General features: G+C 53.3%; 51 protein-coding genes (2 of these 51 cut by a window edge). 28 read left to right on the top strand and 23 right to left on the bottom strand.

From position 1 onward, the window contains the following. The 6 genes from G536_RS0105140 to G536_RS0105165 all read right to left on the bottom strand — a co-directional run. A protein-coding gene (locus tag G536_RS0105140) for a cob(I)yrinic acid a,c-diamide adenosyltransferase (protein WP_022822515.1) crosses the window boundary here: on the bottom strand, positions 1 to 392 show its 5' portion. Its footprint begins 157 nt before the window's first position; 392 of the gene's 549 nt are visible here — the first part of the coding sequence; its start codon is at positions 390 to 392; its stop codon lies beyond the left edge, outside the window. A 147-nt stretch (positions 393 to 539) separates the two neighbouring features. Beyond that, positions 540 to 1,268, bottom strand: coding sequence for an ABC transporter ATP-binding protein (locus G536_RS0105145; RefSeq protein WP_022822516.1), 729 nt, complete (start codon positions 1,266 to 1,268; stop codon positions 540 to 542). Between the two features lie 11 nt (positions 1,269 to 1,279). Then, positions 1,280 to 4,357, bottom strand: coding sequence for a tetratricopeptide repeat protein (locus G536_RS0105150; protein WP_022822517.1), 3,078 nt, complete (start codon positions 4,355 to 4,357; stop codon positions 1,280 to 1,282). A 6-nt stretch (positions 4,358 to 4,363) separates the two neighbouring features. Further along, a complete protein-coding gene (gatC, locus tag G536_RS0105155; RefSeq protein ID WP_022822518.1) occupies positions 4,364 to 4,651 on the bottom strand; it encodes an Asp-tRNA(Asn)/Glu-tRNA(Gln) amidotransferase subunit GatC in 288 nt (95 codons plus the stop codon). A gap of 26 nt (positions 4,652 to 4,677) precedes the next feature. Then, entirely contained in the window at positions 4,678 to 5,538 is an 861-nt protein-coding gene (locus G536_RS26370) for a lysophospholipid acyltransferase family protein (protein ID WP_022822519.1), read from the bottom strand. Between the two features lie 78 nt (positions 5,539 to 5,616). Next, complete coding sequence (locus G536_RS0105165) at positions 5,617 to 6,207, bottom strand: NUDIX domain-containing protein (protein ID WP_022822520.1); 591 nt, start codon at positions 6,205 to 6,207, stop codon at positions 5,617 to 5,619. Between the two features lie 449 nt (positions 6,208 to 6,656). Between G536_RS0105165 and G536_RS0105175 the strand changes: the two genes are divergently transcribed. Beyond that, on the top strand, positions 6,657 to 6,899 hold the full coding sequence (locus tag G536_RS0105175; RefSeq protein WP_022822522.1) for a hypothetical protein: 243 nt from the start codon (positions 6,657 to 6,659) through the stop codon (positions 6,897 to 6,899). A 106-nt stretch (positions 6,900 to 7,005) separates the two neighbouring features. Beyond that, the gene (locus G536_RS0105180) at positions 7,006 to 7,581 is read left to right on the top strand and encodes a ribonuclease HII (protein ID WP_022822523.1); all 576 of its coding nucleotides are present in this window, start codon (positions 7,006 to 7,008) and stop codon (positions 7,579 to 7,581) included. 69 nt (positions 7,582 to 7,650) lie between these two features. Here G536_RS0105180 and G536_RS0105185 read toward each other — a convergent pair whose 3' ends face one another. The 3 genes from G536_RS0105185 to G536_RS0105195 are packed head-to-tail and all read right to left on the bottom strand — an operon-like array spanning position 7,651 to position 10,096. After that, positions 7,651 to 8,076 carry a response regulator gene (locus tag G536_RS0105185; protein ID WP_022822524.1) on the bottom strand — a complete coding sequence of 142 codons (426 nt, stop codon included), beginning with the start codon at positions 8,074 to 8,076 and terminating at the stop codon, positions 7,651 to 7,653. 53 nt (positions 8,077 to 8,129) lie between these two features. Then, on the bottom strand, positions 8,130 to 9,680 hold the full coding sequence (locus G536_RS26375) for a HAMP domain-containing histidine kinase (protein WP_022822525.1): 1,551 nt from the start codon (positions 9,678 to 9,680) through the stop codon (positions 8,130 to 8,132). A 50-nt stretch (positions 9,681 to 9,730) separates the two neighbouring features. Then, positions 9,731 to 10,096 (bottom strand): CZB domain-containing protein, encoded by a 366-nt coding sequence (locus G536_RS0105195; protein WP_022822526.1) that lies wholly within the window; start codon positions 10,094 to 10,096, stop codon positions 9,731 to 9,733. Between the two features lie 214 nt (positions 10,097 to 10,310). Between G536_RS0105195 and gcvT the strand changes: the two genes are divergently transcribed. Both gcvT and G536_RS0105205 read left to right on the top strand, forming a co-directional pair. Continuing rightward, positions 10,311 to 11,411: a glycine cleavage system aminomethyltransferase GcvT gene (gcvT, locus tag G536_RS0105200; RefSeq protein ID WP_022822527.1), complete on the top strand. Its 1,101-nt coding sequence runs from the start codon at positions 10,311 to 10,313 to the stop codon at positions 11,409 to 11,411. 77 nt (positions 11,412 to 11,488) lie between these two features. Further along, positions 11,489 to 12,199, top strand: coding sequence for a 2-phosphosulfolactate phosphatase (locus G536_RS0105205; RefSeq protein WP_022822528.1), 711 nt, complete (start codon positions 11,489 to 11,491; stop codon positions 12,197 to 12,199). Positions 12,200 to 12,226: 27 nt separating this feature from the next. Here the strand turns inward: G536_RS0105205 and G536_RS0105210 are convergent, their stop codons facing one another. Then, the gene (locus tag G536_RS0105210; RefSeq protein WP_022822529.1) at positions 12,227 to 12,553 is read right to left on the bottom strand and encodes a nucleotide pyrophosphohydrolase; all 327 of its coding nucleotides are present in this window, start codon (positions 12,551 to 12,553) and stop codon (positions 12,227 to 12,229) included. 91 nt (positions 12,554 to 12,644) lie between these two features. After that, entirely contained in the window at positions 12,645 to 13,091 is a 447-nt protein-coding gene (gene dtd, locus G536_RS0105215; RefSeq protein ID WP_022822530.1) for a D-aminoacyl-tRNA deacylase, read from the bottom strand. 140 nt (positions 13,092 to 13,231) lie between these two features. Between dtd and G536_RS0105220 the strand changes: the two genes are divergently transcribed. After that, the gene (locus G536_RS0105220; RefSeq protein ID WP_022822531.1) at positions 13,232 to 14,773 is read left to right on the top strand and encodes a hypothetical protein; all 1,542 of its coding nucleotides are present in this window, start codon (positions 13,232 to 13,234) and stop codon (positions 14,771 to 14,773) included. A gap of 86 nt (positions 14,774 to 14,859) precedes the next feature. On the opposite strand, the gene mltG is transcribed toward G536_RS0105220, so the two are convergent. The 4 genes from mltG to G536_RS26380 all read right to left on the bottom strand — a co-directional run bounded on the left by mltG (position 14,860) and on the right by G536_RS26380 (position 19,592). After that, positions 14,860 to 15,921 carry an endolytic transglycosylase MltG gene (gene mltG / locus G536_RS0105225; protein ID WP_022822532.1) on the bottom strand — a complete coding sequence of 354 codons (1,062 nt, stop codon included), beginning with the start codon at positions 15,919 to 15,921 and terminating at the stop codon, positions 14,860 to 14,862. 165 nt (positions 15,922 to 16,086) lie between these two features. Next, the gene (locus tag G536_RS0105230; protein ID WP_026879848.1) at positions 16,087 to 17,577 is read right to left on the bottom strand and encodes a helix-turn-helix domain-containing protein; all 1,491 of its coding nucleotides are present in this window, start codon (positions 17,575 to 17,577) and stop codon (positions 16,087 to 16,089) included. A gap of 212 nt (positions 17,578 to 17,789) precedes the next feature. Further along, complete coding sequence (locus G536_RS0105235) at positions 17,790 to 18,962, bottom strand: ribonuclease D (protein WP_022822534.1); 1,173 nt, start codon at positions 18,960 to 18,962, stop codon at positions 17,790 to 17,792. A gap of 162 nt (positions 18,963 to 19,124) precedes the next feature. Continuing rightward, entirely contained in the window at positions 19,125 to 19,592 is a 468-nt protein-coding gene (locus G536_RS26380) for a hypothetical protein (protein WP_022822535.1), read from the bottom strand. Between the two features lie 222 nt (positions 19,593 to 19,814). Here G536_RS26380 and G536_RS26385 point away from each other — a divergent pair, with 222 nt between their 5' ends. Together G536_RS26385 and G536_RS0105250 are read left to right on the top strand one after the other, a co-directional pair. After that, complete coding sequence (locus tag G536_RS26385) at positions 19,815 to 20,081, top strand: hypothetical protein (protein WP_022822536.1); 267 nt, start codon at positions 19,815 to 19,817, stop codon at positions 20,079 to 20,081. Between the two features lie 113 nt (positions 20,082 to 20,194). After that, positions 20,195 to 22,789, top strand: coding sequence for a M14 family metallopeptidase (locus tag G536_RS0105250; RefSeq protein WP_022822537.1), 2,595 nt, complete (start codon positions 20,195 to 20,197; stop codon positions 22,787 to 22,789). A gap of 172 nt (positions 22,790 to 22,961) precedes the next feature. Here G536_RS0105250 and G536_RS0105255 read toward each other — a convergent pair whose 3' ends face one another. The 3 genes from G536_RS0105255 to G536_RS0105265 form a co-directional block, all read right to left on the bottom strand. Then, positions 22,962 to 23,279, bottom strand: coding sequence for a hypothetical protein (locus tag G536_RS0105255; RefSeq protein WP_022822538.1), 318 nt, complete (start codon positions 23,277 to 23,279; stop codon positions 22,962 to 22,964). Between the two features lie 109 nt (positions 23,280 to 23,388). Beyond that, on the bottom strand, positions 23,389 to 24,624 hold the full coding sequence (locus tag G536_RS0105260) for an S-adenosylmethionine:tRNA ribosyltransferase-isomerase (protein ID WP_022822539.1): 1,236 nt from the start codon (positions 24,622 to 24,624) through the stop codon (positions 23,389 to 23,391). Between the two features lie 145 nt (positions 24,625 to 24,769). Continuing rightward, positions 24,770 to 25,555 (bottom strand): class I SAM-dependent methyltransferase, encoded by a 786-nt coding sequence (locus G536_RS0105265; RefSeq protein ID WP_084708491.1) that lies wholly within the window; start codon positions 25,553 to 25,555, stop codon positions 24,770 to 24,772. 112 nt (positions 25,556 to 25,667) lie between these two features. Here G536_RS0105265 and G536_RS0105270 point away from each other — a divergent pair, with 112 nt between their 5' ends. Next, the gene (locus G536_RS0105270) at positions 25,668 to 26,345 is read left to right on the top strand and encodes a hypothetical protein (protein WP_169515046.1); all 678 of its coding nucleotides are present in this window, start codon (positions 25,668 to 25,670) and stop codon (positions 26,343 to 26,345) included. A 128-nt stretch (positions 26,346 to 26,473) separates the two neighbouring features. Continuing rightward, the gene (locus tag G536_RS32045; protein WP_157530422.1) at positions 26,474 to 27,208 is read left to right on the top strand and encodes a hypothetical protein; all 735 of its coding nucleotides are present in this window, start codon (positions 26,474 to 26,476) and stop codon (positions 27,206 to 27,208) included. Positions 27,209 to 27,237: 29 nt separating this feature from the next. Here G536_RS32045 and priA read toward each other — a convergent pair whose 3' ends face one another. From priA to rpsF, 5 genes are all read right to left on the bottom strand, one after another. Then, positions 27,238 to 29,781 carry a replication restart helicase PriA gene (priA, locus tag G536_RS0105280; protein ID WP_022822543.1) on the bottom strand — a complete coding sequence of 848 codons (2,544 nt, stop codon included), beginning with the start codon at positions 29,779 to 29,781 and terminating at the stop codon, positions 27,238 to 27,240. 217 nt (positions 29,782 to 29,998) lie between these two features. Next, entirely contained in the window at positions 29,999 to 32,506 is a 2,508-nt protein-coding gene (locus G536_RS31340) for a GSCFA domain-containing protein (protein WP_084708506.1), read from the bottom strand. Between the two features lie 242 nt (positions 32,507 to 32,748). After that, a complete protein-coding gene (gene rplI, locus G536_RS0105300; RefSeq protein ID WP_022822547.1) occupies positions 32,749 to 33,192 on the bottom strand; it encodes a 50S ribosomal protein L9 in 444 nt (147 codons plus the stop codon). Between the two features lie 101 nt (positions 33,193 to 33,293). Then, a complete protein-coding gene (rpsR, locus tag G536_RS0105305; protein ID WP_022822548.1) occupies positions 33,294 to 33,545 on the bottom strand; it encodes a 30S ribosomal protein S18 in 252 nt (83 codons plus the stop codon). An 8-nt stretch (positions 33,546 to 33,553) separates the two neighbouring features. Beyond that, entirely contained in the window at positions 33,554 to 33,931 is a 378-nt protein-coding gene (gene rpsF / locus G536_RS0105310) for a 30S ribosomal protein S6 (protein WP_022822549.1), read from the bottom strand. 384 nt (positions 33,932 to 34,315) lie between these two features. Between rpsF and G536_RS0105315 the strand changes: the two genes are divergently transcribed. The 19 genes from G536_RS0105315 to G536_RS0105405 all read left to right on the top strand — a co-directional run. Next, positions 34,316 to 35,677 (top strand): c-type cytochrome, encoded by a 1,362-nt coding sequence (locus G536_RS0105315; RefSeq protein WP_022822550.1) that lies wholly within the window; start codon positions 34,316 to 34,318, stop codon positions 35,675 to 35,677. A 148-nt stretch (positions 35,678 to 35,825) separates the two neighbouring features. Further along, entirely contained in the window at positions 35,826 to 38,864 is a 3,039-nt protein-coding gene (locus G536_RS0105320; protein WP_022822551.1) for a TAT-variant-translocated molybdopterin oxidoreductase, read from the top strand. Between the two features lie 104 nt (positions 38,865 to 38,968). Beyond that, entirely contained in the window at positions 38,969 to 40,423 is a 1,455-nt protein-coding gene (gene nrfD, locus G536_RS26390; RefSeq protein WP_022822552.1) for an NrfD/PsrC family molybdoenzyme membrane anchor subunit, read from the top strand. Further along, on the top strand, positions 40,416 to 40,940 hold the full coding sequence (locus G536_RS0105330) for a DUF3341 domain-containing protein (protein ID WP_022822553.1): 525 nt from the start codon (positions 40,416 to 40,418) through the stop codon (positions 40,938 to 40,940). Before nrfD ends, G536_RS0105330 begins: the two co-directional genes overlap by 8 nt. Next, positions 40,940 to 41,704, top strand: coding sequence for a c-type cytochrome (locus G536_RS26395; protein WP_051166844.1), 765 nt, complete (start codon positions 40,940 to 40,942; stop codon positions 41,702 to 41,704). The genes G536_RS0105330 and G536_RS26395 overlap by 1 nt, the downstream gene beginning before the upstream one ends. Beyond that, positions 41,704 to 43,023 carry a hypothetical protein gene (locus G536_RS0105340; protein WP_022822555.1) on the top strand — a complete coding sequence of 440 codons (1,320 nt, stop codon included), beginning with the start codon at positions 41,704 to 41,706 and terminating at the stop codon, positions 43,021 to 43,023. Before G536_RS26395 ends, G536_RS0105340 begins: the two co-directional genes overlap by 1 nt. A gap of 86 nt (positions 43,024 to 43,109) precedes the next feature. Continuing rightward, on the top strand, positions 43,110 to 44,171 hold the full coding sequence (locus tag G536_RS0105345) for a cytochrome c oxidase subunit II (protein ID WP_022822556.1): 1,062 nt from the start codon (positions 43,110 to 43,112) through the stop codon (positions 44,169 to 44,171). Between the two features lie 29 nt (positions 44,172 to 44,200). Continuing rightward, positions 44,201 to 46,063, top strand: coding sequence for a cytochrome c oxidase subunit I (locus G536_RS0105350; RefSeq protein WP_022822557.1), 1,863 nt, complete (start codon positions 44,201 to 44,203; stop codon positions 46,061 to 46,063). A 163-nt stretch (positions 46,064 to 46,226) separates the two neighbouring features. After that, complete coding sequence (locus G536_RS0105355; protein WP_022822558.1) at positions 46,227 to 47,312, top strand: COX15/CtaA family protein; 1,086 nt, start codon at positions 46,227 to 46,229, stop codon at positions 47,310 to 47,312. A gap of 53 nt (positions 47,313 to 47,365) precedes the next feature. Next, entirely contained in the window at positions 47,366 to 48,217 is an 852-nt protein-coding gene (cyoE, locus tag G536_RS0105360; RefSeq protein ID WP_022822559.1) for a heme o synthase, read from the top strand. Between the two features lie 105 nt (positions 48,218 to 48,322). Continuing rightward, a complete protein-coding gene (locus G536_RS0105365) occupies positions 48,323 to 48,916 on the top strand; it encodes a cytochrome c oxidase subunit 3 (RefSeq protein ID WP_022822560.1) in 594 nt (197 codons plus the stop codon). A gap of 21 nt (positions 48,917 to 48,937) precedes the next feature. Beyond that, positions 48,938 to 49,717, top strand: a complete 780-nt coding sequence (locus G536_RS0105370) for a cytochrome c oxidase subunit 3 (protein WP_022822561.1) — start codon at positions 48,938 to 48,940, stop codon at positions 49,715 to 49,717. 96 nt (positions 49,718 to 49,813) lie between these two features. Next, positions 49,814 to 50,155: a cytochrome C oxidase subunit IV family protein gene (locus G536_RS0105375; RefSeq protein WP_022822562.1), complete on the top strand. Its 342-nt coding sequence runs from the start codon at positions 49,814 to 49,816 to the stop codon at positions 50,153 to 50,155. Between the two features lie 3 nt (positions 50,156 to 50,158). Further along, entirely contained in the window at positions 50,159 to 50,824 is a 666-nt protein-coding gene (locus G536_RS0105380) for an SCO family protein (protein WP_026879853.1), read from the top strand. After that, positions 50,808 to 51,365, top strand: coding sequence for a DUF420 domain-containing protein (locus G536_RS0105385; RefSeq protein ID WP_022822564.1), 558 nt, complete (start codon positions 50,808 to 50,810; stop codon positions 51,363 to 51,365). Before G536_RS0105380 ends, G536_RS0105385 begins: the two co-directional genes overlap by 17 nt. A gap of 39 nt (positions 51,366 to 51,404) precedes the next feature. Further along, on the top strand, positions 51,405 to 51,665 hold the full coding sequence (locus tag G536_RS0105390; protein WP_022822565.1) for a hypothetical protein: 261 nt from the start codon (positions 51,405 to 51,407) through the stop codon (positions 51,663 to 51,665). Beyond that, a complete protein-coding gene (locus G536_RS26400; protein ID WP_022822566.1) occupies positions 51,665 to 52,063 on the top strand; it encodes a DUF983 domain-containing protein in 399 nt (132 codons plus the stop codon). The genes G536_RS0105390 and G536_RS26400 overlap by 1 nt, the downstream gene beginning before the upstream one ends. 103 nt (positions 52,064 to 52,166) lie before the next feature. Continuing rightward, complete coding sequence (locus G536_RS0105400) at positions 52,167 to 55,889, top strand: sensor histidine kinase (protein WP_022822567.1); 3,723 nt, start codon at positions 52,167 to 52,169, stop codon at positions 55,887 to 55,889. A gap of 154 nt (positions 55,890 to 56,043) precedes the next feature. Then, positions 56,044 to 57,671 carry the beginning of a hypothetical protein gene (locus tag G536_RS0105405; RefSeq protein ID WP_022822568.1) on the top strand. Its footprint extends 2,155 nt past the window's final position, so the window shows 1,628 of its 3,783 coding nt (coding positions 1-1,628); it begins with the start codon at positions 56,044 to 56,046; the stop codon falls past the right edge of the window.

Below are 57,671 nucleotides of genomic sequence, written 5' to 3' on the forward strand. Positions count from 1 at the left end.
CGGCGACACACGCAGCGCGCTACGTGGGCGAAGGATACCGACTGGTGGCCGCCGGGTAGCACAAACACCCGCAGCTCGGGTAGCTGTAGGTTCATGCGGTCCATTTCCTCTTCCAGCAGCGTCACGTCGGTATCGTGGAGGTCCGGGATTTTCATCTTTGACTTCTCGGGGTCGGAAGCTAGAGATGCCCCGATGGTGAATAGCCGGTCCTGAATCTCCTTGAGCAGGTCGCGCCGGGTCGCATTCACGTCTTGGTCGCGCAGTAGGCCAATGTAGGAGTTCAGTTCATCAACAGTGCCGTAGCAGTCGATACGCAGGCTAGATTTGGGTACGCGCGTGCCTCCAATGAGAGACGTGAGGCCTTTGTCGCCGGTTTTGGTGTAGATCTTCATGAAAAGTGAAATGGTGCTACCACCGCTGGCGTAGCGCTACGATTCATTTGGGAACCGCGGACTAAAAATAAAACGTCATCTGGCACATCGGAAGAGGTCCTTCGTAAGCGCCAGATGACGAGGGGTGCTATTGAAACACGGAATGCGCTACAGGTGTTTGCCAGCCTGTTCGTGGTGGGTGGCTACGTCGGTGTTTTCCTGGTCGGTTTCTACCAGACCGTCGCGCAGGCGCACAATGCGGTGAGCGTACCGGGCAATATCCTCTTCGTGCGTTACCATTATGATGGTGTTGCCTTTGGCGTACAACGCCTCAAACAAATCCATGATTTCGTAGCTGGTTTTGGTGTCAAGGTTACCAGTTGGCTCGTCAGCCAGAATGATGCTGGGGTCGTTGACGAGGGCACGGGCAATGGCCACGCGCTGCCGCTGACCACCCGACAACTCGTTGGGACGGTGCTTGGCGCGGGTATCGAGCCCAACGCTGCGCAGGGCCTGCATGGCCTTCTCTTCCCGGTCAGACTTGCTGTAGCCAGCGTAGATGAGCGGCAGGGCCACATTATCCAGCGAAGTAGCCCGGGGCAGCAGGTTGAAGGTCTGGAATACAAACCCAATTTCTCGGTTGCGCACATCCGCCAACTGGTTGTCGGTCATACGGCTTACATCCTTGCCATTAAGGATGTAGCTACCCGTAGTGGGGGTGTCCAGGCAGCCCACAATATTCATGAGCGTACTCTTGCCGGATCCAGATGGACCCATAAAAGCAACGTACTCACCACGCTGAATAGTGATGGTAACAGAACGCAACGCATGGATTTCCTCGGTACCCATGCGGTACATCTTTGAGATGTCGTGGGTTTCGATAACGGGGTGCAGCATAGCCGGCTGGGTTAGTTCCAGGGGGCGACCACCGTGTCTTGACTTGTACGGTGGGCGAGATATATTGTACGAAAGGTAGCGTATTCGGCCGGGGAAAGCAATACACGCAGTTTCTCCAGCGAATTCGCCGCATATTCGGTCAGCCCGGCAGGAACGGATGCCAGAACGTAAGCTTTCAATAAAGACACAGACTCGGGATTCTGCTCCAAGGCTGCTTGCAACGTACTATATGCAGTCAAATACTCTTTCTGACTGGTATAAAATGCCGCTGCTGCTAGCATGCCCGGCTCCAAGTAAGGCGCGGTGCGTACCAACTGCTGGTAAAGCTGCGTGGCCTGCTTCGGCTGCTTCTGATAGCTAGCCAGCGCCGCTTGTAAATAGAGGCGGCTTGGCTGATCAGCAGGCAGGAAGGTGGCCGACTTCAGCAAGGTTTCCAACTGTTGCAGCGAAGCCTGACTGCGCGCAGCCAGCAGGGCCTGCCCGTATACCACGTTGTACTCCGAGGCCAATGAGGGTGTTCTGGAACGCAACGAGTGTGCCTGCAAAACGGTAGCTGCTTCCAGTGGGTTGGAACCAGCTACGCGACGGGCTTGGGCCAGCAGCGCCACGTCGTGGGCCAGCGGCTGACGCATTTTTTCGATGTAATTGCTGTACCAGCTGTGGCCGTCCAAATAGCCGGGGCCATTAAGGGCTTCTTGGCCGCGCAACACGTAAAACTGGGTCTGCTCAGTTTCGGAAGCAGCTTGGAAGCCGTCGGGAAACTTCAGCGTGAGGATGCGCTGGATCTGCCGCGCCGACCTGGCTAGGAGGGTATCAGGTTCCTGAACCACGCGGGCTGTAGCCACGCGGGCAGAGTCCGGTTGCTGGTTGAGGGCCAGCGCGTAAGCCCGGTGCAGATAAGCTTCCGAGTAGCCGTTTTGTGCGGCGTCACGTAGCGTAGCGGCGGCCAGCGAGTAGGTTTGCTGCTGTAGCTGCCACAGGCCGCGCACATTCTGGTAGTAGGCCGCGCTGGGCGTTGCGCCTGCCGTTAGGGGGCTTAGCGTGGTGTAGGCAGACAATATCTGGCCGCCGTAGTGCTGCGTAAGTGCCTTCAGGAAGGTAAGCTGCTCGAAATATGAGCTGTTGTCAGGCTGTTGAATAAGCTGGGTGAGAACCGGCAGCGCGCTGGTATCGTGCTGCTGCACTCGGTATAGCGCTGCGTGGTAGAAGCGCGCAAACTCTGGCACCGTCAGGCTGGCGGCATCCGGCTCGGATGAGGATGCCACGGCGCGGACATCGGGCCTGCGCTGTGCCAAAACCAGCACGTTGCTTTGCCAAGCTACATCCGACAACTGCTTCTGGCTCTGAACCAACTGCTGCGCAGCGTCAAGCTGCTCGGTTTGTAGTAGGAAGGCCAGCTGGTTAACTTTCACCACCGGATTGGCGGCGGCAGCTTCGGCGCGGTTGAGATACACGGCTACCGAATCGGTAAGGGTGGAGCGGGTGTAAAGCTGGGCGAGGTCGTTGTTGAGGCGGGCACTAGTGGGCTGGCTTTTTAATCCCTCACGCAAAGCGGCCAACCGGTCGAAGAAGTCGGTAGGTTCGTTGTAGAGTGCTGCCAGCCGCAGGGATATTTTTTCGGATGGTCGCCGGCTGAGGGCGCGCCGCAGAATGTTGATTTCATTTTGGCGCTGGAGACGGTAGCGGTATAACGCGGCCCGGCCCAAGCTGGCCTTGTGATTGTGCTCGTCCAGTATGTCGCTCTCGGCATAGTAGCGTTCCGCCAGAAGCGCCAGCGCGTCGCCGTTGGGGTTCAATTCACTTTGCAGGCGGGTTAGGTCGGCGAGGTTGTTGTAGTAGCCAGCCTGAACTTGATGCAGGGTTTCGTAGCTATAGCGAAATTCCAGCGCTGCTAGGCCTGCCACAGTTAGCACATACACCGCGTACAGCGGCAGGCGGCGGGGCTCATATACCACCCGGTACACCCGCAGCCGTTGCCGAATTAACGGGCCAAAGTTTACTAGTACGTACAGCAGAAACGCCGCGCCGCCAATTAGGAAAGTAAGCGCCGTGAACTGCCGGGCGGCCAACAACAGTGGGTCGTTGGCAGTAGCAAATGCATACCCCAAGAAGCCGGCTGCCAATGCAAAAAATACCAGATATAAATGAGCGGCGGCGGGCCAGTATGGCAGAACGTCGCCATAAGAAGCGGCGCGCCGCTGAAGTCCCAGCCAGCCGATAACCGCCGCAGGCAGCAACAGTACCAGCGGGTCAAAGAAAACGCCGGGCAAAATCAGTAGTTGGCTGCCGTTCCAAAGATACATAGCCATCATGCCCAGATACAGCGCGCTAGAGGCCACAAACGGCAGCAGCCCAAAACGGCTGTTCGGGTTCTCGGCTTGAGTGTTGAACCAGAGCAAGCCCTGAATATTTTCAAAACCAACCCACAAAACCACCAGGCCAACAATGACTGCACCGCCCAACGTAGCAAAACTGGTGAGGTGCAGCGCCGTTTCGTCGGGGGAAAGGGTAGAGCGGAAAACAAGCAGCGTGCTTAGGCCGCCTATCAGCACCGCAAAAACCAGCAGCCGCTGGCTCAGTGAAGCCTCTGTGCGGAACGCATGGAATACGTAAGCCGGAACGCCCAGTGCCACTAGCGCCAGCATCAGAAAATATTGCTCCTGCGAATTGAAAATACCTAGTAGATCAGCATTCAACGACATCAGCAGGAAAATCACGCCGGCCATACCTGCCACGAAAGCTGGCCGTTCCAGGGTGCTGACAACTGCCAGAAATACCACCAACATACCGGCCAGTAGCCCTAGTAGCAGCCAAGCAGCTTCGGGCTGCACGTAAGGCCCCACCATGTCGTGGGTTTGGGTGAGCAAATAGTTGTTTACTTGAATTGGTAGTTCCGATAACCCAACCCGCACTGCCGTGAGTGTGGTAGGCACGGACTTGAGGTGCGACACCACTTGCACGGGCAGGGTGGCATCGTCGCCAGTGAAATACTGATAAACAGCCAGCAACAGCGTGCCAGCGGCTACTAGCAGTAAGCTCAGAAGCAGCGGATTGCGCCAAACAGCGCGGGACGTAGGCGGGATGGGCACTAGTGGTTACTCCAGTACTTTAGGTACGCGGAAATAGTCGGAATCCTTGCGAGGCGCATTGCGCAGGCCATCTTGGTGACTCACGGTATTTTGCGCTTCATCGGGGCGCAGCACATTGATTTCGTGCGAGAGGTGTACCAGTGGCTCTACATTGCTGGTATCGAGCTGGCGCAGCTGGTCCACCCAATCCAGAATTTCGTTGAGAGCTCCCAGCATTTCTTGCTCTTTGGATTCGTCTAGTTCGAGTCGGGAGAGGTGGGCCAGCTGGCGAAGGGTGGTAAGGTCAGTGCTCAAGTGAGTTGAAAATTAAGAATTGAAGATTAAGAATTGGGTAGGGCAAGGCCAGTGGAATCCTCAGCAGGCTTATCCATATTAGGCTGAGACACCGGGAATTGAGCCGGGACAGTACGCCGCCACGAACTAGGCATTGGCAAGCCAGCAGCTTCGGGCCGAAACGCACTGGCTATAATGGTTTCTACGCGTTGCTTAAGGGCAGGAGCGTCAGCCACTGTGAGGCCAGTAGTAGCGATGGGTTCGTGCAGCACAATGTGCAGCGGGGTATACCGGATACGTAAACCACCAACATCGGGCATGAAACGGTGGTTCATCGTCATAGTAATCGGTACTACGGGCACCCCCGCCGTAATAGCCAGTTGGAAAGCACCATCCTTGAACTCTTCCAGCTCCACACCTGGGTTCTTGGCTATCGAGCCTTCCGGAAAAATCACTACAGGCCTCCCAGCTTCCAAGGAGCGGCGGGCCTGCACCATAGCGCGGCCTCGGCTCATGGCGCTGTCCCGGTCTACAGAAATATACACCCGCTCGAAAATCGGCCCCCAAGCCGGTACCTTGGTTAGCGAGATTTTGCCCATGATATTCAGCCAGCCTGGTATAGCCTTGAACAGCAGCGGGATATCAATGTAGGAGCTGTGGTTGGCAACGTACACGCAAGGCTGCCCGGCAGGTAGCGGGTTGTGCTTTTCCACCTCCACGGGCATGCCCCACATCCTAATAAACAGCCGGCTCCAATTGCGGTTGAGGCTATGCAAGTGCCGGTGCCACTGCGGCCGTTTGCTAAGGGCTACCTGCACTGGATAGCTAGCCACAAACGGAGCCACAAACCAGAACGTAGCCCAGGTGGTGTAAAGTCGATGACCGATGTAGCGCAAAAGATGCCGCATAGCACAAAGGTAAACGGTGAAATGAAGAAGTAGCGCGGCGAACCTCCGAGTTGAATGTGCAGTCCTGTAAGCTGTCTGCTACTGTGCCGTGCTCTGCCCCCTGCTGGCGAGCACCTTTTCCGCTTTTAGCAAGCCAGCTACACTTACCGCGTCGGTTATCTGGTTGTTCATCACCATTTGCACGGCTTCAGCTAACGGTAGCTTCCAGAGGCGTAGGTCCTCGGTTTCTTCGGGCTCTACTTCACCTTGTTCCAAGTCTTCGGCCAGAAAGACGAAGCCTTCCTCGTCGGTTACGGAGTTGGAGGTATGCAAACGGGCAATATTGGTCCAGCGGTGAGCCAGTAAGCCAGTTTCCTCGCGTAGTTCCCGCTTCGCCGATTCCAGCGTGTTCAGCTCCACAGGGCCACCACCCATCGGAATTTCCCAGCTGTACTCGTTAAGCGGATACCGGTATTGGCCCACTAACCAAGTATTGCCTTCGGCATCAAGCGGCACAATACCTAAGGCCCGGTTTTTCATGGTCACAACGCCATAAATGCCCCGACCACCGCCAGGATTCACTACTTGGTCTTCGCGGACGCTAATCCAGGGATTATGATATTTAACCTCGCTGCTGAGCACCTGCCAGGGGTTGTGGTTTTCGTCGATTAATGGTCGGGACGTGTGCATAAGTAGGAGTACAGGAGACGGGAAATTGCCTTAAAGGTAAGAGCCTAGTCTATTTTTAGCGTCCATCGGGTAGAATAGCCAGTTGGCCGGGTAAATCAGTTGATTGACCAAATTATTTTAGATAACCAATTGATAGCAAGTAGTTTTGTCATACTCAATTATAGCGCGGGTGAGTATTTTGTGGAAAGGAAGGCTTCGCTCGCGCCGCGTCGGATTGGTCCTAGGAGTAGGGTGGATGATTTTTATGACCACCCGGCGCAAATTATATTAAAGGGGCTGTTGCGTTGGAAGGCGGCAGCCCCTTTTTATTTTCTCTCGGCAACATACACCAGCAATATTTTCTAGCAGAGGCTACGCGCTAAGGCCAATATTCTGCATCAACCTCCTGGGCCACGCCGCCGTACCAAGGTAGAGTTAGCCGTTCACATTCCGGCCAACACCTGTTATATATGGCGAATAAGCTGAAAAACCAGGAAGATCAAGCACAATCCGGCGACCCACTATTCAATCTTAAACACGCGCAAGCCGAATCTGAACTTAGTGCTACCACCGGCGGCCTCGGTCCCACAAGCAACGAGTACGTTAGCACAGATGAAGAAGACGAGCTAGATGAAGGCCCCCGTGACAAACAAGGCTTGCGGCGCGGTGAGAACCCAGGTGTAGACGGATCTCCCGCAGGCAGCCACAAATAAAGTAACCATGCCGAAAGGCACGTTTCTACATATACAAAAAGGCACTTCCTGAGAACGGAAGTGCCTTTTTTAGTGCGGGCTACTGAGCTTGCAGTACCTTTGAAGTATGTTGCTTGCCTCTTACACCGGCCAACCCTTCGAAGCTGGCCTCGATGAAGCCGGGCGAGGCTGTTTAGCTGGGCCGGTATTTGCCGCCGCCGTTATTCTGCCCGCCGATTTCAACCCACAATACCTCAACGATTCCAAGCAGCTCAGTGCTAAGCGCCGAGCCGTGCTACGGCCCATCATCTGCCAAGAGGCAGTGGCTTGGGCAGTAGCTGAAGCATCACCAACCGAAATTGCCAGGCTCAATATTGCGCAGGCTAGTTATCTGGCTATGCACCGAGCTGTAGCAGCATTGGGGGTACCACCCACCCATTTGGCAGTGGATGGCAACCGATTTCGACCTTACGAAGGGATGGCCCATACTTGCCTGATTAAGGGGGATGCACACTACCGGCACATTGCGGCGGCCTCCATCTTGGCTAAAACCTTCCGCGACGAGCGGATGATGGAGCTAGCCGAGCAATACCCAGAATACGGTTGGGCGCAAAATGCGGGGTATCCTACACTAAGCCACCGCGCCGCCATCCGTACACACGGCCCCACCGAGCATCACCGTATGGGTTTCCGTTTGCTATAGAGGGTGAATTGGTAAATGCGCAAGTTGCGCAGCTCGAGCAGAAAATGCACGGCTTCACTACCTCGTCAATCAGCCTTTCATCTTCAGCAAATCTAGGAACAGGCTGAAGCCGTCTACGGTGGAACCACCTTCGCCGAAACTATCGAAGTTCAGAGGCTTAATGATGTAGCCACTTACAGCTAGGCTCTGCGCTTTAAATCGGTCGGTGTCGAGGTCGGAAGTGGTCATGATGAACACGTTCAGGCCTACAAACTCGGGGTCGGAGCGGAGCTGTTCCAATAGCTCTAGGCCGTTCATGCGCGGCATGTTGATGTCGAGCATTACAACGTTGGGCAGCTCTATTTTCTCCTGGCCTGCTTCGCCGCGCAGCATATTGAGTGCCTCACGGCCGTTGCGGGCAATGGTAAGTGGTACGTCGATGTTGTTTTTGCGCAATTCGCGCTGCACGTTCATGATGTCCATTTGGTCGTCTTCGACCAAGAGTATACTAGCCATAACAGGTGTTGGTTGGAAAGGAAGGAAGCGGAAAAGAGCCCGTAGGCTACCGCCTATACGGTCGGGGCCGAATTTGGTGCTGAAATCGTGGCGGTGGCTTGTGGCTTAGTACCTGCCCGGCTCTGGCGGGGCCACGTAAAGCGGAACGTAGCTCCTTCTCCTTCCTTCGATTCCACGTGAATAGTACCGCCCTGGCCTTCCACTATCTTCTTGACAATGGCCAACCCTACGCCCGTACTTTCCAGGGTGTCGCGCTCCGTGAGGGTCTGGAAAATCACGAAGATTCGCTCATGATACTCTTGGGCAATGCCGGGTCCATCGTCCGTTACCGAGAAAGTATAGAACCGGGCATCTTCCACGCAGGCAATCTGCACGGTGCCCGTTTCAGGGTGGTTGTGGTATTTGGCAGCGTTACTGATGAGGTTGGTAAACACTTGCTGAAGCTGCACCCGGTTGGTAACTAGAGTAGGTAGGTAAAACGGCAGCTCCACCTCGAAACCTTCCGGCAGATTCAATGAATCAATAATTTCACGCAGCAGCTGCCGCACAAAAACCGGCTCGTCGGCCTGGGGCGTGCGACCCACGCGGGCCAAGTCTAAAATGCCAGTAACCAGCTGCTCCATGCGCTTCACGCGCACTCGCATCAGCACCAGAAACTCCCGAATGTGGGCGGGCGTATCCTGGCCCATATCTTCCTCAATCCAGCGCGAAGCACTTTCGATACCGCGCAATGGCGCTTTCAGGTCGTGCGACACCACGTAGGCAAACTGGTCGAGTTCTTGGTTGCGCCGTTCCAGCTGCGTAATGTTGCTGTCGATGGTAGTAGCCATCTGGTTGAGAGAGGCCGCTAGTTCACTCAACTCGTCGCCATCGGTATCCTTGATAGAGGTTTGATACTGACCCGCCGCAATGCGCGACGACAGCGTAACCATGGTTTGAATACGGCGGCCAATCAGGCGGATAATGTAGGTGGCCCATAACAGCCCCAGCAGAATGGCCAGCAGCGTGATACCCACCGAAATCAGCCGGGTTTCAGTGATGCTTTCCTGTAACCGAGTGCTTTGCTTGGTTCGTTGCTTCTGCTCTTCCCGGTCGAAGCCAGCAAACAGCACCCGAATCTGGTCCATCATATACTTGCCCTGCAGGCTCTCGGCCAGCTGTCGATGGGGTACGCTTTGGAGGCCTTCCTGCATGGGGTTGCGGCGCAGAGCTTCCCGCTTTTCGCTGATAAGCAAATGCGAGTAACTCAGCCAGTCGCGGAACATCTGCCGGGCCCGCACAATGCGCGCATACTGGGCACTTTTAGGCGGCAGCTCGGAAAGCAACACGCTGAAATTGTTGAGCAGGTACCGCTCACCCTGATGGTAGGGCTCCAATACTTCCTCCTTGCCCACTAGCATGTACCCCCGAAAGCCGGTTTCCATGTCCACGATGTTGCGCAGCAGGGTGGAGGCATCGGTGAAGACGCGCTGCGAGGCCTGCACCTGCCGGGCGTTGCGCAGCACCTTACGGGAAAGCTGGTAGTTGATAAACACCACCCCCACGAACAGCAGCGAAATGACCAGAAAGCCGGCAAAGAGTTTGGTGGAAATCTTCAGCTTCATGCGGGCTATATGGCAAGGGTATAAATGCGCCGGGCAGAAAGATCTACTGCCTATTGCGCCCTACGCAGCTTCTGCTCCATAGTTCGCATCAGGGCAGTTATCTGGTCGGCAAGCTGTTCCACGGCGGGCAATGCGGCCAAGGCTGGCTCCACCTGCCCGCGGGCGTGCAGGTCCATTAGGCGGTTGGCTTCCTGATGAATCCGGACGTGTAGGCGGTCCAACTCGCGCGACTCCGGCAAATGCCCATACGGTCCGAGTGCCCGGTCTCGAATCCAGTGGCCAAAGTTGCACTGGGCTGGGTCACGGATGGGGCCCTGGCTGGTGCCACTCCCGTATAAGTAGGAGCGCAACTTCGATTTGAATAGCAGGTGCTTCACTACAGCCGATTCAAAATCTTGCTTAAGCTCGTCGTTCATGGGGAGGTAGCCGCTGCGGCAGGGCTGGTAATAAATGTAAAATAACAGGGAGAGAGGCCGAAAACTAACCGGCCAGAACTCAAAGATACTAGGACAAAGGCCGTGGTAGTAGCCCGCCCCACGGAATTAGCTAATTTCGCCGTGGCTTACTGCTTATACCGCCTTCTAGTTGAGCTTAAGCTGCCTAACTGCCCTCATTCCCCAATCCGAAATAATGGCTGAAGACCTCAAAACCGTTGTCCTAAATGATGTTCACCAGCAGCTAGGCGCCAAGATGGTGCCGTTTGCCGGCTACAATATGCCCGTGCGCTATTCCTCCGACCTCGACGAGCACCACACCGTCCGCCGGGCCGTGGGCATCTTCGACGTGTCGCACATGGGCGAGTTTCGGGTGCGTGGCCCGCAGGCCCTCGACCTGATTCAGCGCGTAACCAGCAACGACGCCAGTAAGCTCACCGACGGCAAGGCCCAGTATTCGTGCTTGCCCAATCAGGAAGGCGGCATCGTGGATGATTTGCTGGTGTACAAGCTAGCCGATGAGGACTACCTATTGGTGGTAAACGCCTCCAACATCGACAAAGATTGGAACTGGATTCAGCAGCACAACACAGCCGGCGCGGAAATGGAAAACGTGTCCGACGACATCAGCCTGTTTGCCGTGCAAGGCCCTAAAGCCGTAGCCACGCTACAACCCCTGACCGACGTGGACCTGAGTGCCATCCCGTATTATTCGTTCGTGCAGGGTACGTTTGCGGGTGCACCGAATGTCATCATATCCGCCACAGGCTACACCGGGGCCGGCGGTTTCGAGCTGTACGTACCCAACGAGCACGCTCGGCAGGTGTGGGACAAGGTAATGGAAGCCGGCCAGCCCCACGGCCTAAAACCCATCGGCCTGGGTGCCCGCGACACGTTGCGCCTGGAAATGGGCTACTGCCTCTATGGTAACGACATCAACGACGAAACATCTCCGCTGGAAGCTGGCCTAGGCTGGATTACCAAGTTCAGCAAGGACTTCACCAATGCCGATAACCTGAAAAAGCAGAAGGAAACCGGTGTGGAGCGCAAGCTGGTGGGCTTCCTCATGGACGGTCCTGGCATTCCGCGTGGGCACTACGAGCTGGTGAACGAAGCCGGCGAAAAGGTAGGCGACGTCACCAGCGGCACCCAGTCGCCTTCGCTCAGCAAAGGTATCGGGTTGGGCTACGTGCAAACCGAGCTGAGCGCGCCCGGTAGCAAGATTTTCGTGCAGGTGCGCGGCAAAAACCTTCCCGCTACAGTGGTGAAGCTGCCGTTCGTGTCGGGCACGGAATAGTAGCTGGAGGTTGGGAGCTAGAAGCGTCATGCTCTCAACTTCTGTCTTCTAGCTTCTATACTTCTAGTTTCTACTCGATGCCCTCTTTTGATATTTGCTTTTCCCCGGAGCTGCTGCCGCTTTACGACCTACGCGGGCGGGTAGCGGTAGTGGTTGATATTCTTCGGGCCACCTCATCCATTGTAACGGCACTGGCGCAGGGTGTCACGCATTTGGTACCCGTGAGCGAGGTGGCTGACTGCCAGGCGCTGGCCTTGCAAGGCTACCTCACCGCCGCCGAGCGGGACGGCTGCCAGCTGCCCGGCGTGGACCTTGGCAACTCGCCTTTCGGGTACCTGGATGGGGTGGTGGCTGTGCGCGGCCGGTCGGTGGCCATCACCACCACCAACGGCACCCGTGCCCTGCACCTCTCGCAGGCGGCAGATGCAGTAGTAGTAGGCGCGTTCCTGAACCTAGGTGCCGTAGCCGATTTCCTGCGGGAGCAGCAGAAAGACGTAGTGGTGGTGTGTGCGGGCTGGAAGGGCAATTTCTGCCTAGAGGACACCCTGTTCGGTGGCGCCCTGGCCCACCACCTAGCCGCCAACTTTACCACCACCGATTCGGATGCCACCCTGGCGGCACTGGATTTGTGGCGGGCTGCGGCGTCTGATGTGGCTGGCTACCTGCTTAAATCGTCGCACGTGCGGCGGCTCAATAGTTTGGAGTCGCACAAGGACATGGAATTTTGCGTGCGTCAAAACGAGTACAACGTGGTGCCGCTGTACCACGGCGGCCAGATTACGCTGTAGTTCTGTTAGGCAGAAACCTGTTTTGTGCTACTTCAGCTTCTCGTTGTTGCGGTGCCGGTCGGTGTCGCGCAGGGTTTTCTTTTCCAGATTGCGCTGGAGGGCGTCGGTGAGGTTGACGCCGGTTTGGTTGGCTAAGCAAATCACCACGAACAGCACATCGGCTAGCTCATCGGCCAGCACTTTGTCTTTGTCGGATTCCTTGAACGACTGTTCACCGTATTGCCGGGCAATGATGCGGGCCACTTCGCCTACTTCTTCGGTGAGCATGGCCATGTTGGTTAGCTCATTGAAATAACGGATGCCGGTGGTTTGAATCCAGGCATCTACGGTCTGCTGTGCTTCGTCGATGGTCATAAGTGAGTGATATAGATTGAGTAAGGTGCCCTGCGGAGCAAGTGGCGCAGCTGGCGCATACGTCGGTTGGCGGCTGCAAACGTAGGCTACTTTACTCCTTAGTGTCTAGCACGATGGTAACGGGGCCGTCGTTGAGAAGTGCAACCTGCATATCAGCCCCAAATTCGCCGGTGGGTACGGGGTAACCTAAAAGTTGCTCTAAGCGCTGTACAAACTGCTCGTAGAGCGGAATGGCAATGGGTGGCGGTGCGGCGCCAATGTAGCTGGGGCGGTTGCCTTTGCGGGCATCGGCAAGCAACGTGAACTGGCTGACTACCAAGACCTGTCCGCCCACGTCCTGCACCGAGCGGTTCATCTTGCCTTCTTCATCGGAGAAGATGCGTAGCTGCACCAGCTTGCGCGCCATCCAGTCGAGAATGGCGGGGGTATCATCGGGCGCGAAGCCGGCTAGTACCAGCAGCCCTGGCCCAATCTGCCCAGTGATGCGCCCCTCAACAGTGACGCTGGCGTGCTGCACACGCTGAATAACGGTACGCATGTGAGTAACTGAGTAACAAAATGGCTGAATGGAACAGGGGTTTTGAGAGCTTTTCCGAAGCGGAGCTGCTGCTTGCAACGGTGCTGATGGCACCTCCCCGGCAAAACTAGCATCTTGCAACTCCATTTGCTGCCCCTGCTTTGCGTTTTACTTTCCTGGGTGTGAAGCTGCCCAATCTTCTATGGCCTGCCTTGGCGCTTATCGGCGTGGTGGCGGTGCGCCTATACGGCCTGGCGGAAGTGGCGCTGCCCGACTATGACTCTGTGCGCAACTGGCAAATAGTACAGGAGGTGGCCCACGGCAACCTGCGCAATTTGTTTCACCACGGCAGTCCAGGTTTCTCGCTGGTGTACGCTCCGGTGGCTTGGTTCACTACCGATTACCGTGTTTTTCAGCATCTGAATGCGCTGCTGGCTGTGGTAGCACTGGCCTGGTTAGTGCAGTTTGTGGGAGTTGCGGTCCGGCTAACGGCCCTTGAAAAGGCGCTGCTGCTGCTATTTGTTGGTACCTCGGTGTTTCTCACTTTCTCCGGCCGTGACTTTACCATGGGCTCGATGAGCTTGTGGGTGTTCGTTGGCATGGTGCGGGCTCATTACCGGCGGCTTCGTAACCCAAGTATGCCGGCTTTGCTTGATGTAGCGGCATGGCTGGCCCTCGGTTTAAGCGTTAACTACAAGTTTCTATTAACGCTGCCTGTGCTGCTGTTGCTGGAACTGCTGTGGGGCGGTGGCCTACTGTGGCGGCCTGTTGTGCTAACGCGGGTGTTGCTAGTGCTGGCCGTGCCTTACGTAGCGTTTGGGCTGCTGGGGGTACTCGGTGGGCTGCCGTGGTACCGTTGGCCCGCCGTGTACTATAACCTGGTTTTTCCGGGTGCCAGCAACACTGCCGGCCGCGCCGGCCATTTCCGCTTCGATGGGCTCTATTACTTGCTCTACCTCCGGGATTTTGAGTCGCCGCTGTTGTTACCGGTGTTGCTGGGTGGGGTGCTGTTGGGGCTGCGGAGTGGCTGGCAGCACGCAAGGCGGAAAGCGCAGCGCCTGAGCCTGCCAACGTATCTGGGAATATGGGCAGGCTGCTTTCTGTTAGGTATGTCGTTGCTGCTGAAGGCGCCGCGAGGGTTGCTGCTGGTATACCCGCTGTTCTACGTGCTGGCGTTTCTGGGAGTGCGCCAGCTGCTGCTCAGGGTTCGGTGGAAAGTGGTAGCCAACGCATGCTTGGCCGTTGTATTTCTGGTGGCTACGGCATTCAATCTGCACCGGATTCAGCGCGAAATTTACGCCTACATGCCCACCCACTACGGTCAACTAGCCCGGCATCTTCGGCTACGCACTCCCACGCGCCCTATTCGGATAGCAAGTACTCTCAGTTTGGGGCTGAGCCCGTTTCTCGTTAAGCTCGACACGCTGGCAGTTATAACAACTGAAGCACAACTGCCAGAATGGCGCCGAAAGCAGTTCGAGTATGTGCTGCTGGATGCCAGTTGGCGGGTCGTCAATTCGCCTTATTTCGATTCGCTGGCTCGGCAGCCTTCACTGTTCGCACTACCCGAGCCGTTGCTTACCTCACCACTGTTGTTTCTGGAGCACTCCGAGTACACCGGCCTGGGCTACCAGGAAACGCTGAAGCTTCAGCAGGCCGCCCGCCAGGATTCCCTGCAACTGCGCCTTTACCGGCTGAGGTGAGTTGGTGCAATAGTGAGTTTAATGGGCGCAAGCAACGCCAGCAGAACATCCGCCTCACTAGTTCACAACCTCACCATTTGGCTGCTTCACCGCTTTACACCTAAGCTGTCTAGGTGCTGCTGGTAGCGGCGGGCGTTTCGTTTGTGGTCGGCATAGGTTTCAGCGAAGTCGGAGTAGCCACTGCCATCGGGGCGGGCACAAAAGAACACGTACTGGTGGGCTGCGGGCTTCAGCACGGCATCTAGGCTTTGGCGGTTGGCCGAGGTGATAGGACCGGGGGGTAGACCTTTATGCTTGTAGGTGTTGTAGGGCGAATCCACCAGCTTGTCCTTGTTGAGCACCCGTTTCACCCCGAAGTTGCCGATGGCCCACAGCAGCGTGGGGTCGGCTTGCAGGCGCATATTGCGCCGGAGTCGGTTCAGGTACACGCCCGCGATAATGGGCTTGTCTTCCTTCTTGGCCGTTTCGCGTTGCACAATACTGGCCAGCACGTGCACCTGTGTGGGCGAGAGGCCCAGTGAGTCGGCGCGCTGCTGCCGCTCGGCGGTCCAGAACCGGTGGTGCGTAGCCGCGGCCGAATCCAGAAACTGCCGGGCCGAGGTATTCCAGAACAAGCGGTACGGGCCCGGTAGAAACAGCGTTAGCACGGTGGTCGTATCCAGTTGGTAGCGCTGGGTGAGGAACGCATTATTGTTGAGCAACTGGCGCAATTCTGTGGAATCGGCTTCCAACTGTAGGCTGATTTGGCGGGTGAGCTGCGGCTTGTACTTGAAAGCGTCGAGTGTGAAAGCCAAAGTGTCCTGCCGCCCAGTCAGCAGCATATCCAACAAGTCTTGGTTGCCCAGCGTGGGGTCGAGGCGGTAGCGGCCAGGGCGCACCAATTGCGGGTAATTGCGTCGTTCGGCCAGCCACTCAAAGGTGCGTAAATCGCGCAGCAGCTCGTGGCGCCGCAACGAATCCAATACTGCCGGGTAACCGGTGCCCGTTCGGATATACAGATAGCCTGCGCCGTAAGGCGACACTGCTACATTGGGCTGCCACAGGATGCGCCAGGTACCGTACGTGGCGCCCCCGACGAGCAGCAATGCAGTCAGCAGTACGTACCACAGCCAGCGGCGGGAAGCGGAAGCAGGTTTCGGGTCAGGCAAAAGTTAAAAGTCTGGTAGGCGAATCAGCTATACCCCGAAACCAGCTGCGTAGTTCCGTGTAAAACTTTGGTGGCGGCCGTTGCTACCCTGGCTAAGGAAGCCGGTCAACGGCTGTCTCATCTGCCTTGGCCGGACGCTTCCGGGGCTGTGGGTAACAGTATGAGGCTAAATATCGGCATTAACCAGCGCGGCAATGGCAGCTTCGGTTTCCCGTTGCCGGGCCCGGCGCTCGATTTCCAGCGGTTCAGCGGCGCGCACCTCACAGTTCGGAATCTGGCACCGTTCACAGGTTTCATTCACTGTTCGTTGCGGAATCAGGCCGTCGTCGTAGAACTGAATTCTCTGGCGTAGGTTTTCATCCACCAGCAGCCCCACGGTAACGCTCACGGCGGGCTCGGTGGGGCCAGCTGCTCGCGCCAGCGTCAAACACAAATATTCGTCGTTGTTGGGGTAGCGGGAGCGTTGCGCGCCCATCACAAAGGCCGGCACCTCAGTAGTCGCCTGGCGCCGCGCTTCCTGTACCATCCGAATAGATACCCAGCGCCGGCAGTAATGCTCGTGCAGCTCGTTGCCGTGGGGGTTGTGTAGGCGCGACAAGTGCAACTCCTTGCTGAGCTTGTAGCCCTCATCCGTCTCACTGGATTGGTCGAAACGCAAAAAAAACAGGCTTTGCAGCCCGAAATGCCGAGGTAGCAAATTGGTGAGCCGCTGCATAAACATCTCCGGCGACACATCATAGCGCGCAAGCAGGGCTGCTAGCCCGGCCGGTACCCAGCCGGGTAAGCTGAAAAACTGCTGCAAGTCGCGCACCAGGCTTTCTTCTTCCATCAGCAGCGCGCCGGCGAAATACGAGGCCTTGAAGTTGTTGAGTACCTCCTCGAAAGAGCGCACCGGGAACGTGGCATTCACGTAGGGCCGCTCTTTCAGGCCCAGATAATTGAAGGCTACTTCCCGGCCCAGCACAAACGCTTCCTGCGCCTTGGAGAGACCGGGCCGCAACAGCAAGCAACGGGTTCTGGGCTGGAACACCGACCGGAGCCGCCCCAATGACTTGTAGTTGGCCAGCTTGGTGCGGTTGAGGGTATAGCCGTACTTCTCCACCAGTACACGCTCTAGCTGCGTGGTGTCGAAGGGGGCGGTAGTGGTCAGATTCTCTTCCACGCAAAACGTCCGCACATCCTGCTCCAGGTCTTCGAAATAGTTGTCGTGCATCTCCTGGTAGGAGCGCAAGGCTGCTAGAAAGAAGTTCTCCTGGCGCATTTCGAAATTGCGGGCTATTTCGAAAAGCGTGCTGATGAAGGCATTCATCTTAGCCGGTGCATCGGCAATCAGCTCCACAATTCGAATAGGGTCGAGGCCGTACATTTCCAGCGGAAACTCTTTGAGCACATCCGACTGCAATAACTCCGATATGGGCTCTAGGCGACGGCTCAGCGTGAGCGAAGTCAGCTGGTCGTAGCTGACGCCAAGTACTTTGCTGAGGCTCAGTATTTTGTCGGCCTTTGGGTATTTTTTGCCTTTCTCTATCTCATTCAGGTACGAAACAGATACGTCGCAGGCGCGCGCCATTTCGGCGGGGGTGAAGCCGCGTTCCTGGCGCAACTCGCGCAATTTCAATCCGAAAATCAACCGGACAACCTGACCGTGGCTTAGCATAGACAATAGGGCGCGAAAAGGGTTTCGCGAAGAAACGAGAGCAGAGCATGCGGTAGCTCACGGGCACACAACCCGCTGAGCGTCCGTCTGCAAAGAACAGAATTTCGGAGGGTTTCTTGCGGGCTGCAAATAAAAAAGACCGGCTTGGTAGCCAGTCTTTTTTATTTGGGGGCTTTCTTGAAGCGGCGTTTCAGCGTTGCTGACCTTGTGCGTTAAAAGGGCTGCGCTACTAATTCGTAATTCAAGTTGTGGCGCTCAGCTGTTTCGCGCAAAATGGTTTTCTGCCAGGGGCGCAATACCTGCTCGGCTCCTAGCTCAATGATGTCGGCTACCAAGCGGTTAGAGAGTACTAGGTTGGCCACAAACCCGTTGATATCGGTGGTGACGTGCGTTTTTAGCTGCGTCAGGAATTGCTCACGGGCATCGGCACGGGCCGCCTTTTCACCGGTGAGGCGCCGCCGAAACGGAAACCGCCGTTGCTCAGCTGGTAGAGTTGGCTCCGGTGCCGGCACGAAATCGTCGGCAGAAAGTGCCGCTAGTTGCTCCAGGTAAGGAGTGCGCTTCAGTTCCGGATGCAGGCCTCGGGCTGCTTTCCATGCGTTGAGGTTGCGGGGCAAGTCACGCACTAATTCGGGCAGCCGCTCATTGGCAAATACCATGTACGGCGGCCGGTCGATCTGCCGGGCCACTTGGTCGCGGAGCAAGTACAGGTCGCGGAACAAGGGCAACTCTTGGGGCAGAATCCGGTATTTGCCGGCCATACGCAGATACGGCCGCTCGTCGCGGGAGTAGCGCACGTCCTCTAATGCTGCGTTTTCCTCTTCGGCCCAGTGCGTGCGGCCCAAGGCAGCCAGCTTGTCGCGCAACCGGTCGGTCAGCTCAAACAAATACAGGACGTCGTTGGCGGCATACTGCATTTGGGCCTCTGTAAGGGGGCGCTTCAACCAGTTGGACTTCTGCTCACCCTTGTCTACTTCAATTCCTAGCTCAGACTGAATCAGGCGGCCCAAGGAAATGTTGTTGTCGGCTTCGGCCAGCAGGGTGTATTGCACACTGGTATCCACAATGTTGCGCACGTGCACTCCGTACAGCTCATCGAGCAGCAGAATATCAGACTTGCAGCTGTGAAACACTTTGGCAACTGCTGGGTCACGCAGGATCAGCCAGAGCGGCTCCAGGTCGTGTGCTGGGTTAGTTAGCGGCAGCGGGTCAATAAGATAAGGCGTCTGACCGTCGAAAATCTGAATCAAGGCCAGATTACGGCCGTACCGGTGGCGCATATCATCAAACTCCAGGTCGATGGCAATGCGTGGGGCCGTCCGTAGAATGTCGGCGGCGTGTTGCACCTCGGCCGCTGTGGTCAGGTACTGGATGGGGTTTGACATTCAGGGAAGAGGGAAAGGGACGGAGTGCGGCGCTACTGCCGCTTGGTATAGACTGCGTTGATGCAGGTAAAGGTAGGTATGACGAATAAGCAAACCCAACGCCAAGTGGGGGGAATATACTACTACAGCTAATTAAACGCTGAAAATAGCGAGACAAACTGGCTAGTCTTCGTCCTCGTCGTCGTGCGTGAAGTCAAGCTCTTGGGTCAAGGCGAGGGCTTCGTGAATAACTTCTTCCATTAATGGCTGCGAATCAGCATCGAGCGTGCGCTCAAAAAGGTGTAGCAGTTGCTCACCTTCTTCGTTCACGTAGAGGTTGGTGTAAAGCCTCTCAAAATGCTTCACCTCTTTCTGAATAATAGCGTCGATTTCGGTGGCGGAACGCGCGCCCAACGCCCGGTGCAGTACGGCCAGTACTTGCCGGCTTTCATCATGGTCACCAAGGTCGGCTAGCAATTGGAGCAAGCTCATGGCCACGCCTAGCCGCACCCGCTCAAACCGAAACGACAAATCAGGGTTTTTGGCGCGGCGGAAATCATCGTAGGCCGCCAGGGTAGCGGGGGTGAGGTAGCGGCTGGGGTCGGGCACGCGGCTGAAGGCGGCGCGCAATAATTCTTCGTAGGCAGACATGCAGGAGAAAAAAGGGCCGACCCGTCAACTAGTAACTACCGCCGGCTTATATTAGCAAATATTGCTGGGCAAAAAGACGCTCCAGTACTCGTGCGGCCAAAGGTACGATGGGAATCTGAGCGTGCCGATGCCGTGTAGCAGCTGTTCCTTGCTATCTTTGGTAGCTGTGCTGCTGGGTAGCACCACCGTTTGTTTCCCCCTATTCTCTATTTACTGCTTGTCATGACCCATAAGAAAAAATGGTTGTTGTTTGCTCCTAGTGGGTTGATGGTCATCGGGTTGGGTTCGTGTTTAGTGCAATGGGCCGCCGCCAAGAAAGAGCGGGGCGAGCCAGCTACCGACTGGGTGGTAGCTGGCACTGTAGCCTTGTGCGTGCTCAATGCGGGCGTCAGCTTGTTTGGTCGCGGCGTGGCCGAAAGCGTGCTATATCAAGTGCGTGAACAAGAGCAGGAAGACGACTTCGATTATAGCAACGTGCCGCGCTTCTAGCCTGAAATTAATACGTTGAATTGTACGAAAAGCCCGCTGGTATCTGTGCCAACGGGCTTTTTGTACGCTGGCTGCTGGTGGCTGACTTTTCTTTCTGCTCTTTCTCTTGACCGATGTATCCATTCTACTTACTGAGTACCCGCGTTTACCTGCGGGTGTTGTTTTTGCTGTTGCTGCCACTGGCCAGCTTTGCCCAAACCGCGCCGGCTGCACTCGAAGCCGGGCCGTTGCTCACGCCCAGCCAGTTTCTGGGATACCCACTGGGCAGCCGCTTCACGCCCCACGCCGACTTGTTGCGCTACGTTGACCACGTAGTGGCCCATGCCCCTGGCCGCATGAAACGGCAGGACTACGGCCAGACTTACGAAAACCGTCGGCTGGAAGTAGTGCAGGTAGCCACACCCGAAAACTTAAGCCGCCTCGACGACATCCGCCGCAACAATTTGCGCCTAGCAGGCTTGGAAAACGGAGCTGTGCAGCGTCAGCAGCCCGCTATTGTGTGGCTGAGCTACAACATTCATGGCAACGAGGCCGTGTCGTCGGAGGCGGTGATGCAGGTACTGTATGACCTAGCGGACCCACAAAACAAGCAGACGCAGGAGTGGCTCCAGAATACGGTGGTGTTGCTCGACCCTTGCGTAAATCCTGATGGGCACGAGCGGTACGTGCAGTGGTATAACCGGGTGCGGGCTCAGATGGCCAACGCCTCGCCTTACGCCTGGGAGCACCACGAGCCCTGGCCCGGTGGCCGCTTCAACCACTATTATTTTGATTTGAACCGCGACTGGGCTTGGCAAACCCAGCAGGAAAGCCGGCAGCGCCTTACCCTATACAACCAGTGGCTGCCCCAAGTACACGCCGATTTTCATGAAATGGGCCCCGACGACCCGTACTACTTCTCGCCGGCTGCCAAACCTTACCACGAGGACATTACTGACTTTCAGCGCAAATTTCAGAACGTAATCGGTGACTACAACCGACAGGTGTTCGACCAGAACAACTGGCTGTACTTCACCCGCGAAACCTACGACCTGTTCTACCCCAGCTACGGCGACACGTACCCGTCGTTTAACGGGGCCATTGGCATGACGTATGAGCAGGGCGGCTCGGGCCGGGCAGGAGTCCGATATGCCAAGTCCGATGGCGATACCCTCACGCTGGCACAACGTATTTCGCACCACCACGCCACTAGTCTGGCTACCATCCGGGCCACGGCCGAGCGGCATAATGAGCTAGTGACGGAGTTTCAGAAGTACTTCACTGACGCCCGCACCAAGCCTCATGGCTCCTATAAGTCGTTCGTGGTGTCGGGCGCCGGCGACCCTGGCCAATTGAAAGCTTTCACCCAGTATTTAGAGCGGCAGCAAATTCAGTACGGCTACGCCCCGCGCCGCCTCAAAACCCGAGGCTTCGACTACAGTCTGGGAAAGGAGGAAAGCGTGCAGATAGAAGCGCAGGATGTGGTAGTGAGCATGTATCAGCCTAAATCGACGCTGGTAAAGGTGCTGTTTGAGCCGCGCCCAGCCCTCGAAGACTCCCTTACTTACGATATTACTGCCTGGGCACTGCCGTACTCGTTTGGCTTGAAAGCGTATGCGCTCAAAGATAAATTGGCAGTTTCCGCTACCACGCCGGCCAAGGGCACTTCTGCTGTAGTAGCTGGTAACTCACAACCGGCAACCGACAGACCTTATGCGTACGTAGCACGTTGGAACAATTTGCAGGATGTGCGTTTCCTGAGCCGACTGTTGCAGCAGCGGGTGAAGGTGCGCGTAGCCGGTCGGGCTTTCGAGTCGGAGGGGCAGCAGTATCAGCCGGGCACACTGGTGATTACGCGCACCGGCAACGAAAGCCTTGGCAGCCGCTTCGACCAGTTGGTGCGTACCCAAGCCGACTCGGCCGGCGTGACGGTGCAAGCTGTGAAGTCGGGCTTCTCCACTTCCGGAGCCGATTTAGGTTCCGGCTACGTGCGCAACGTGGCACGCCCCACCATTGCAGTAGTAGGAGGCGAAGGTGTTTCGCCCACGGCTTTCGGGGAGGTATGGCACTTCTTTGAGCAGCAGATTGGCTACCCCGTTACGGTGCTGGGCTCCGACTATCTGCGTAGCGTACCACTCAGCAAGTTTGACGTGCTGATTTTGCCCGACGGTGACTATTCGGAAATGTATTCGGAACGCAGCTTGGAGGCCCTGAAAACCTGGGTTCGGGGCGGTGGCCGGCTGATTGCCTTGGAAGGCGCCGCTGCCTTTTTAGCGGGCAAAAAAGATTTCCTGCTCAAAACGAAGTCCACTGATTCGGTGGCCAACCGAAAGGCCAACCCATACCGCCTGTTGAAACCCTACGCTAGCGCAGAGCGGGAGCAAATTGGGGAGCGGGTGCAAGGCAGTGTCTACCGCGTCCAACTCGACAACACCCATCCATTAGCTTTTGGCTACGGCCCCACCTATTACGCCCTGATTCGTGATACGATCAACTACCGGTTTCTGGGCGAAGGTGGCTGGAATGTGGGTGTGCTAAAGCGTAACAACTACGCCGCAGGTTTTGCCGGCCGGCAGGCCCAGCGTAAGCTCACTGATACATTCGTGCTCGGGGCGCAGGAGATGGGCCGCGGCCAGGTGATTTACCTCGCCGATAATCCGTTGTTCCGCGGTTTCTGGCAAGGCGGCAAGCTACTCTTCGGCAATGCCTTGTTTTTCGTGGGCCAATAGCTGTTTGTTGGCTACGAACTGAAACAAGTCTGGTGTGGTATGCAATTCACACCACAACAAGAAAGGCTTGCCAGATGGCAAGCCTTTCTTGTTGATACAACTGATTGAAGTTGCCGAACTTCTCGTTTGTAAAAGCTATGAAATTCGCTTCAAATCGTGCCTATTCGGGCTACTAATCTACTACGTCTTCGGCTTTGTTTTTCACGGCTTTAGCACCTTTCTTCACCGCTTTACCGGTTTTCTTGGCACCTTTTTCAACGGCGTTACCCGTCTTTTTGCCGGCGTACTTTACGTCTTCTTTTGTGTTGTAGGCTTTCTGACCTGCCTCGGTGCGGCCCGTACGGGTTTCCGTTTTCATGGTACCATTGTCGCGTACAGTAGTGGTGGCTTTAGCGCCGGTGGCTTCGTCGCGTACTACTACTTTGTCGCCTTGGGCGAAGGCTGCGGTGGAGAAAGCTGCGGCAGCAAGCAGCATTAGGATCTTTTTCATGGTTGTAAGGAAGAGGCTATTTAGCGAACCTCGGTCCTTATACGGCGCCCGTAGAATAGGTTGCATATGGTTCAGGTTCCAAGTTGTTCGACTGCTGCACTGACATATGTTAAGGAAGCAGCAATGAACTGTCGCCATAACTTAGAAAGCGGTAGTTATTAGCCAACGCATGGTCGTAGACGCGGCGCCAATCGGGGCCGAGTAACGCTGCTACCAGCAACAGTAGCGTGCTTTCGGGTTGATGAAAATTGGTAACTAGCCCTTGTATCACTCGGAACTGATAGCCTGGCGCAATGAGTAGCTGAGTGGTAGCGTACAAGGACTCAAGCTGCTGCTCGTGCAGATAGGTAAGCAAAGCATATAGCGCATCGCCAGTGGGTAGAGTAGAACCCGGCTCGTAAGGCTGCCATTGCCCCACGTGCGGCAATGAGTCGGCAGTTAGTAGGCCAGCATCAGCCTGCACCCCCAGCCAATAAAGGCTTTCCAGCGTGCGGAGGCTGGTGGTACCCACCGCAATTATTGGCCGTTGATCGTGCGCAAGCAACTGCCGCAGTACCTGTGCCTCCACTACAAATGGCTCACCGTGCATGGCATGGCCTGCCATCCGGTCGGCTTTCACAGGCTGAAACGTACCGGCCCCTACATGCAGCGTAACGTGGGCCGTGGTAGTGCCCTGCTCTGCTAGGTGGGTTAGCACCTCATCAGAAAAATGTAGGCCGGCAGTGGGAGCCGCTACGGCGCCTTCGTGCGCGGCGTATACGGTTTGGTAGCGCACTGCATCGGCCTCGGTGTCGTCGCGGTTGAGGTAGGGGGGAAGCGGCAAATGGCCGGCTCCACGCAGCACTTCAGCAAAAGGCAAAGTAGCGGGCTGCCAGTGGAAGTTGACCAGCGAATATCCATCCGTGGCTTCCAGCCGCTCAGCCGTGAGTGTGGCCGGTTGCCCTTGGGCCGTAAACTCGAGCAGGACTGGGCCACTTTTCCAGCGTTTGCCGTTACCAACTAGGCATTTCCAAACAGACTCACCGGTCTGCTGCATGGCCAGCTCCACGGCGCGGTGCGGGGCTACGGGCTCCAGACAGAATAGCTCCACCTGCCCACCGGTAGGTTTGTGGCAGAATAGCCGCGCCTGTACCACTTTGGTGTCGTTGAAGACTAGAAGCGAGTTGGCAGGCAGCTCCTGCGGCAGATGATTGAATACTTGGTCGGTGATATGGCCCACCCGGTACACCAGCAGCTTCGACTGGTCCCGGTTGGGTAGAGGAGCTGGGGCTATCCGCTCCGGCGGCAGCGTATAAGTATAATCGAAGATGGAAATAGAGCGTGGGTCGGGAGTGGTAGCGGACATATCACAAAGGTAGAACCACCGCGCCATTGCCCTGTGCTATGAAGTGCCTGATGTGGCTATATCCGTAAAAGAAGCAGCCCCTTCCCAACCGATGATATAGTTGAAAAGAGGCTGCTATGCAGATGATTGATGGAATACAGTGGAACTACTGACGGCGGAAAATTAGAAGATGCTGCTGCGGCAATGCCTTGCTATTTTCTACAAACACCAGTCCTAGCGCCTCCATTTCTTTACGGACCTGCGCTTCGGTCATCTTATGAATACGCTTGATAGGTACGTTGGGGTCTTCGGCGCGGTATTCCACCAAGGCTACCCGGCCAGTAGGGCGCAGTGAATTGCGGATGGAGCGCATCATTTCCCGTGGGTGGTCGAACTCGTGGTACGCATCCACAATGAGTACCAAGTCAACCCCAGCCTTGGGAAGGTTAGGGTTTTGCACCGTACCCAAAATCGGCTCCACGTTCATGGCGTTATTGGAGGCCTTATGGTCGCGCAGGTATTCCACCATTTCCGGCTGGATATCCACGGCCAATACTTTGCCTTGCGGTACCAAAGGGCTGATACGGAACGAAAAATACCCCGTGCCTGCACCAATATCTGCTACTACATCGGTAGGCTTCAGCTTCAACTCCCGTAGCAAAACGTCGGTGCCTTCTTCTTCCTGTCGGTCGCCGCGCTCCAGCCATTCCGCCCCTTCGTGGCCCATGACGTGCGCAATCTGGCGGCCTTGGTAGTATTTGCCGATACCGTTGGGGTCTTGTGAAGGGCCTAAGCGGTAGCCACTGGTGTCAGTAGCATCAGATGATAGGCCAGCAGCAATGCGTTGCTCCGCAGCCATAGCCGAGGAACTCTCCATTGGAGTTTGGGTGCAGGCCGCAGGAAGCAATAACAAGGACAGCGAAGTTGTCCGAAGCAAAGAGGGGAAGAACATAGGCACGAGTGCAAATAAGTCGTGTTTAAGTAAACATCCTAACTGTCGGAAGCGTTCGACGGACTTTCAAAACAGTTGAGCTACCTGCTCAGACTAGGTGTTAGGGGCATCGATGATGTTATTTTTTCGTCCGTTCCCCAACTTGAAGCGTACAAACCTCGTTCCAGAACCTTCAAACAAACCTTTCTCCCTTATGAAACACCTTTTCAATACCCTGTCGAAGCTAGCTGCCGTTGCGGTTGTAGGCCTGAGTATCAGCAGCTGCAACCGTGCCGAGTACGCCATGTTGCCCAAAACTACGCCGTATCATGCTACCTACGGTAATGTAGCGAAGGTAGAACCTACCGCTCCAGCAACCTCGGATGCCGCGGTAGTAGCAGAGCCCGCAACTCCTCAAGTGGAAAAATCAGTAGCTGTTGAAGCGCCAGCACCTGCTACTACAGCAAAAGTCGCTGCTACACCTGCTGCACCATCTCGTACCACCCGCGCTGCTGCTCAGGCAGCGCAGTCTACCGCAGCTAGTAAGCCAAATTTTACGCAACGGTTGGCACTTAATAAAGTGACTAAGCAACTGAATAAGCTCACCAGCAAGGCGCAAATCAAGCAACACAGCGAAACGGCCAAAGCCAACGCCATCAGTGGTAACCTGCGTACGGGTATCATCCTATTGCTGATTGGTCTCTTAGTATCGCTGTTCAGCGGTATCAGCAGCATTTTTGGTTTGATTGGTGGTATTATCGCCATTATCGGCGTCATTTTCATCATTCTCTGGTTGCTTGACGAATTGTAGGCCACGCAATACATATACAACAGCCCCAACCAAGCTAATTGGTTGGGGCTGTTGTTTTTTGTGGTAGTTGATTTGCTAATTCAAAACCAATACTTGTTATTTATTATATTTTACTTCACTATTCTAATATGCTTCATCGTGGCAAGATTTTGTTTCTGGCTTTGCTGGCTATCGGTTGTCAGAGCACTCGAATTAGCACCATATTGCCAGCCACTGAAACGTATCGGTCTGATATAGCTATCCGTACCTCGGTACCTGTTACTCCAACTCCCCCAATCCTAATAGCTGCATTACCCACCGAAATTGCTCGGGAAGAGACAAAAAATATTTATTTAAGACCAGCTTCGACTTCCCTCTCGTTAGTGCCCGACACCACAGATAGAGCGTCAAAGACAGCGATAAGTGGCAAAGCAGACCCAACTACTACTGTAGTGAACAGCATTGGTGGTGCAATAGCCGCAGTAGGAATAGGAGTGGTAATCGCTAACTCCGGCGAAGCTCCTAAAACAGAATGGGGCGGCTTAGGCCAATTGATACTCTTTCTAGGAGGATTAATAATGGCCCTTCTAGGTCTTGGTTTGCTTTTCTTTCAAGGGAAGAATGGCCGCTTGCGCCGCTTAAGAGAAGCACGTAAAGCGGCTGCTTTGCCCTCTGCTCAAACTTCGGGGCAGACAATAGTGCCAGAATCCATAAATCCAGATGCCCGCGTAGGTCAAAAACCAAAGACAGGGTTTTGCTTGATGATAATTGGAGGAATAATGGGGCTATTGGGATTCTTGATTAGTGGTTACTTTCTGCTTCTGCTCCCTGTGGCCGTAATAGTGTTGCTGGTAGGTGCAGTCCTATCCATCGTGCAATCGTAGAAAGCAAATTGCCGATTTTCTGTTTGTCACTACATAGGGTCAACATCAGCCACAAAACGGGCTTGCTTGTAGTCCTTCTGGTCTTTCACCACGTTGATGGCCGCCAGAATATCTGCTTTGGCTGATTTGAGAACGGTATGTTCCCGGCTGAGCTTGATGGTGATTTCTTGCAAGTAGAAATTACGGATGCGGAAGATATACGGCGCTTCCGGCCCTAGCACAGCCTCACGGCCCAGTCGGGCTACCAACTCGCCAGTAAGCAGAATGGCAGCTCGCTCGCACAACAGCTGGTCCATGTGCTTGATCACCAATCGAATGACCCGCATAAACGGCGGGTAGCCGTGTTCACGCCGCTGCGTAATCTCGTAGTCGTAAAACTCCAGGTAGTCGTTACGAATCACCTTGTCGAAGATGACTTGCAACGGGTCGGCTGTCTGGATGATGACTTTGCCTTTTTTGCCTTTGCGTCCTGCCCGGCCGCTCACCTGCACAAACATCTGGAATGCCCGCTCGTGCGCCCGAAAATCGGGGTAGTGAATGATGCTGTCGGCGTTGATGATGCCCACGAGGCTCACGTTGGCAAAGTCCAGTCCCTTTGTTACCATCTGGGTGCCCACCAGAATGTTAGTTTTCTGCTGCTCGAAGTCGCCGATGATTTGTTGATAGGAGTTTTTGGCGCGGGTGGTATCCAGGTCCATGCGCTGTACGTTGGCTTGGGGGAGCATCACCTTCAGGTCGTCTTCTATCTTCTCGGTACCGAAGCCTACGGTTTTCAGGTTACGGGAACCACAAGCCGGGCATTCCACCGGCATCCGGTCGTGGTAACCGCAATAGTGGCAGCGTAGCTCGTGCGCCTGTTTATGGTAGCTCAAGCTTACGGCGCAGTTCATGCACTTTGGAATCCAGCCGCAATCCACACAATTGATGAACGGGGAATAGCCGCGCCGGTTCTGGAATAGAATCACCTGCTCTTTGAGGCTAAGCTTGGTTTCCATAGCTGTCAGCAACTCGGGCGTGAAGTGGTTGAGCATCTTCTTCGCATCCCGGCTCTTACGCGTGTCTACCAACTCAATTTCCGGTAAGCCTGCCTCCCCGAACCGCTTGCTAAGCGTAACAAGCCCATAGCGGCCGGTGCGGGTCTGGTAGAACGTTTCCACAGCGGGCGTTGCCGAACCGAGCAAGGTTTTGGCGCCCTGAAAATTAGCCATCATCAAGGCCACTTCGCGGGCGTTGTAGCGTGGGGCAGGATCGTACTGCTTGTAGCTCGATTCGTGCTCTTCGTCCACAATTACCAACGCGAGGTTATCGAACGGCAGAAACACTGCTGAGCGTACCCCAATTACCACCTGAAACCGCCCCGATAGTACCCCGTTCCACACCTCTACCCGCTCATTGTCGGAGAACTTGGAGTGATACACGCCCAGCCGAGAACCGAACACGCGCATTAACCGAGTAACAATTTGGGCCGTAAGGGCAATTTCGGGCAGCAAATACAGTACTTGGCCACCACCATCCAGCGCGTTACGAATTAGGTCGATGTAAATTTCTGTTTTGCCCGCACCTGTCACGCCGTGCAGCAGCACAATATCTTTGGTGTTGAACAAGCGCATCACTTCGTCGCGGGCCGTGGTCTGGGCTTCGCTCAGCGTGAAATGCATGTTGGCCTGCGTGGCATCATCTAGGGGGAAGCGCGACACAATTACATCGAACTGCTCTAATACCCCGTTCTTTATTAGGGTGTTGACAGCAGAAGGGGAGAGGTGCGGCGCCGATGTGAGGTAGGCTTTTTCGATGCCATTCTGGTTGGTAAACTCACTCTGGTACACGGGCACCTTTTGCAGGTAGCGCATCAGCACATCCAGTTGCTTGGGTCGGGCGGCCAGCTGCGCAAATAGGCTTTCCAGCGCAGCTTCAGCTACAAAATGATGCGCCAGCCGCACCTTTTTTACCACCTTCGGGGCGTATTTATCTGACAGGTGTTCAAACAGAAAAATCACGTCCTTCTGCATTAGGCTCTTAATCACCTTATGGAAGGATGCCACGCCCAGTAAATCACCCACTTCAGTAAAAGTTAATGATTTGCCGTCTTCGCCGGTGCTCAGCGTGTCCACAATCTTTTCTTCCTGCTCACTAAGTGGGTACGGATTCTCCTCGCGCACGAAAGCCGGATGCAATTGTACTCTCGATTCGGAGCTGAGCTTGAGAGCCGCTGGCAGCGCGGCATTTATCACCTCGCCCAACGTGCACATATAATAGTCGGCAATCCAGCGAACCAATTGGAGCTGCGGCTGCGTGACAACAGGAGCATCGTCGATAAACTCCAGGATATATTTAGCTTGGTATTCTTTGGGTGGCGTTTCGTGGACGGCCGCTACAATGCAACTTAGCGTCCGTTTGGCGCCAAACTGCACAATTACCCGTCCGCCAATCACCACTTGGTCGTTTAGCTCGTACGGGACGCGGTAGGTGTAGAGCTTGGGCAGCGGCAACGGTAGAATCACGTCGGCAAACAGCGTGACACGGTCAGCAGTCGATTCCGGCTGCGGCTGAACAAAGTCGAACGTAAGACTCAAAGGAGAAACAATCTGAAAGCGAAAGGTAAAGATAACAAGGTGCCGTGCCTACCGGGTGCGAGCACCAAGAAAATCGTTGAACGGTACAGCTATATAGCTTGTGGTACTGCTTGGCGCAACGTTCTGGCAGTTGGTCGGGACTATGCGTGATTACGGAAAGAAGAAGGCAGGAAAAAACAAAACCCGGTCCTATAGGGCCGGGTTTTGAAAAACTTAATTACGAGGCATCCGCTGCTTCATCGGACGCAGTTGGTTTGCGGCGCGACGGGCGTAGAGCTCGTTTAGGCTTCTCGGCAGGCGGCTCTGACACTACAGCGGGTTTCTGTGCAGCTTTCCGCCGACGGGTAGTTGGTACCGTAGCCGGTTGACTTATTACATCGGGCGCGGGAGCTTCAGGAGCAGTTTCGCTTGATTTAGTGGCAGCCTTCTTAGCCCGTGGTTTTGCCGTAGTCGAAATCGGGGTTTCGGCTGGGGCGTCTTCTGGTTTGTTCTTCTTGCTAGCTGGTCGTGTTCTTGTCTTCTTAACAACAGCAGCAAGGGGCAGTGCAACAGGGGTAGCTACATCGGTAGATACCGGCTCTACATTAGGTGTGGTGTTAGCCGAAGTAGAAGAATTAGTATCCACTAACTCTTTAGTCTCTGCTACGGGCATTGACTCCGTGGCTACAACCGGTGGTAGTTCGGCCGGCGCTGGCGCGGCAGTAGATGCTTTGCGAGTATTGAGCGTTGCCTGCCCAGAGCCACTTAGCCGCCCAGAAGCTCCTGTACCCCGAACCAACGGAATAGCGCTGACAACAGGTAGCCTTGTTGGAGTTGCAGATTGAATGGGAGCCGTAATTTCTTCGGTAGTGATTACCGGTGTATCAGCCGGAATGTCAACAGTATTGCTGGGGCCTGGTACACTCTGGAGAAGGGTAGGTTCAGTACTTGGTGTTACTGGCTCTTCTTCTGGAGTGGACGGTGTAGCGTATAACGCTTTAATGCGCGAATCAGGCCGGCGTGGCTTACGCAAGGCTGCCGCCCGCACTTCACTAGCTGAGCGGCCAGTACGAACTGGACGCTGGCCAACAGATGGTGCCACCTGTTCAGTATTGGTGCTTTGTTCAGTTTTTTCTGTTGCCTCTTCAGGAGAGGTTATTGGCGCAAGACTATCTAATTCCTCTACTTCATCATGGTCACCAGATGTCACTAGCTCCGGCGCCTCTATCGGAACTGAAGGGGTAACATCCGTTGGCACAACTGTAGCTGCTTCCGTGTTTTGCTTATTACGGCCCCTATTCCGGCGCGAAGAGCGTTTTCGGCGTTCCAATGCGGTTTGTAGAGGCACCTCCGGGTCAAGGGTTACCGCTGCGGGCGTCGCCTCAAGGGAATCCGCGTTGGTTGACGGACTGACAACTGCTGAGTTTTCAGTAAGTATATCCGTTTCCGCCGCCATTGTTGATCCTGACTCAGTTGTTGAGTCTGCTTCCTCCGCTAAGCGAATCGCTTGTTTTTTCTTGTTACGCTTGGCGCCGCCTCGGCTCCGGCGTTTTTTCTTGGGTAAAAACGTTTCTGTCATGGCCTCAGCCAAAGTTTCGGCCTCACTTACTGAATTATCGTCAAGCGTATCAGTAGTATCTACAGGCACTAGTATCGGTAATAACGTGGGCGTTACACCTTCCAATACTGCTGAGGAACCATCTCCAACATCAATTCGCTCTTCATCATCATCAAGCGCAATTTCTGGTACGGATACTGGTTTCGGCAGAGGTAGATTATCTAGCCGCTTGCGTACTTCCAGTATTTCCATGCGCATATCGGCCCGATTCGACAATTTTTCCAGCCGCTCCAGCGTGCCAAGTAAAAACTGCCGGTGTTCTGGTGATGCATCATACAACGGGCGATGATGCAGCGCTTGCTGTACCGCGTCCCATTCTTTCCGGAAACGGCCAAAATCTGCATCGAAATAAGTGCGGGCAAACCGCTCCCAGATATAATCTTCGGCAACCGGCGATGGATGCAGCATATCTGCTGCATAAAAGCGGTAGTCGCGCAAATCATCTAGCAGCAGTTCATACGCTGGAAAGTAAGATACGTCAGGCAACAACTCACTCAGGTAATGGCATGCTACGCGCAACACCGATTTGCTCACTGCATTTAGGGGCAGTGTATCCTTGAGATGTCGCACTGGGCTCACCGTCAGCACAAAGCGCAGTTCCGGATTTCGCAAGCGCAAATAGGCATGCGTTTCTGCTACGGCATTAATGATTTCGTCTGGTGTCAGCAACTCCTTGCTGAATTTCTCGGCAGGCATTTTGTGGCAATTGCTTACCAGTTCATCGGTTTCCTTCAAACGATATACCCACGCCGAGCCGAGGGTCAGAATCACTGTATCAGCTGTAGCCAGAAAAACTCCAGCGTCGCGTAATACCTGTTGCAGCGTCTGAAGCAGATCCACTGGCGAGTCGGCACCTAAGGTCGCATGCAAATCGTAGCTCTGCCATCGGCCGCGCGCTTCTACTAGGTGCTGCTGCCAATCAGTTTCTTCACCGGCAGCAGCTCGAAGCAGCTTGCAAGCAGAAAGTGGATTAAAGACTGTACCAAACGGATTGACAGAGGCTTGTACTTTGGCTTCAACCAGCCGAACTCCAATGGTATCAGAAAAGCAGGAGCCAATAGTCAGCACGCGTGCCGAAAGTGGCAGTTGCTGAGGAGTGGGGACGAGAGGTAATTCAGTGCGAAACATTCCAAACAAATACAGCCAATAACAGCCAACGGACAGGCAACCTACTCAACTTAGTTCGTTCAGCCAAAACTCGGATCTGGCCCAACACTCTAACACAATTTACTGCCAAGTCTCTAATAGCTTCTGGTAGTTACTGATAAGAAGCTAGATACTTGAAAGTGTATAGTACGTGCTTTCGGGCTATACAATCAAAAAAGGCCCGACTGTATAACAGACGGGCCCCTTCTAAAATTCAAGTGTGCTTACTCAGCTACTACGTTGAAGCGCACTTTGTGCTTCACTTCGCGGTGCAAGTCCACAGTAGCAGTGTACTCGCCTACAGCACCAGGCTCTTGGTCAAACGACAGGCGCTTGCGCTCCACATCGATGCCTTTGTTTTTAAGAGCTTCAGCCAGCTGAAGGGTGGTTACACGGCCAAATATTTTGCCGCTTTCACCCACTTTTGCCGGAATCTCAAGAACTACGTCCCCAATCTTATCAGCAATGGCTTGAGCGTCGCCTTTCACTTTGTCAGCCTTATGAGCAGCCTGACGGATGTTTTCGGCAACAATTTTCTTGTTGGTTTTGTCGGCTAGAATAGCCAAGCCTTGCGGCAGCAGGTAGTTGCGACCAAAACCGGGCTTCACCGTTACGGTGTCGTTCTTATAGCCCAGCCCCTTTACGTCGTCTTTCAGAATTACTTCCATGATTGTCTAAATTGTTGATTGCTAGTTGTTGGATTGTTGATTGAAAGGCGTCCTAGATGGTTAGCCATTTAACAATCAACAATCAACAATTCAACAACCATCTATTTCAAAGAGTCGGTTACGTACGGCATGAGGGCCAAGTGACGGGCTTTGGCCACGGCTTGGGCTACTTTGCGCTGGAACTTTAGGCTAGTGCCCGTGATGCGGCGGGGCAGAATGCGACCCTGCTCGTTCACGAACTTCAGCAGAAAGTTCGGGTCTTTGTAATCAACGTACTTGATGCCATTCTTCTTGAAACGGCAGTACTTCTTGCGGGTATCCTGCTTATGGATACGTTCGTTGGCGAGGCTCATATGCTAAATTACTGGGCTACGGCTTCCGATTGTTTCTGTGCTTTCTGCTGGTTCATCTCCCCGTTGCGGCGGCGCTGGCTGTACGAAACAGCATGCTTGTCCATAACAGTGGTGAGGAAGCGGATTACCCGCTCATCCCGACGGAAGGCAAGTTCCAGCGTATCCACGATGTTACCCGAGCCAGTGAACTCCACGAGGAAGTAATAGCCCGTATTTTTTTTCTGAATTGGATAAGCCAATTTCTTTAGGCCCCAAGCTTCAGTGTTGATGATTTCGGCGCTATTTTCCTTAAGCACCTGCGAGAACTTCTCGACCGTCTCTTGCACTTGGCCCTCGTTCAAAACGGGAGTCAAAATGAAGACCGTCTCGTAATTTCTTACTTCCATTACGACGGGGTAGAATTTGATGTGTGAAAAAAATTAATGAGCCGGCAAAGATACGGTTTTTCAGAAGCATTGCTTCGCCCAGGCTCTTAATTATTTATAGCTCTCATTTTTCTAACAATTTGTGAGTCAGAGAGCAAACCTCTTTCCCTTTTGTGGAGTTGCTAATGAAGCGGGTGGAGGAAAGGAAAGTTGAGCCTATTGGCTGTCGTTACTGCTGCCTACATCTATATAGTAATAGGTGCAAGGCAATGTTTTTAGAATCATTCTAAGCTAGCTCTGCGAGGCGAGAATTAGCCTGCTTGGGTTTGTTCTCTACGATTCCTAACCTACATTTGTGGCCTTGAAGCACCCCCCGCGTTTCTTTCTTTCCAGTAAAATTGTGCTATGAATAGCATTCGCCTACGTTCTTTTTCTCACTTCTTTCTAGCTCTGTTTCTGACGCTTGCAGCCGTAGGTAATTCCTCGGCGCAGGATGTAGGAGCGGCCCCGGCCGTGAGCAAAGAAGGGGTAACTCCCGGTAGCTCTAATGCCGGCAATGCTAGTGCCGCCGCTGCTCCTGCGGCTGCTGCAACTCCTGGTGCTGGTGGTGGTGATGCTGCCGCCATTGCAGCCGGTGATGCCCTTTTCAAAGGCAATTGTGCTCAGTGCCACGCTGTGAATGACGTGGTAGTGGGTCCTGCCTTGGCTGGTATCACTAAGCGCCGTCCGGTATCTTGGCTGATTCCTTGGATTAAGAATTCCAGCAAAGTAGTTGCCAGTGGTGACGAATATGCTGTGAAGCTCTTCAACCAATACCAGAAGCAGCAGATGCCTAGCTTTCAACTGTCGGATCAGGAAATTACTTCCATCCTAGCTTGGGTTACTTCACAGGAGGGTGGAGCCAAGGCCGCTACAGGTGGTGGAGCCGGAACCGACAAAGCAGACCCTGCAACAGATACCAAACTAGGTGCTGATGCTGGCGGTGCTGGTCAGTATGCCGATGTGCTGCTGATTGTGTTGGTAGTGGTGCTGATTGTACTGGTGGTAACACTGGTTATCATTGCCAATATCATGAAAGACGTACTGCGCGGTCGGAAAGACCTCGACGGCCGTGACGTTGAAATCTTGGAGCAGCGCTTCGACTGGAGCAAGCTTTACAAATCCTCGGCTATCCGGATTGGTGCTGGTGTGGTATTCACGCTGGTTATCCTGTACGAATCGGTGCAGGGTGCTATGGGCGTCGGCCTGACGCAAGGATATCAGCCCACTCAGCCAATTGCTTTCTCTCACAAGCTACACGCTGGCGAAAACCAGATCAACTGCGCCTATTGCCACACTTCAGTGTACAAGAGCAAGTCAGCTAACATCCCGTCGGCTAACATCTGTATGAACTGCCATTCGCAGATCAAAACTGAGTCACAGGAAATCAAGAAAATCTACCGCGCTATTGAGCGTAAGCAGCCTATCCAGTGGGTGCGTATTCACAACCTACCTGACTTGGCTTACTTCAACCACTCGCAGCACACACAAGTTGGTGGTATTGAGTGCCAGACTTGCCACGGCCCTATCCAGAATATGGAGGTAGTATATCAGTATTCGCCGCTGACTATGGGTTGGTGTATCAACTGCCACCGCGAAACCCCACTCAACACGAAGGGTAACGGCTACTACAACAACTTAGTGAAGCTGCATGACCAAGCCAATGGTGCAGCACCATTCACAGTATCGTCAAACGGCGGTACGGAATGCTCTAAGTGCCACTACTAACTGATTGATTTCGCTTGGGTCTTTGAGCACGTAGTCCAAAGGTTCAAGCGAAATCCGTAATCATAAGTCACCTAACACAAGCCTTCAAACTTAAGATGCCAAGATGCATTAAGCATCACATCTTAAGACCCATAAGTCTCTATAACAAATGCAAGACTCGCCTAAGTACTGGAAGGGAATTGAGGAATTAGAGAACTCACCCGAGTTCACCAAAAACGCGTTCAGCGAGTTTGGAGATTTCTTGCCCATGAAGGAAGCTCATGGCTCTTCGGATGCCACAGTTGCTCCACGTCGTGATTTCCTCAAGCTTATGGGTTTCGGTATTGCGGCTGCTACGTTAGCTAGCTGCGAAACTCCCATTCGCAAGGCAATTCCTTACCTCAACAAACCCGAAGAAGTAGATCCAGGTATTGCTAACTTCTACGCTTCTACCTACTTCAACGGTTCGGATTACAACAGCATTCTGGTAAAGACTCGTGAAGGTCGTCCGATAAAGCTGGAAGGCAATCCGGAGTCACCTATCACGCGTGGTGGTTTGTCAGCTCGTGCACAGGCTGCTGTTCTAAATCTGTATGATAAAGGACGTTTGCAGCACTTCACAATTAAGGGCAACAAAGCAGACAAGGATAAGGTCGATCAGGAAATTCGGACTAAGCTGGCAGGTGCCACAGGACGGATTGCCATTGTTTCGCCGACAATCATCAGCCCAAGCACTAAGAAAGTTATTGCGGAGTTTGCGGCCCGGTATCCCAATACCGAGCATGTCATGTACGATGCCAACTCGCAATCGGCATTGCTGCGGGCTAATGGCGGCGTATTACCTGCGTACGATTTCAGCAAGGCCGATGTAATTGTAGGCTTGGGAGCTGACTTCCTTGGCACTTGGATTTCTCCGGTGGAATTCGCTGCTCAGTACGTGACGAACCGTAAGGTTTCGAGCGAAAAGAAAAGCATGTCGCGGCACTACCAGTTTGAGACGATGCTGACGCTGACAGGTTCGAATGCTGATGTGCGCGTTCCTGTTAAACCCTCTGAAATGGGTGCTACTACGTTGGCTCTGTACAACGAAGTAATAGGTGGCGGTAGTGCTGGTTCCAGCAAGGAAATTAAGAAAGTAGCCTCTGACTTGAAAGCAGCACGAGGCCGTAGCCTCGTGGTGTCAGGTTCCAACGATGTTGCTATCCAGACTCTGGTGGCCGCCATCAACCAAAGCCTAGGCAACGTAGGTACCTCCGTTGATTTAACGACCCCTTCGTTGGTACGTCAGGGAGATGATGCCCGCTTACTGCGATTGGTGAATGACATGAATGCTGGTAGCGTTGGCGCTGTTATCTTCTATAACGCCAACCCTGCATACGATCACCCGCTGGCAGAAAAGGTTAAAAGCGGAATTGCTAAGGTTCCAGTGAGCATCTCTCTCAATGACCGTCTGGACGAGACAGGTGCCCTTTGCTACTATGCTTGCCCTGACCATAACTTCTTGGAGTCATGGAATGACTTCGAGCCCAAACGTGGATACCTCAGCCTATCCCAACCAGCCATTTCGCCTCTGTTCGCAACGCGCCAAGCGCAGGATAGCTTACTGATTTGGTCTGGAAATACCAAGTCTTACTATAACTACCTGCGCGACTCTTGGCGTGGTGTACTTGCTGGTGACTTCCAGAAAGCTTGGGATAAAGCAGTACATGACGGGGTAGCAACAGGCACACTTGCTCCTGCAACACAGCCGCAACTCGCACCGACGATGTCGGTGGACCAAGCTGTTTCTGCTGTTACTGCCTCACCTAAGGTTACGGGTGTAGAGCTATGCCTATATGAGAAAGTAGGCATTGGTGCCGGTGGCTGCGAGGCCAACAACCCGTGGCTTCAGGAACTTCCCGACCCGGTTACCAAAGCCACTTGGGGTAACTACGTTGCCGTTCCACGCGACATGGCGGTAACCAATAAGTGGGAGCAAAATGATGTGCTCAAGGTTTCGGTCAATGGTGCCAAACCAATCGAGCTTCCCGTTCTGATTCAGCCAGGTCAGGCTAAAGGGAGTGTCAGCATTGCTATCGGCTACGGCCGCGAGAAGGCTGGCCGGGTAGGCGACAGTGTAGGTGCAAACGTATATCCTCTAGCCGTTGTCCGCGACAATAGCTTGGTGTATTCTAATGTAGTGCAGCTAGAAAAAACTGGTGCTACTTCTCCGATTGCCCAAACCCAGACTCACCACACCATCATGGACCGTAAGTCCGTGGTGCAGGAAGCTACTCTAGCACAGTATATCAAGAATCCTAAGGAGGTAACGGAATACGAAACTATTTCCACTCCCGATGGACCACAGAAGCCAAACAAGGTTTCTCTGTGGCAGGATTACGAATACAAGAACCACCATTGGGGTATGTCCATTGACCTCAACTCGTGCATTGGCTGTGGCTCATGCGTGATTGGGTGCCAGGTGGAGAACAACGTTGCGGTTGTAGGCAAACAAGAAGTAATCAATCGTCGCGAGATGCACTGGCTGCGTATCGACCGTTATTACAGCTCGGATGCCCACAAGGAAGATTTCGAGGAAAAAGGTAAGCTCGCAACCTACGAGGCTATGGAGCACCCCTCGGAAAACCCATCGGTTATTTTCCAGCCGATGATGTGTCAGCATTGCAATCATGCTCCTTGCGAAACGGTTTGCCCCGTACTTGCTACTACGCACAGCTCGGAAGGTCTTAACCAGATGACGTATAACCGTTGCGTAGGCACTCGTTATTGCGCCAACAACTGTCCATACAAGGTTCGTCGTTTCAACTGGTTCTCTTACTACTCCAACGAGAAGTTCGAGGACGTGAACAGCCACATGTTCACTGATCTAGGCCGCATGGTGTTGAACCCAGACGTAACTGTAAGGGCACGTGGTGTGATGGAGAAGTGCAGCTTCTGCGTACAGCGTATTCAGCTTGCTAAGCTTGAGGCTAAGAAAGAAAAGCGCCGTCCGAAAGACGGAGAAGTCGTGACTGCTTGTGCTCAGTCTTGCCCAACCCAAGCTATTACATTCGGCGATTTGCGTGATCCGGAAACCCGCGTTGCTCAAATATGGCGCCGTGAGGATGGTGAGCGCGCTTTCAAGGTAATCGACTCAATCAATACCCAGCCGAATATCACGTACCTGACTAAAATCCGTAATAGAGATAAGTCGGAGTTTAACGCCTAAGCCAGATCTGGGGTCTGGGGATTTAGAACCTTGGATTTCGTGTTAGGCTGAAAGAGGAGAAATTCAGTTCTGAGTGCCCAAACCCTACTAAAATTAATAAACATATGCAGCACGTATCGCCTGTACGGGAGCCGCTCGTAACCGGGGGGAAAACGTACCACGATGTAACCCAGGATATCTGCCGTCAGGTAGAAGCCAAGCCTAACATCCGTTGGATGGCAGCCCTGAGCGTTGCTCTTTTCTTTCTTGGCGTATTCCTCTATTCAGTATACCGGACCTTGTGGTATGGTATAGGGGAGTGGGGCTTGAACAAAACAGTAGGTTGGGCTTGGGACATCACCAATTTCGTGTGGTGGGTTGGTATTGGCCACGCTGGTACGCTGATTTCGGCAGTACTGCTGCTGTTTCGTCAGAAGTGGCGCACCTCTATCAACCGCGCCGCCGAGGCAATGACCATCTTTGCCGTTATATGTGCCGCTATGTTCCCGGTGTTGCACATGGGGCGGCCCTGGTTGGCTTATTGGGTGTTTCCCTTGCAAAATACATTCGGTTCGTTATGGGTAAACTTTAACTCTCCGTTGCTGTGGGACGTGTTTGCCATTTCGACTTACTTCACTGTGTCTCTGGTGTTCTGGTACACGGGCTTGGTTCCTGACTTTGCCACCATCCGTGACCGTGCTAAAGGTCCTATTGCTAAAGTAGCATACTCACTGCTGAGCATGGGCTGGAAAGGTTCTGCCAAGCACTGGTCGCGTTACGAAACTGTGTCGTTGATTCTAGCTGGTGTATCAACCCCGCTGGTACTATCTGTTCACACTATTGTGTCAATGGACTTTGCTACCTCGGTTGTACCGGGCTGGCACACGACGATCTTCCCACCCTATTTTGTGGCCGGGGCTATCTTCTCAGGTTTCGCTATGGTACTCACGCTGATGCTCATCACGCGGGTTGTGTTTAAGCTGGAAGACTATATTACTCTTGAGCATATTGCCTTGATGAACAAAATCATGATGGTAACAGGTTCAATTGTGGGGGTTGCATACATCACTGAGTTCTTCATTGCTTGGTACTCGCAGGTGGAGTTTGAGCAGTATGCATTCGTCAACCGCGCCACTGGCCCCTATTGGTGGGCATACTGGTCGATGATGACCTGCAACGTAATTACGCCACAATTGGTGTGGATTCGCCGAGTGCGTTACAGTATCCCGCTTACGTTCATCCTCTCCATTATCGTTAACATTGGTATGTGGTTCGAGCGATTTGTAATTATAGTAACTTCCCTGCACCGCGACTATTTGCCTTCGAGCTGGGCTATGTTCTCTCCCTCGATTATTGACATTGGTATATATGTGGGCACAATGGGCTTGTTCTTTACCTTGTTCCTGCTGTTTGCCAAGTTCTTCCCAGTTATCAATATGGCCGAGGTGAAATCGGTTCTGAAGTATACCGTGGACAATGGCCCAACTTACACTGGCAACCATGGTCATCACCAAGCTCATCAACCAGCCACCCACGGGGTTCCTGCTTCGGCACCCGTAAATTATGACAAGCATGAGTAAGCGCTTTGCCCTCGGAATCTTCGATGACGAAGATGTGCTACTGCACGCAATTGAAAACGTCCGCGAAGCGGGAGTGAAGATCTACGAAGTATTTACTCCCTTCCCAATTCACGGTATTGATGACGCATTGGGCATAGAACGTTCCCGTTTGCCGATTGCGGCCTTTTTTCTAGGCATGACAGGGTTGTCATTCGCTTTGTGGATGCAGATCTACATGTTGGGTTTCGACTGGCCAATGATTATTGGTGGTAAGCCGCATATTGCCCTGCCAGCTTTCATTCCGGTTGCCTTCGAGTTGACGGTGTTCTTCACCTGTCACGGTATGGTTATCACTTTCTACACCATCAGTAGCTTATATCCACGCTGGAAAACTCCGGTACTAGATGTGCGCTCGACCGACGACAAGTTTGTGGTGGCTATAGAAATGAATGAAAAAATTGATCTGAATCATCTGACACAACTGTTGCGTGCTAATGGCGCATCGGAAGTGAACGAAAAAGAAATGACCAAATTCTAATGACGCATTCGCTGAAACTAGGTTTGCAAGCGTCGGCTATTCTGTTTGCTTCAGTGCTGACAACTGGTTGCAACCGTGCCGATGACCCCGGCCTCGAGTATGCACCACAGATGTATGAGTCTATTCCGTACGATCCGCTGCGGCAGTTCGATGTTAACACCATCAACCCGATGGGCATCAACGAACGGACACCAGTAGTAGGCACTGTGCCAATGGGTAAGCTCAATTATTACTCGCATATCCCAAAGGATAGTGTTGGAATAGCGGAGCGAGTGTTGAAAAACCCTTATTCCTATACAAAGGATAACTTACAAGAAGGGCAAGTACTTTACGTGCGTAACTGTCAGCATTGCCATGGTGAGCAAGGCGACGGGCAGGGTCCGGTAGGGGTAAAGTTTAAAGGCGTTCCTAACTATTCTGCTGGTGCCTACAAAACCATGAATGATGGGCATATATACCATGTCATCCAGTGGGGGCGCAACCGTATGATGCCACACGGCTCACAGGTTAACCCTAGTGAGAGATGGAAGATTGCTATGTATGTGCGCATGCTTCAGGAAGGTAAAGGTCCCGATGGACTGTCTGACTTTCTGAAGGCAAAAGGACAGGACGCCGGCCAAACCTCCGAGTCTACGGATTCTCAGAACCAAGGACCTGTTCAAGAAGCTCAAGCTGATAAAGCTTCGGCGACACCGGGCCAGGGTGGAACGGAAGCACGAAACGGAACGAATAAATCAAGCGAAACGGCTAACCCGCAGAACTAATGGCAACACTGACGCATCAGGAAAGCGTTACAGCCGAATACCTACAGGTTTCGTCTAACGCCCGAAAAAGATTCATCATTATCATCGTTGCTGGTGTAATCCTGCTAGTGATAGGGCTGTTACTGGCTGCATTCCACATTGGCGAAGCAGCACATGAAGGAGTGGCAGCACACGGTGCCACAGCTGGCCATGAAGGAACCGCTCACCATGGTAGCCCAATCTGGATAAAGCGTCTGTTGGTTAGCCTATGGCATAACAACGTGTTCTTCACCGGGGTATCGGTAGTAGGCACTGTGTTTATGGCCATCCAATACGTGGCATATGCAGGCTGGTCTGTGCTGATAAAGCGCATCAACGAAGCTATGAGCGCTTGGGTGTTGCCCGGTGGCGTATTGCTAGTTCTGATTTTTGGCGCCAGCTTGATCAACAATGACATCTTCCATTGGACGCTACCAGGGATTATGACGAAAGGCAGCCCTAACTACGACCACATCATTGCTGGTAAAGCAGGGTTTCTAAGCGTTCCTTTCTACTTAATTCGGACAATTTCATATATCACCATCTGGGTTGTTTTCACAAACAAGCTGAGAGCTTTATCCTTAGCCGAAGACCTTAATGGTGGAACTGAGTATTTCCACAAGAGTATTACTGCATCTGCATTATTTCTGGTGCTATTCGCTGTTACCTCTTCAATGTCGGCTTGGGACTGGGTTATGTCTATTGACACTCATTGGTTCTCAACAATGTTCGGTTGGTACGTATTTGCTTCTTGGTGGGTATCGGGCATTGCTGCTACTACTCTGTGTGTGATTATTTTGAAGCAAATGGGCTACCTCTCATTTGTACAAGCTGGCCACTTGCATGACTTGGGTAAATTTATGTTTGGCTTTAGCATCTTCTGGACTTACGTATGGTTCTCGCAGTTCATGTTGATCTGGTATGCCAACTTACCCGAGGAGTCTGTTTACTTCAATCAGCGCTTAGGTGGCTTTAACGGCCAGTATACTTGGCTGTTTTTCTTCAACCTGCTAATCAACTTTGCTTTCCCCTTCTTAGTGCTGATGACACGTGACGCTAAACGTCAAATGATCATGCTAAAGATTGTTAGCATTGCTATTCTGATTGGTCACTGGTTTGACTTCTATTTAATGATCATGCCTGCAACTATGCAGGCAAATAATGGGTTCATCATAGAGTTCGGGGTAGCGTTGGTGTTCTTGGGTAGCTTCCTATTGTTGCTTACCAAACGTCTGTCACAAGCATCATTGGTGCCATTGCACCATCCGTTCTTGGACGAGAGTGTTCACCATACCACTTAATATTAGAACTAGGTCAATGGAGCTTGGGCTGTAGATTCTCGCTCTTACGCTTCAGTGTCTAAGTTCTTGTTTCTAACTTCTACAAAATGACTACTCTTGGTGTTTTGTTGGTACTGGCGTTACTACTAGTCGTTTTCGGCTTGTTGTTTCGACTCCAGATTCTGACTTCAATTTTTTCTGGTAGCTCGGCCCGCGAACTTGGAACTAGCAACCGCGTCAATGCGGTGCTTATGATCGTGTTCCTAGTGGTTGGCGGGGCTGCGTTTGCTTGGTCATTCGGCGATAACTTCAATAAAATGAATCCGCCGATTGCCTCCGTTCATGGTCATGCCACCGAGCGGATGTTCTGGACCACGATGATTATCATTGGAATTGTATTCGTACTGACTCAGGTTCTGTTGTTCGGTTACTCTTACAAATACCAGCATAAAGAAGGCCAGCGTGCTTACTTTTTCCCTCACAACAACAAAATCGAGATTATCTGGACGATAATCCCAGCTATTGTAATGGCTGCACTGGTGTTTGCCGGCTGGAAAGAATGGACTCGTATTACTGGTCCAGCCCCTAAGGATGCTGTAGTTTTGGAAATCATGGGTAAGCAATTCAACTGGTTGGTACGCTACCCTGGCCGCGACATGAAGCTAGGTGTTGTAAACTACCGCTTGATTGATGCTACCAATGAATTTGGCTTCGACTTGAGTGATAAATCAGGTTTAGATGACTTCGTACCAGGTGAGATTCACATCCCTAAGGGACACCCGGTGTTGCTTAAGATCCGCTCACGCGATGTACTACACGCAGTATATATGCCGCATTTCCGCGTGCAGATGTATGCTGTGCCAGGCATGCCAACCAAATTCTGGTTTACACCAACCAAGACCACTGATGAGATGCGCGCCCAACTCGGCAATCCAAAGTTCGATTACGAGTTGGCTTGCAACCAGATTTGTGGCCGTGGTCATTTTGCAATGAAGTACAAGATTATAGTTGATGAGCCAGACGATTACGTTGCTTGGTTCTCTCAGCAAAAGTCTTTCTCTGAACAGAACCCTGACGTGTTAGCTTCCTTGAAACAGAAAGAGGAAAAGCTAGTTGTTAAGAAAGCAGCGGCAGTAATTGAAACGCCTGCTGCTAAGGCTTCGCTCTAATTTCACTTAGTTAATCGCACGCTTTTTATATGGCTGCTAATCTTCCAACGCAAGCACAAGTGCAAGGTGGTATCGGTGTAACCGAGTCACAGATTACGCACGACGAGCACGCGCTACATGATGATCATCATCATGACCAGCACTGGCTCTTCAAGTACGTATTCAGCACTGACCACAAGGTTATTGCCAAGCAATTTCTGATTACGGGTATTTTCTGGGCTATCCTAGGAGGTACACTATCTAGCTTATTCCGTCTGCAACTTGGCTGGCCAGAGTCTACCATGGAATGGTTGACTCCAGTGTTAGGTAAGTGGGTAGAAGCTGGTAAGCTAAATCCTGAGTTTTACTTGGCGCTTGTAACTATGCACGGTACCATCATGGTATTTTTCGTGCTGACTGCTGGTTTGTCGGGTACTTTCTCCAACTTCCTAATTCCACTGCAAGTTGGAGCCCGAGACATGGCTTCCGGCTTTATGAACATGTTGTCGTACTGGTTCTTCTTTGTATCAGGCGTTATCATGTTTATTTCCATTTTCTTGGAAACTGGTCCTGCTGCCGCCGGTTGGACAATCTATCCACCTTTGAGTGCATTACCACAAGCTATTCCTGGCTCTGGTATGGGTATGACGTTGTGGTTGGTATCGATGGCACTGTTCATTGTGTCGCAGTTGCTTGGTGGTGTTAACTATATCACCACAGTCATCAACTTGCGTACCCGTGGCATGAGCATGAGCAAACTGCCTCTCACAATCTGGTCGTTTTTCTTAACGGCTGTACTTGGCTTGCTTTCTTTCCCAGTACTTTTCTCGGCTGCTCTGCTACTTATTTTTGATCGTAGCTTTGGTACCAGCTTTTTCCTGTCGGATATCTACATTGCCGGTCAAGCTTTACCAAACGTAGGTGGTTCGCCTATTCTGTTCCAGCACTTATTCTGGTTCCTTGGTCACCCTGAAGTGTACATTGTAATCATGCCCGCTATGGGTATGGTATCAGAAATTCTGGCTACCAATTCGCGCAAGCCGATTTTTGGCTACCGTGCCATGATCGGGTCATTGTTGGGTATATCCTTGTTGTCATTTGTTGTGTGGGCTCACCACATGTTCATAACGGGCATGAACCCCTTCTTAGGGTCGGTGTTTATGTTCTTGACGCTCATCATTGCGGTTCCTTCAGCAGTTAAGACTTTCAACTGGCTAGCAACTTTGTGGAGAGGCAATATTCGTTTCACGTCGGCTATGCTTTTCTCAATTGGATTTGTGTCGTTGTTTATATCGGGTGGTTTGACCGGCATTATCCTTGGTAATGCAGCATTGGACATTCAGATGCATAACACGTACTTTGTGGTAGCTCACTTCCACTTGGTAATGGGCAGCTCAGCATTCTTTGGTTTGTTCGCTGGGGTATACCATTGGTTCCCTAAGATGTTCGGCCGTATGATGGATGAGAAGCTTGGCTACATTCACTTCTGGTTGACTTTCGTTGGCGTGTATCTTGTGTTCTTGCCGATGCACTATGTAGGCATTGCCGGTTTCCCACGCCGTTATTATGCTTGGACTGGTTTCGATATGTTTAGCCAATTCGCAGACCTCAACAAGTTCATTTCGATTGCGGCTATCTTGGCATTCTTCGCTCAATTCGTTTTTGTCTTCAACTTCTTTTACAGCATTTTCCGCGGCCGTCGTGCTACTGAGAATCCATGGCGTTCCACTACTCTGGAATGGACTACGCCAGTGGTGCCTGGTCACGGCAACTGGCCTGGCGAAATTCCTGCTGTTTACCGTTGGCCTTATGACTACAGTAAACCAGGAGCAGAAGACGACTTTATTCCTCAAAACGTACCGTATTCGAAGACTACATCTTCGAACCTACCATATGAGAATGACAACGAGTAGAGTTAATTGAAACTTCTCGAAAAAAGGGCTGCTGTATTTACGGCGGCCCTTTTTCTTTGCTGTTTATTACCCTACTAGTCCACTCAGAAAAGAGCAGTTGTGTAGCACATTTTGTGTAATACAACTGTTTACCTATTGGCTTCTTCGTACTTCAAGTAAATCTATGGCTCAACCACTTTTTGTGCGCCGCTTTCGATTCTTTGGCATTGTGACCATCGTGGCTGTGTACCTTTTAATTCTAGTAGGAGGGATTGTCAGAAGCACTGGATCAGGTATGGGCTGTCCTGATTGGCCTAAATGCTTTGGCACTTGGATACCTCCAACGCAAGTCAGCCAATTACCTACAGGCTATAAGGAAATCTATACTGCCCAGAGAGTGGCTAAGAATCAAAGGTTAGCTAAAACGCTGGAGCGTCTGGGCTTTAAGCAAGTTGCTGGGCAAATATTTGCACATCCTACCCAATACATCGAAACTGACTTCAATGCTACTAAGACATGGATAGAATATGTGAACCGTCTTTTAGGAGCACTGATTGGCATATTTATTTTTATAACAGTTGTATTGGCAATGCCTTATTGGCGACGTGACCGGACCATATTTTGGCTGGCTTTTGGGTCGTTTTTACTAACTGGATTTCAGGGTTGGCTCGGTTCATTGGTGGTATCAACCAACTTACTTCCAGAACTCGTGACAGTACACATGGCGCTTGCCTTGCTAATTGTTGCCATGTTGATTTATGCGGTTGACCGTTCGCAACAAAACAAGCTTGTCGAAGCGACTTCAAATGGCACGGTTTCCGACAAATTGATGCCGCTGCTTGTACTGGCCGTGTTGTGTACATTCGGGCAGATTGTGCTTGGTACTCAAGTTCGGGAGCAAATAGATGTGGTGGCCATGGCTTCTAATTATCTGGGGCGGGCTGAGTGGGTGGAACAGCTAGGTAGCTTGTTCAAAGTGCACCGCACCTTTTCGCTTGTGTTGCTAGGCCTCAATCTGTATATCGGCTACCAGTTGCTCAAGACTCGCCATGTACCCTTACAACGGCTCGCAACAGCCGTAATGGCATTGCTAGGCGTTGAAATCATGGCTGGAGTGATATTGGCTTATTTGGCGCTACCAGCTGCTGTGCAGCCTATTCACTTGACGGTAGCTACTGTGCTGTTTGGAGTGCAGTTTCTAACCTTAACTCATTACGCTCAGCAATTGAAAATGCAAAGGCAGGCCGCTTATGCGGGCGTTGTTGCGTAACTTTGCAGCCCGGTTTGAATACCTTTTCGCCGGGAGCGTTGTTCTACCCACTGATGATTAAAGCCAGGGCGTACTTCCAATTAATAAAATTCCGGCTCGCGCTGACGGTAGCATTTTCCAGTGCTATCGGGTACTTGCTGGGAGTGCAATCCTTCGATTGGGGACGAGCTTTTCTAGTGCTACTAGGTGGCTTAGCGGTAACGGGTGCAGCAAATACAATCAATCAGATATACGAGGTTGACCTCGATAAGCTGATGAAGCGCACGGCCAAACGACCATTGCCGCAAGGAGTGCTTAGCATCACGGAGGCATGGGTGTTTACGGTTGTTATGGGAGTAGCGGGATTAGCTATACTGACCTACTTCTTTAATCCACTGGCCGCCGCCTTGTCGTTGATTTCGCTGATTCTATACGGCTTTATTTACACCCCGCTTAAGACCATTTCGCCGATATGCGTAGCGGTTGGTGCTATTCCGGGGGGGATGCCTCCCCTCATCGGCTACGTGGCTGCTACCGGTGTGCTTGGACCTCAAGCCTGGGTGTTGTTCGGCATTCAGTTTATGTGGCAGTTTCCGCATTTCTGGGCCATTGCTTGGGTGCTCGACGATGACTATAAGGCAGCTGGATTTAAGATGCTGCCTTCGCCGGGACGTAAAGACCTACGCACTGCTTTCCAGATAATGACCTACACGTTGGTCTTGATTCCGCTGAGCTTGCTACCCTTGCAATTTAATATGGCAGGTAAAACTTCCGCTCTGATATCTGTAGTATGTGGCGTTCTATTTCTGATGCAAACCTTTTACTTGATGCGCACCTGCACTAAGAAAGCGGCCATGCGCATCATGTTTGGTTCTTTCTTATACCTTCCCATCGTACAAATTGCCTTGGTATTAGACAAGATGTAAGTCTCTTTAAGAAAATGGCTTATATCCTTAGAAATGCCAAACTACATTTTCGCTTTGGGTGTTCCTAAACAAGACAAGTCCTACTTGAAACCATAAATTTTTGCCATGCATTCTTCGGAATTAGAAGTTCTTAAAGACCGGCAGCCCGCGCTTAGCGCGCATCCACTACGCGTGTTGTTGTGGCTGATGATGATAAGCAGCACCATGATTTTTGCGGCCTACACCAGCGCTTATATCGTACGCCGTGAAGAAGGAAACTGGCTGGAGTTTGCTTTGCCAGGTGGTTTGCTTTACACCACCCTTGTCATCCTGGCCAGTAGCGCCAGTATTCAATGGGCTTATTTCGCTGCTAAGAAAGACGAGTTACGTCAAGTCCAGATAGGTATTATCATTACGTTTGTGCTGGGCTTAGCCTTTCTGGTGGGACAATGGAGCGTGTGGGGTGAACTAGTTCGTAACAAGATTCACTTCGGTGGCGTTGATGCTAATCCATCGGGTTCATTCCTGTATGTGCTCATGGGAGTACACGCTTTCCACCTGATTACCGGGTTGATTTTTCTGCTCCGCGTATTGCGCAAAAGCTTTAATTATCAGGTGCATTCGCGTCAGATGCTTTCCATTGGCAACGTAACCATCTACTGGCACTTCCTTGGTGGGCTTTGGTTGTACCTGTATTTGTTCCTACTTTTGAATCACTAGTCTCGTCTTACCCCGCACGCTATGTCCACCATTTCCACGACGCAGCCCCTAACCACAGCTTCTTCTACTGCCGAACGGCCGCGGAGTGGCAACTGGGACGGTGGCAACGAACCCTTCAAAGCCAGCTATGGTAAGCTGATGATGTGGTTCTTCCTGCTGTCGGACGCCTTCACGTTCGCCGCGTTTTTGACCACCTACGGCCTGATCCGTCACCGGAATCCTGCTTTCGACCCTAATGCCGGCGTTCCGTTCGAATTCTCGACAGCTTATTGGCCTATTCCGGATAAGGTGTTCAATGCCTTCCCAGGTCTACATGGCATGGATGTGCCACTAGGCTTTGTGGCTCTGATGACGATGATTCTTATCTTCAGCTCAGTTACCATGGTACTGGCTGTGGAAGCCGGGCATCGGATGGACAAAAAGGACGTGCAGAAATGGTTGCTCTGGACGATTCTGTTCGGTGCTACTTTCCTCGCCTCTCAGGCCTGGGAGTGGAGCCACTTTATCGGTGGGCACGAAGAAGGTACTCTAATGGCTGATGGTACTACGTTCTATGGTGCTAACCTAACCCAGAACCAGTACGGTCCAGTACTATTTGCCGACTTGTTCTTCTTTATCACAGGTTTCCACGGTACCCACGTATTCTCGGGTGTTTGCTTGCTGGTGTATTGCTTCATTGCTACTACCAACGGCACCTTCCATAAGCGTGGGCACTACGAAATGGTAGAGAAAGTAGGTTTGTACTGGCACTTTGTAGACTTGGTGTGGGTGTTCGTTTTCACCTTCTTCTACCTGGTTTAATTATTAAATGGCTGAATGGCTGAATGACTGGCCGTTCCAACTTGTTTTGTCAAACTGCCAGCCATTCACTTTTCAGCAATTCAACCATTCAAAATAATGGCTAATCACGCAAGCACTGAGCCAGTACAAGCTGGCGAAATTCCGAAGCCCAACGTTGGGTGGATCTGGAAGACCTTTTTCGTATTGGTAGGTATTACCGCACTGGAATTCGTGTTTGTATTCCTGATGAACCCCGGTACGTTGCGCAACTCGATTTTTATTGTTCTGACCATCTTCAAGGCCTTCTTTATAGTAGCCGAGTTCATGCACCTGAAGCATGAAGTGAAAGCCCTGATCTGGACTATCCTTATTCCGATGGCGCTACTAATCTGGCTACTAATTGCTTTGGTTTCTGAGGGGACTTATGGTGGCCAAGCCATTCAGAACGCCTTCAATTAACACATGAGGCCCAAACACGTCCTGTTGTTGGGCCTCATGCTTTTGGTCCCGGTGCTAGCTTTCGTGTTTCTGTACACGTTTGGTACCAACCGTTACGCGCTGCCCACTTTCCTGCCTGACCACGTTGACTCAACGTTGGTAGAAGGAAAGTGGCGGCGCGATACTGTTTTCCATCAATTAGGCAACTTCCAACTTTACTCCCAATCAGGAAGGCAGATTTCTCAGAAGGACTTGGGCAACGGCGTGTATGTGGCCAACTTCTTTTTTGCCACCTGCCCCGGCGCCTGCCCACGCATGAACAGCCAGATGGCGCGGGTGCAGGAGAAGTTCCGGCTTGATCCTCGAGTGAAGTTGGTTTCCTTTACCGTTGATCCAGCGCACGACTCAGTGGCGGTGCTGGGCCGCTACGCCGAGCAATATGGCGCTATTGCCGGCAAATGGTTTTTCCTGACTGGCGACAAAACTGCTCTTTATCGGTTAGCTACCGAGGAGTTCAAACTGCCCATGCCTAGTGGCGTAGCACCAGGTATTGTGCATAGCCAAAACCTGTACCTAGTTGACCGGGAACAACGTGTACGCGGCATCTACGATGGGATGAAGCCAAAAGACGTGGACCGCCTCATGACGGAAATCAACGTACTGCTCTACACCTATGACCACAATCAGTAAACCGCCAGTCGAACCCGGCAGCAATACCACGCTGAAAGTACTGGCCGCAGTACTTGGGGCCATTATTCCGATAGCAGTAGCTATCCTGTACTTCTTTCCCAATGTCCTTCGGATTGAGGGGGTAGACGTGAAAATACTGCCAGCGGTGAATGCCGTGTTGAATTCCCTGACGGCCGTGCTGTTGGTAGCCGGATACTATTTTATCCGGCATAAAAACGTGGCTGCCCACCGCGCCGTGATGGGTATGGCCTTTCTGATGGGGTCGTTTTTTCTGGTATCGTACGTGGCTTATCACTCCCAGGAACCAAGCACGAAGTTTGGGGGAGTAGGGCTAGTTAAGGGTATCTACTATTTTATTCTGCTCACGCATATTGTGCTAGCAGCTGTTACGGTGGGGCTGGTGCTGTTCACGCTTTACTTCGCCCTGACCCAGCAGTTTACCAAACACCGTCGCATTGCCCGCTATACGTTTCCTGTCTGGTTATATGTATCAATTACTGGCGTTATCGTGTACTTCATGATTTCACCGTACTACACCTAAAACAGGAAACTTTGCCTGACGGCTATTGTTGAAAAGAGTATGAAGAAGCTGATAATCAACTCGTTTTTTGTGGCAGTGCTGGCGCTACTGTTTGGATTGGCTCCGCTAGCCGCTACTGCGCAGTGCACCATGTGCAAAACCCAGGTGGAATCCTCCCGGACAGAAAAAGACGGCTATGACTTCTCGGGCCTCAATAAGGGGATTCTGTACATGGCCACTATTCCATACCTGCTGATGGGTGCGGTTGGCTATTTCTGGTACCGCAACACGCAAGCAACCAAAAAGGTAACTGCCAAGTAGTGGCCGTTTCTGATTCCACGGTATTGGCAATGCTGGCTCAGAAATGCCCACGCTGCCACCGTGGGCCTCTTTTCAAGCACTCGGCCTTCAATCTGCGACGCTTTGATGAGATGTACGAAGACTGTGTGGCTTGTGGGCAATACTATGAGCCCGAAGTAGGTTTTTATTGGGGCGCTATGTACATCAGCTACGGCTTCTCAACAGGTATCGTCTTCCTGACCGGTATGTTGCTGTACTATCTTGCCGATGACCCGCCGGTGTGGGTGTATATCACTACAGTAGCGGTTATTGTCGTACTAATGACGCCATTGCTTTTTCGCTACGCCCGGGTGGTGATGCTGTACTTTTTTGGAGGTATCCGTTACGATTCGGGCCTGCTAGATAGGCTGCGTGAATAGCTGGGGCCACGGGATAAGAAATAGGAAATGCCGCCATTTGGCGGCATTTTTGTTGGGTGCTGGTTCCTGCTGTGCCATCTGCTGCGGCCATAACAACTGACGTTTGAAGTTCTCCCGGTTTTTGCCGCTGGCTTTACTGCTGGCCGCTATTCTTTGCTTTGCGGGTGCCTACCTGAGTAACCGCTACGGCCAGTCGCCGGCCGCGTTGCTGCGGGCCGATGCCGCCCGGCTGCAAAAGCTGGTAATGACGGCCGAAACGGAGGCCGAGCAGGAAGCCGCCATCATTGCCGAGCAGGCTTTGCAAGGCAAACTCAAGTTTCAAACGCTGGTAGGCAAGACCACTTATCCGTGTTTTGTGTTTCGCGGCAGCCAGTTACTGTACTGGTCGGACCATACGGTGCGGCCTGATATGGCTAATGCCGAGCAGGAGTTTCACGAGAAGCTGGTTGTCATGCAGTTCGGGCGCTATTTGGCGCTACGGCACGAGGCCGGGCCCTACGTGGTGCTCACTTACGTTCCGTTGGAACGGAGTTATGGCATCAACAACCGCTACCTGCGTGATGGCGCGGAACGCGCCTTATTGAGCGGATTAAACTTGCGCCTCGTAGCCGGCAATGCTAGCTCCAATCTGCCCAAGCTCTACTCCAACGAAGGAAACTACCTATTCTCACTGGACAGTCTCCAGCCCAATTCTACAGCCGGCAAATACCTACCCTTAACTTTGATGTTGGCGGGGCTTATTCTCTTTGTAGCAGGCTTGCTGCTGTGGGCGCGGCAACTGTTTCGTGCCGGGCGGCCGCTGACTGGTGCGGCAGTGGCGGTGGTGCCGCTGGCCGCTATGCGGGCAATATTGCTGCATTATGGACTGCCATTTTCCTTTATCGAGTTGCCGCTGTTCAACCCGCGGGTATACGCGGCTTCTTGGTTGTCGCCTTCCCTCGGCGACCTGCTAATCAATGCGCTGCTGCTACTAGTGGCAGCAAGCTACGGGCTGCTTCTATTTAGGTACTACCGGGTGGCCTTATGGCCGGCGCGGGTGCAGCGTTTGTCGCGCCGCATGATGGTGGGGGCGGGGCTGGTACTGAGCTTTTTTGGGTTGCTGGAACTGCTGTTTCAGTTTTACTCCAATAGCTTCAACAATTCTCAGCTGGTGCTAGATGTCACTCAGGATATATCCGTTAGTGGCTTCAAGGCGCTGCTGTGCCTGGCTATTGTGCTGCATACTGCTGCTTATCTGACGGGCTTCTATGCGCTGGCTCAGCTATTTGAGGCAACCGTCCGGTACGAAACGCGTCGGACGGGCGTGCTGGCACTGGCTGCTAGTACTGCGGTGTTTTTGCCATTAGGGCTGGTGCTTGGGCAGGTTGACTTCATTCTGCTGGGCATCACGCTACTGTTCTTCTTTGTGCTGCGGCTAACGGGCTTGCGGCAGGTGGCGGCCATCATTCCGTATCAAGCTTATCTGTTTCTGTTTTTGATGCTGAGTATCAGCTCGGCAGTAGGAGCGCTGGCTCTTTTCGAGCACTTCGACCGGCAACTCGTCCTCAACAAGCAGACACTAGCTGGCAATTTGCTGGCCGAAAATGACTTGCAGGGCGAAGTACTACTCAGTGAGCGAGGCCAAGAAATGGCCGCCGACCCCGAACTGCACGTCATGCTGGCCGACAGTACCACACGGCCCGAAGTGATACGCCAGAAAATTGTGCGTGGCTACCTGCGCGACTATTTCGATAAGTACGAAATAGTGGTGACGCTTTTCAAGCCAGGTGGAACCCCCGTGGAAAGCGGCTCTGACGCCGAAACGCTGCCCCAGATGCGTACCCGCCTGCTCCGGGCTGCCGCCCGCACCGACCAGTTGAACCTGTTCTTGGTGCGCGGCAGCAACTCGTTCAGCACTCGGCGCTACGTCGATTTTGTAACCGTGCCAACAACCCGAGGTAACAACACTATTCTGCTGGAGTTGACGCTGAAAAAGCTGACCACCTACAGCGTAATCCCCGAGCTGCTGGTTGACCAGAAGTTCTTTCAGTCGGGCATGGGGGCCGAACTCAGCTATGCCGGCTACGAAGACAACCAGTTGGTGTATAGTGAGGGTGATTATGACTACGTGAACCGCCTCACGCCCGCCCTGTACCAGAACCCGCGCCTGTACCAAACCGGCTTGGTTGTGGGCCGCTTCCACCATCTGGCAGTGCGTGATGAAACCCAATACCGCACCGTAGTCGTCACGACGGCCACGTACAGCTTCGGTGATTGGCTAGCCAACTTCTCGTTCCTGTTTCTGCTGCACGCCTTTTTGGGATTGTTTTGCGGCAGCGTGTACTGGCTGGGGCGCGGTGAGTACCTCGACGTGTTCCGTACCAACTTCAGCACCAAAATTCAACTCTTCCTGAACCTGGGTATTCTGGTGCCGCTGCTGGTGGTGAGCGTGGCCACTATCAGCCAAGTGAAGAAGTCTTACCAGCGCGACCTGCGGCGCACCTACGAGCGGCGCGGTCGGGCCGTGCAGGACAACCTACTGGAAAATAGCAAGCTACTTGCCGATTCGGCCAGCCGCCCGGCTCTGCTCGACCTAGCCGACAACGTATCGGCCCTCACAGAAACCGACCTCAACCTCTACGATGCCCGTGGCCGGCTCCTGGTAAGCAGCCAGCCCATCATCTTCGAGTCGGGGCTGCTAGGTACGCTGATGAATCCGCAGGCGCTGGCTGGGCTGAAAGAGCAGATCAAGCCGCGGGTGCTGGCCACGGAGCGCGCCGGGTCGTTGTCGTTCAATACGCTGTATCTGCCGCTGCGCACGGTGTCGGAAACTGATGAGCGCTCTAGCGTGGTGCTGGGCTACGTGGGTATCCCGTTTTTCGATTCCGAGAAAGACCTCGACAACAAGTTGATTGAGCTGATTGCCATCATCCTGAACACGTTTACGGTGATGTTCATCCTGTTTCTGGTGCTGGCTTTCGTGGCGTCGAGGGTGCTGACCAACCCGCTGAAGCTGGTAACCGAGAAGCTGAAGCAAACCACGCTGACGGGCCAGAACGAAATGCTGAACTACCAGTCCAACGACGAAATTGGGTTGCTGGTACGCGAATACAACACCATGCTGCTAAAGCTGGAGGAAAGCAAACAAGAGTTGGCCGCGCAGGAAAAGGAGGCCGCCTGGCGCGAAATGGCCCGGCAGGTGGCCCACGAAATCAAGAACCCACTTACGCCCATGAAGCTGAGCCTCCAGTTTTTGCAGCGCGCTATTCAAGATAACAGGCCCAATATCAATGAGATGCTGGCAAAAGTATCGCAGACGCTCATTACTCAGATTGACGTGCTGACCGACATTGCCACCTCGTTCAGCAACTTCACTAACCTGCCCGCTATGCGCCCTGAGCGGCTGGACGTGGTGCCGGTGCTGCGCCGCTGCGTGGAACTGCATCAAGGTAGCCGCCAAGATGCCACCATTCAACTGATTCTGCCAGCAGCCGACGAGCCGGTGGTGGTATTTACCGACGAGAACCTGTTGGTGCGCACCTTCAACAACTTACTTATAAACGCCCTACAAGCCGTACCCGAGAGCCGCGCCCCGGTTATTAGCGCTAGCCTCGAAATTCAGGATGAGAAACGGGTGCGTATTGCCATTCAGGACAACGGCGCGGGTATTCCGGATGAGGTGCGCGAGAAGGTGTTCGTGCCCAATTTCACCACCAAAGCTACCGGCTCCGGCATTGGGCTGGCGGTGGCCAAGCGCGGCATCGAAAGTGCCGGCGGTACCATCTGGTTTGAAACCGAGGAAAACATCGGCACCACGTTTTATATCGAGTTGCCGCTGGCGGGCTAGTTCTTTTGGCTGTTAGCTGATGGCAAACTAATAATGTCATCCACCGAGAAAAGGCGAACAGCCAACAGCTAAAAGCTATCAGCCAAGAAGAGGCACGAAGTTGGTGGCAATATGCGTTGTTGAGCCTGCGTATCTTCGTATTTATTTATCCTGGATGATCAGCAGTTTTACGCCCCGCTTCCTGCGCTTTTGGCTGCTGCTGATACCTCTTTGGGCGTTAGCCCTTGCATCAGCCCGAGCCCAGCAGCGGCCGGAGCTGCCACCCAACACGCGCCGCTGCGTGTGGGTGCGTCTCAGTGCCGACCAAGACCTCACCGAATTTGCGCTGCCCGATACCCTAACCGTGGTACCGTCCTCCGTCAGTATCAACGGGCGCGCCGTGGCTTATGATACGCGCACCGACCGGTACCGCTACACCCAGCGCCGCCGCGTGCCCGCCCCCGAACCCGGCCAGCCCGATGTGCTGCTGCCCGGCCTCGATTCGGTGTTGGTGTGTTACCGGGTGCTGCCGATGCGTCTGGCCGCGCCGCAGTTCCGGCGGCCGCGCGGGCTGCTTGATAGTGTAGACTTCCCAAGGCGTACGTTTGGGCTGCAGGATTTCGCGGTGAAGGAGCAGATTCTGAGTACGCCGGGCATCAATAAAACCGGTAACCTGGCCCGCGGCATTAGTTTCGGCAACGCCCAGAATGTGTTTGTGAACTCCTCGCTGAACTTGCAGTTGGAAGGCAAACTGACCGAAAACATCAACCTCACGGCCGCCATCAGCGACCAAAGCGTGCCGTTTCAGCCCGAAGGCAACACCCAGCAACTCCAGGAATTCGACCGAATCTACATCACGCTTACCAGCCAGCGCTGGAACCTGACGGCCGGCGACGTGGTACTCCGCAACAAGCCCGACTACTTTCTGCGCTTCTACAAAAACGTGCAGGGTGCGGCGCTGGAAGTGAATTTGGGCCAGCTAGGCATCGGGCTAAGCGGCTTTAGCACGCCCCAGCTCACACCGGTGCCCAGCTACCCCGGCGTCAATCCGGGCACGTATTCCACCACCAGCATCAGCAACGGCGGCCAAACGCCCACCCTCAACCAGGGCGCCGTGCCCGGCAGCGTGACTCCCTCGGCACCCGGTTTGGCGGGCACTGGTCTTACGTCGAGCACTAGTAGTTCGGAAACCCAAGGCCGGTTTGGGCCGGTGCGGTCCTCCACTACGGTGGCCGGTGGGGTAGCCAAGGGCAAATTCGGTAGTATTGATGTGACGCCCATTGAGAACGTGCAGGGGCCTTACCGGCTGCGTGGGCCCAACGGCGAGCAATACATCATCGTGCTAGCCAATTCTGAGCGGGTATTTCTGGATGGCCGGCTGATGACGCGGGGTTTCGATAACGACTACATCATCGACTACAACCAGGCCGAGGTTACGTTTTCGCCCCAGCACCTGATTACCAACAACTCACGCATCAAGATTGACTTCGAGTATTCCGATTTCAACTATGCCCGCGCACTCTATTCGGCCAGCCACTACCAGCAGGTAGGGCGGCTGGCGCTGCACGGCAACTTCTACCGCGAAGCCGACAACCCCGACAACTCGCCCAACCTTATTCTCTCGGATTCTGATCGGGTGGCCTTACGTAGGTTGAGCGACAACGTGCCACAGGCCAGCGTACCAGGTGGAGAGCCCACCACCTACAGCCGGCAGCAGGTGCAGTACACCCGCGAAACCCGCTTGGTAGGTGGCCAGCAGGTGGAGATATATACCTATCTGACGGACTCTTTGCAACGCGCGTA

Source organism: Hymenobacter norwichensis DSM 15439 (assembly GCF_000420705.1).
GTDB lineage: Bacteria > Bacteroidota > Bacteroidia > Cytophagales > Hymenobacteraceae > Hymenobacter > Hymenobacter norwichensis.

What these genes read in the sequence shown, in the direction of transcription:
- G536_RS0105145 (WP_022822516.1), bottom strand. Translation starts at nt 1,268, where the DNA reads ATGCTGCACCCCGTTATCGAAACCCACGACATCTCAAAGATGTACCGC.
- G536_RS31340 (WP_084708506.1), bottom strand. Translation starts at nt 32,506, where the DNA reads ATGTTTCGCACTGAATTACCTCTCGTCCCCACTCCTCAGCAACTGCCA.
- G536_RS0105330 (WP_022822553.1), top strand. Translation starts at nt 40,416, where the DNA reads ATGAGTAAGCGCTTTGCCCTCGGAATCTTCGATGACGAAGATGTGCTA.
- G536_RS26385 (WP_022822536.1), top strand. Translation starts at nt 19,815, where the DNA reads ATGACCCATAAGAAAAAATGGTTGTTGTTTGCTCCTAGTGGGTTGATG.
- G536_RS0105365 (WP_022822560.1), top strand. Translation starts at nt 48,323, where the DNA reads ATGCATTCTTCGGAATTAGAAGTTCTTAAAGACCGGCAGCCCGCGCTT.
- G536_RS0105390 (WP_022822565.1), top strand. Translation starts at nt 51,405, where the DNA reads ATGAAGAAGCTGATAATCAACTCGTTTTTTGTGGCAGTGCTGGCGCTA.
- G536_RS0105255 (WP_022822538.1), bottom strand. Translation starts at nt 23,279, where the DNA reads ATGAAAAAGATCCTAATGCTGCTTGCTGCCGCAGCTTTCTCCACCGCA.
- rpsR (WP_022822548.1), bottom strand. Translation starts at nt 33,545, where the DNA reads ATGAGCCTCGCCAACGAACGTATCCATAAGCAGGATACCCGCAAGAAG.
- G536_RS26395 (WP_051166844.1), top strand. Translation starts at nt 40,940, where the DNA reads ATGACGCATTCGCTGAAACTAGGTTTGCAAGCGTCGGCTATTCTGTTT.
- G536_RS26380 (WP_022822535.1), bottom strand. Translation starts at nt 19,592, where the DNA reads ATGTCTGCCTACGAAGAATTATTGCGCGCCGCCTTCAGCCGCGTGCCC.
- cyoE (WP_022822559.1), top strand. Translation starts at nt 47,366, where the DNA reads ATGATTAAAGCCAGGGCGTACTTCCAATTAATAAAATTCCGGCTCGCG.
- G536_RS0105315 (WP_022822550.1), top strand. Translation starts at nt 34,316, where the DNA reads ATGAATAGCATTCGCCTACGTTCTTTTTCTCACTTCTTTCTAGCTCTG.
- dtd (WP_022822530.1), bottom strand. Translation starts at nt 13,091, where the DNA reads ATGCGTACCGTTATTCAGCGTGTGCAGCACGCCAGCGTCACTGTTGAG.
- nrfD (WP_022822552.1), top strand. Translation starts at nt 38,969, where the DNA reads ATGCAGCACGTATCGCCTGTACGGGAGCCGCTCGTAACCGGGGGGAAA.
- G536_RS26375 (WP_022822525.1), bottom strand. Translation starts at nt 9,680, where the DNA reads ATGAAGCTGAAGATTTCCACCAAACTCTTTGCCGGCTTTCTGGTCATT.
- G536_RS0105375 (WP_022822562.1), top strand. Translation starts at nt 49,814, where the DNA reads ATGGCTAATCACGCAAGCACTGAGCCAGTACAAGCTGGCGAAATTCCG.
- G536_RS0105235 (WP_022822534.1), bottom strand. Translation starts at nt 18,962, where the DNA reads ATGTCAAACCCCATCCAGTACCTGACCACAGCGGCCGAGGTGCAACAC.
- G536_RS0105205 (WP_022822528.1), top strand. Translation starts at nt 11,489, where the DNA reads ATGCCCTCTTTTGATATTTGCTTTTCCCCGGAGCTGCTGCCGCTTTAC.
- G536_RS0105250 (WP_022822537.1), top strand. Translation starts at nt 20,195, where the DNA reads ATGTATCCATTCTACTTACTGAGTACCCGCGTTTACCTGCGGGTGTTG.
- G536_RS0105185 (WP_022822524.1), bottom strand. Translation starts at nt 8,076, where the DNA reads ATGGCTAGTATACTCTTGGTCGAAGACGACCAAATGGACATCATGAAC.
- G536_RS0105385 (WP_022822564.1), top strand. Translation starts at nt 50,808, where the DNA reads ATGACCACAATCAGTAAACCGCCAGTCGAACCCGGCAGCAATACCACG.
- G536_RS0105260 (WP_022822539.1), bottom strand. Translation starts at nt 24,624, where the DNA reads ATGTCCGCTACCACTCCCGACCCACGCTCTATTTCCATCTTCGATTAT.
- G536_RS0105355 (WP_022822558.1), top strand. Translation starts at nt 46,227, where the DNA reads ATGGCTCAACCACTTTTTGTGCGCCGCTTTCGATTCTTTGGCATTGTG.
- G536_RS32045 (WP_157530422.1), top strand. Translation starts at nt 26,474, where the DNA reads ATGCTTCATCGTGGCAAGATTTTGTTTCTGGCTTTGCTGGCTATCGGT.
- rpsF (WP_022822549.1), bottom strand. Translation starts at nt 33,931, where the DNA reads ATGGAAGTAAGAAATTACGAGACGGTCTTCATTTTGACTCCCGTTTTG.
- G536_RS0105380 (WP_026879853.1), top strand. Translation starts at nt 50,159, where the DNA reads ATGAGGCCCAAACACGTCCTGTTGTTGGGCCTCATGCTTTTGGTCCCG.
- G536_RS0105370 (WP_022822561.1), top strand. Translation starts at nt 48,938, where the DNA reads ATGTCCACCATTTCCACGACGCAGCCCCTAACCACAGCTTCTTCTACT.
- G536_RS0105345 (WP_022822556.1), top strand. Translation starts at nt 43,110, where the DNA reads ATGACTACTCTTGGTGTTTTGTTGGTACTGGCGTTACTACTAGTCGTT.
- G536_RS0105165 (WP_022822520.1), bottom strand. Translation starts at nt 6,207, where the DNA reads ATGCACACGTCCCGACCATTAATCGACGAAAACCACAACCCCTGGCAG.
- G536_RS0105210 (WP_022822529.1), bottom strand. Translation starts at nt 12,553, where the DNA reads ATGACCATCGACGAAGCACAGCAGACCGTAGATGCCTGGATTCAAACC.
- G536_RS0105180 (WP_022822523.1), top strand. Translation starts at nt 7,006, where the DNA reads ATGTTGCTTGCCTCTTACACCGGCCAACCCTTCGAAGCTGGCCTCGAT.
- G536_RS0105265 (WP_084708491.1), bottom strand. Translation starts at nt 25,555, where the DNA reads ATGTTCTTCCCCTCTTTGCTTCGGACAACTTCGCTGTCCTTGTTATTG.
- G536_RS0105230 (WP_026879848.1), bottom strand. Translation starts at nt 17,577, where the DNA reads ATGCTAAGCCACGGTCAGGTTGTCCGGTTGATTTTCGGATTGAAATTG.
- G536_RS0105340 (WP_022822555.1), top strand. Translation starts at nt 41,704, where the DNA reads ATGGCAACACTGACGCATCAGGAAAGCGTTACAGCCGAATACCTACAG.
- G536_RS26370 (WP_022822519.1), bottom strand. Translation starts at nt 5,538, where the DNA reads ATGCGGCATCTTTTGCGCTACATCGGTCATCGACTTTACACCACCTGG.
- gcvT (WP_022822527.1), top strand. Translation starts at nt 10,311, where the DNA reads ATGGCTGAAGACCTCAAAACCGTTGTCCTAAATGATGTTCACCAGCAG.
- G536_RS0105350 (WP_022822557.1), top strand. Translation starts at nt 44,201, where the DNA reads ATGGCTGCTAATCTTCCAACGCAAGCACAAGTGCAAGGTGGTATCGGT.
- G536_RS0105320 (WP_022822551.1), top strand. Translation starts at nt 35,826, where the DNA reads ATGCAAGACTCGCCTAAGTACTGGAAGGGAATTGAGGAATTAGAGAAC.
- rplI (WP_022822547.1), bottom strand. Translation starts at nt 33,192, where the DNA reads ATGGAAGTAATTCTGAAAGACGACGTAAAGGGGCTGGGCTATAAGAAC.
- G536_RS0105270 (WP_169515046.1), top strand. Translation starts at nt 25,668, where the DNA reads ATGATGTTATTTTTTCGTCCGTTCCCCAACTTGAAGCGTACAAACCTC.
- G536_RS0105175 (WP_022822522.1), top strand. Translation starts at nt 6,657, where the DNA reads ATGGCGAATAAGCTGAAAAACCAGGAAGATCAAGCACAATCCGGCGAC.
- G536_RS0105195 (WP_022822526.1), bottom strand. Translation starts at nt 10,096, where the DNA reads ATGAACGACGAGCTTAAGCAAGATTTTGAATCGGCTGTAGTGAAGCAC.